Genomic DNA, 56,995 nt, shown 5'->3' on the forward strand with positions numbered 1-56,995 from the left:
GTCAGTTATGATGTCAACTAAAACTTTACTTATTTTTAAGTTTTTTATTTCAGCTATTTGTCTTTACTGACAACAGATAGTATCTTATCACCTTTACTTAGGCTGAGTCAACACTTTTTTTCATATTTTTTAGGATTGCCTAGAATTTAGGGTTCTGGGACAAAATAAGAAACCCGAACTGACTCTCAAATCAGATTCGGGTTTTCTAAAAAGTTTATATTTACTTGCTTATTTTAAGCGATCATTTAATTCTTTACTTAAATCTTCATAACCAGGTTTACCGAGTAAAGCAAACATATTAGATTTGTAAGCTTCAACACCAGGTTGGTTAAATGGATTAACCCCATTTAAATAACCAGAGATACCTACTGCAATTTCAAAGAAGTAGATTAAATGTCCTAATGACCGTTCATCCATGGCTGGAATAGTCACAACTAAGTTAGGGACTTGACCATCTGTATGAGCAAGTAAGGTGCCGTGGAAGGCTTTGTCATTAACATAGTCCATGGTTTTACCTTCTAAATAAGCAAGTCCATCTAGGTTTTCGTTTAAACTAGGAACTGTAATTTCATGACGAGGAGCGGTTACTTTTATAACCGTTTCGAATATGTTCCGTTTGCCATCTTGAATAGTTTGACCAATCGAATGCAAATCGGTTGAGAAGTTAGCACTTGAAGGATAGATTCCCTTTTGATCTTTCCCTTCAGACTCACCAAATAATTGTTTCCACCATTCACCAAAATATTGCATGCTTGGTTCATAGTTTACAAGAATTTCTATATCTTTTCCTTTGCGGTGGAGAATATTCCGAGCTACAGCGTATTGATAAGCTTCATTCTTTTCCAAATTAGAATCAGCATAAGCGGCTTGAGCTTCTTTAGCTCCTTGCATCAAGGCATCAATATCATTTCCTGCAACAGCAATCGGTAATAAACCAACTGCCGTTAGGACGGTAAACCGTCCACCAATTCCATCTGGAATTGTAAAGGTTTGATAACCTTCTTTATCTGCTTCTGACTTAAGTGCCCCTCTAGCTTTATCTGTAGTAGCATAAATCCGTTTTTTGGCTTCTTCTGGACCATATTTTTCTACCAATTTTTCTTTCAAAATACGGAATGCAATCGCTGGTTCAGTCGTAGTACCAGATTTAGAAATAATATTTACAGAAAAGTCACGATCCCCAATTAAATCTAATAGGTCATATAAATAAGAAGAAGAAATTGAATTACCTGCGAAAACAACTTGAGGATTCCCCTTGCTTCCCTTCTTAATATTGTAGAAAGAATCATTCAAAAATTCAATGGCAGCACGGGCACCTAAATAAGAACCACCGATTCCTACAACTACTAGTATGTCTGAATTTTGACGAATCGTTTCTGCCGCTGATTTAATACGACTGTATTCATCCTTATCATAGGTAGTTGGCCATTCAATCCAATCAATAAAATCAGAGCCTGCTCCTGTTCCTTGACGCAATTGTTGGTCAGCTAAATCCACATAGGCTTGTAATTGTTGGAACTCATGATCTGCAAAATAAGATTGTGCGCTTGATTTGTCAAATTTAATGTGGGTCATTGATTATTCTCCTTTTTACTTATATTAAATCGATTTGTTTCCGCATCGTGTAAACCTTCAGCAATCCATTGAGGCATTAACTTATCAATACTTTCAAAACCAATATCCGGACCCTTAGAACGTCGCTTCTTATGAAATCGGGCCGGAAACGGAGGTGTATTAAGGGAGTGAAGTACACGTATAGATAATGAAACCTGTTGGGTATACTCATCGATATCGATAATCATCACTTTTACTTCTTGTCCTAATTTGAATTCTTCTTCTAAATTTGATACGAAGCCATGGCGACATTCGGAAATGTGAACTAAGCCTTGTTTTGTTTCATCTAATTGAACAAAAACACCATAATCTTGAATACCGGAAATCGTTCCCGTTAAGACATCGCCAATCGCTAATTGTTCACCCATATAATCACCTATTTTCTATGCAAAAACCTCAATAGATTCTATCACAACATCTTCTAAAGGTTTGTCTTGATGATTTCGTTGAACATTTTGAATTTCTTCTACGACATCCATACCAGCAACCACTTGACCAAAAACAGTATGTTTATGATCAAGCCATGGAGTACCGCCATTATCTAAATAGGCTTGAATAATCTCCTCAGGGTAACCAGCGGCTGTCATTTGACCTGCGATTTGGCCTGGTACGTTCTTAGCAGATACAATAAAGAATTGACTTCCATTCGTATTTGGTCCAGCATTAGCCATTGATAAGGCACCATATAAATTGAATAAGTCCATGGAGAATTCATCCTCGAAAGAATGGCCATAGATGCTTTGGCCACCCATGCCAGTTCCGCTTGGGTCTCCCCCTTGAATCATAAATTCAGGAATCACACGGTGAAAAATTACTCCATCATAATATCCTTGTTTAGCGAGTTCTAAAAAGTTTTTTACAGTCTTTGGTGCTTGTTCTTCAAACAAAATCATAGCTATATCACCATGGTTAGTATGCATGATGACATCTTTTTTACCTTCGTTTAAATTTAATTGTGGATAATTTGTCATGTCAACCCTCTTTCTAAGTATTTACTAGTCATATCTTACCACTTTTAAGCCTTCAAACAAATAATAATGTAATTCGCAGTATTTTTTGTTACAATTAGATGTGTTAACACCTACGATAGAAGGAGATTATTACAATGAATATGGTCTTGCTTACCTCCTTAGCAGCAATTTTGCTGGCTCAGCTCATTAAATATCCAATCGCAGCGATTTTCAATAAAAGAGCTGCTAAAATAAATATCATTACTTCAACCGGTGGCATGCCATCTTCTCATTCGGCAGCTGTATCTAGCTTGATTTCTGCCCTAATTTTTGAATATGGGTTTGCTTCCCCTTATGTAGCAATTGCTACCGTTTTTGGGGTTATCATCATGTTTGACTCAATGGGAGTTCGGCGTCAGAGTGGTGAACAAGGAGTTGTGTTAGATATCTTAGCGCGACACCACCAACACATTTTAGAAAAAGAAGAAAAACCACGAAAAGAAACCTCAGTCAATCCGATTGATTTAACTAATTCATTAATTAATTATGACCAAATGGTGATCAAACGTTACATGGGACATACACCGAGTGAAGTTATTGCCGGTATTATCTTCGGTGCCTTAGTTGCGGTCCTATTCCGAAGTTTTCTATAGTCAATTACCACTCAAGGAGGACCGTTTTGCAGAAAGACACAAGCATAAAAGACATCTATGATATTACCATTATTGGTGGAGGCCCGGTGGGACTATTTACCGCTTATTATGCTGGCCTTAGAGGTGCCAAAACTAAACTCATTGAAAGTTTAGAAGAATTGGGCGGCCAAACACTTCATCTCTATTCAAGCAAGCAAATTAAAGATATTCCTGCAATTCCAGTCATCTCAGGAACCCATCTAAGCCAACAATTGATCCAACAAGCCATGACTTATCAACCGACCATTTGCTGTCATGAAACAATTGAATTGTTAATTGAAGCAAATGAGGAACACCCATATATTCAACTAGTGAGTCAAAAGCAAGCTCACTATACAAAAACAGTTATCTTAGCTACAGGCAATGGGGCTTTCAATCCCCGTCCCCTCCCTTTTGACTATGATCAAGGAATTGAGGGTCAAAGCCTCCACTACTTTGCTGATGATTTAGCTATTTTCAAGGATAAGCGTGTGGCCATTACCGGGGGTGGTGACTCTGCCTTGGATTGGGCCTTAACTCTAGAACCTATTGCAGAAGAGGTCAATTTAATCCACCGACGGAAACGGTTTAGGGGGCATGAGGCTTCTGTAGAGGCATTAAATAAATCTAACGTTCATCAATTTACCCCTTATATTCCAGTTGAAATCAAGAACCAAGGCAGCCAAATAAAAGAATTAGTCATTAATGAAGGTCGTACAGATAATTATATTCATTTAGCAATTGATCATTTGATTGTTGCCTTTGGTTTTACTTCCTCAATCGAGGCCCTAAAAGCTTGGGGCTTAGACTTTGAACGTAACGCCATTGCTGTTTCTTACCGCATGGAAACCTCATTAGCCGGAGTTTTTGCAGTCGGTGACTGCGTTTATTATCCAGGCAAAACAAAACTCATTGCAACTGGCTTTGGTGAAGCCCCTATGGCAGTTAACTCAGCCTTAATATATATTGATCCAGAAGCAAATACCGCCCCACTTCACTCCAACCATTGAGCAAGTAAAATAGAAAGTGTGATTCACATGGTAGATAAACATAAAATTATTAAAGACTCTGTCCTACAACAAAAAGCCTATGATCTCTTAGAATTAAGAGGAGTTAAAATTGAAGACATCGCCGATATCGTTTTTGACCTACAAAAAGATTATGTACCTGGTTTAGATAAATATGAATGTATTGAAAATATCCAAGCGGTAATACGTAAACGAGAGGTTCAAAACGCAATCATTACCGGCATCGAAATCGATATGGCAGCTGAACAAGGTGTTTTTTCACCTGAATTGACTGACCTCCTCATGCGGGACGAAGGTCTCTATGGTATTGATGAAATCAATGTACTTTCAATCGTCAATGTTTATGGGTCTATTGGTCTAACTAATTTTGGTTATGTTGATAAGTTAAAACCTGGAATCATCGGTGAACTAAATGACAAAAAAGGGACATCTTGTAATACCTTTATCGATGATATTGTCGGAGCTATCGCTGCCGCTGCAGCTAGCCGGATTGCTCATGCTCAACCCGCCAAAAATTTAGATCATTCCTACCTAGATTAGGCAAGAAGTGAAAATAGCTCGAGTTAGCGAAAAAAGCAAGTATAGAATCAAAAATAAGCTGAGCTTAAGAAGAAGTAAGACTTAACCTCTTCTGGGCTCTTTTTATGTAGCAAATTTGCGCCTCAGCTCAAGGAGGGATGAACAGATGGAAAGAAGATTTAGTCCTAATTATTTAAGCTTAAGTCCGGGTGAAGATGATAAAAAATGGGTGGCCGAAATTACTGGTCCTGACCCTAATTTCCGATTTAAAAGAGTTTTCTTACCTGAATTTGAACCGGGTCTCTATGAAATCCATGATGGTCTCTATCAAATCCATGGCCTCCATCCTGGCATCACCCCCTTTAAAAAAGAATATTGCATGGTCAACCGTGGTCATATGGAACGACGAGTTCCTTATGGTTCAGTAATCGAAGCCCTACCTTATATTCAAGCTTATGAACCTCAAAGGCAGGAAAGGATTCGTGAGCAAATTACTTATATCTTAAATCAAATCAAAAAAGAACTAGACCATGAACTAGTCAATGAGGATATCTCTTACATGCAAGAAAATTTACAAGACCTCAATGATTCACAAGTCCTAACTGAGACTTTAAGCCAACTTCTTAAACGCAAAGACTCAATGATTAAACAATATCAACAAAGACTCAAGAATTATCATCATTACTGGGACTAAGACGCAACTTTTTCCTAATTCCTTGCTCTTAGTATAATAAAACAGGCATTTCCTTTAAAAACTCGCTCTAACCCTAAGCAATCATTAGGAAGAACAGTTAAAAGGAAATGCCTATATTTTTATTTAGATACTTACTTTATAAGTCTAAGTTAGGTTCAACTTTTTCTTCTGCTTTTAAGCTTGGCTTGAATACGACTGGATATCAAGATTACTACCAATTCATACAATAAAATAATCCCCAAAAAGCAAAGTAAGAAAAAGGACTCTGGTAAGACATTAATAATTGGATCTTTGAGGGAGTCAAATTGCCAATAATCATTGGCAAAAAACAACTTATGAAATGCTATAAATAAAGGTTCAAAACCTATTAGTGCAATAAACAATAAAAATAAGGGAGTCACAATAGCTAATTTTATTTGCGATTTAAACCAGGTTTTCTGTCTTCGTTTACGAATGACTTGGACCAGTTTAGGTAAAATAAATAAACTGGCAATTGACATAGAAAAATTCCCCCACATCAGGCCCTTCACTTCTGCAAAATGTTGCATACCCTGACTTGAAGCTGAGAAATTTGGAAAAGTAAATTCGGTTTGGATAGGATTCAACAAATATTTCCACATACTTAGATAATTAGTTTGGAGATCTGCTTGGCTTAAGCCAACAATCTGATCCAGCTTAAAGATAGGAGTAATTAGCCAATAAATTACAGGTGAGAGTATGATCAAAAGCGTAAGAGCTAATGAAAAAGAGGTCAAAATTATCGAACCTAGAAATAAATAACGTTTAGCTGGTGACATTAGCCTAACTCCCATTCTGATAAATCCTTAACAACATATGTTGGGGCTGGGTCTAACTGTTTCACTTCCTGGGCCTGAGTCACACCGGTTAGTACTAATAGGGTATCTAAATTGGCTTGAATGCCAGCTTGAATATCCGTTTGATAATTATCACCAATTAGTAAAACATCGGCTTTATTTAAGCACAATCGTTTCACAGCACCTTCAATAATAGGAGCATGGGGTTTGCCAAACACAAGTGGTTGTAGACCACTGGCGAATGATAGAAAAGCAGTGATTGCACCCGATGAAGGATAGAGCCCATTTTCGGTTGGAATTAATTGATCCGTATTGGTAACATAAAACTTAGCCCCATTTAAAAGCGCTTGGACAGCTTGGCCTAAACTTTCATAAGTTGCCGATTTATGGAGTCCTTGAACCAAGAAGTCAGCCTGATTAGTCTGATCAAGTTGAAAACCCGCCCTTTCTAATTGGTCCTTTAATGCCTTTTCGCCAACCACATGGACTCGTTTCCCTTTTTCATTCACTTTTAAATAATCAATCAAGGCTTGGGATGATGTATAGATCATATCTGGATTGACCGGAATTTCATAGTACTGATTTAACATAGCTGCCACTTCTTCGGGCGTACGGGTAGCGTTATTTGTGACAAATTGGAGTGGAACCTCTGAAGCAATAAGTTTTCTAACAAATGTTTCAGCTGTGGGGATCCTTTTTTTGCCAAAATAGACAGTGCCATCCAAATCAATTAAGTAACCTTTATAATGTTTCACTTGAACCTCTTCCTACATATTAGTCTTACGTTTAATCGTAAAAGCATTTTTTTGCTTCACCTTGACTTTTTCCTCAGCTTGCTGAGCTTGTTTTGGTGAGGCTTTGCCCAGCTGATCCCCTTTCTTATCTTGATCATGTTTTACTTTAAAATTATCTTTTCTTATTTTCTTTACTTTGGGATCATTTGAATTATCTCGAGTATGGCGTGTATTTATTTGCCGCTGTTTAAGTCCCTCATTATTATTTTTTTTACCTGAAGAAGAATTCTTTTGTACGCGGGCAAGTTTTTGAGCACGTTGGCCCTTTGCTTGATCAAAGTCGTCCAAAGCTGATTCTTTAGCTAATACAAAGTAACGACAGCCAAAATTACAGAATTCTTTTAAATACTCATCCAAGAAAGAAATGCGCTGACTTGCTTTAGTTCGAGGCGTATTCAATTGATAAAAGCCTTTCAACCTTAACTGTTCATGCCCCCAGTCGCCGACAAGATAATCAAATTTTTCATAGTAATCTACATAACGTTGTTTAAAATCCTCTAGGTTAAAACCTTCTTTATAATCTTCAACCAAGCGGTAACTTTCATCCTCAATTAAAACCGTATCATGGCTTACTTGGCTAATATGGTTTCCATTTTCCAGTAAGGATGCTTGAACAGATTCTAACATCTCAGTAATCTTTTGCGAGACAGCTTGGTCTTTTTTGTTTTTATCTTCTTTTTGTTTACTCATTTCTTCACTTCGTTTCGTTCATATATTTTAAATATTTAGCCACTACATGGCGAATAAAATCTGGGAAAATTAATTGTGGTAAACCATTGGCTTCCATACTTGGAAAAAATGGCAAAAACCACAAATGATCTACCGTAATCAACTCATAGGTTTCTTTGCTCTGAATGGGTTGACCCTGGGCTAGCCAGAGATCTTGTGATTGGTCATAAGTCAATCCCCGATAAACCAACTCACCAAAAATTTTACCTCTAAATCCAAGACCATGGATCATTTTATAGGACAAATCTTCCCTCTGTCCTTCCATTTCATTTAGCATCGTGATTAATTGACTCCCCTTTAAAGTAACTCGGGCTAAATGCATGGGATGAGGCAGCGATTCATGAAGGTCGTTTTGATTAATCCGACCAGCCGGCAAATCACTTAAGAACAGGCCTGAATTTAAAATGGCGAGTGGACAATTAGCATACCAAGCTAGCGCATCTAGAGCCATTTGGATGTAGGAATTTTCACTCTGTAACTGTAAAGCAAAATAAGGTCTAGATGAATGCGTCACTGTTTCTTGAGCTAATAAATAACGTCCTTCTTCAATATAATTTTCACTTGGAACGGGACTTTCCAATCTTTCTTGAACTTGTTTCAAGGTCAGTACCCGTGCTTGGAAATACCATTGCTTAAGCTGAGGATCATAATCAAAATCAATTTCTCCTATGTATAAACCATATCGACCAGCTGCTGTTAACAGAGTCTGGTTGACCCATTCTCCTTCAAATAAAACATGATGAGTGTGGGCCCCGATAATTAGTTGAATTTCAGGTAAAATTTTGGCTATATAGCGGTCTTGTTCAATACCTAAGTGAGACATTAAAACGATTAAATCAATACTAGGGTCCTTTTGTAATTTTTTAACGATGGCTTTTAAGGTTCGAATTGGATTTAATATCTCATAGCCATTCAAAGGATACGTAGCATAAGGGGCAGTTAGACCAATGAAGGCTAATTTATAGGCACCCACCTGCTTGAAGACAACCTTTTGACCCCACTCGGGCACATCCTGAGTCTGACTAGACAAGAGGTTGGCAATCGTGATATCAAAATTAGCTTTATCATATAATTTGCTTAATTGGGTTGAAGTAAAGTTTAAACCTTCATTGTTACCGATAGTGACCACATCGTAGCCAATTTGGTTAAATAAATCAATCATAATTTGGCCCTTACTCGCTTCGACCATTGGATTAACACTATCTAGGGCATCACCAATATCAACAAGTAGGTAGGGATCACCTTCAGCCAAATAATGAGCAATTTTTTCTTCCATAAATGTCCGCAAAATTGGCCAATTTTCAATATGTCCGTGTAAATCATTAGTATGAATAATATGCAACATGGAATCACCCCTTTATTCACTAATCTAATAGTATCAAATTTACTAGCAAATTGCGATTAGCAGCCAGAATTTTACCAGCTTTTCCTTTATTCCCATTTTGACCTGAATCAATTAGAAATTTTCCAAAACTTTCTAATTGAAGCTAAATAAATTTCAAGTTATACTAAAGCTATACGGAGGTGTTATTCAATGCATCAATGGAAAATAATTACAGACTCAGGGGCTGACTATAAGAAATTAACATCAAAGCAAGCAAATGTTAATTTTGAAGCCATTCCTCTTATGATAAATATTGACAATAAAATTTTTATGGATGACCAAGCTTTTGATATTGAGGCGTTTCATGCTCAAATCAAAGCAAACCAAGGTCCCATGTCAACCGCTTGTCCTTCACCCGATCACTATGCGGAAGCCTTTCAAGATTGTGAGAATGTTATCTGTTTTACCCTATCTAAGAATATTTCTGGGTCTTACAATGCTGCTTGTTTAGCTAAAGACATGGTCTTAGAAAAAAATCCTAGTCAAAATATACATATTTTTGATACAAACACAGCAGGAACAGAGGCAGACCTTCTGGTCTTGAAAGCTATGGAATTAGCTGAAACTGGACTTGATTTCGATAACTTGGTATCTCAAATGATAGACTATCATAAACACACCTCAACCAATTATATCCTTAAAAATGTTGATAACTTAGTCCGCAATGGACGCCTTAATAAGCTCTTAGGTCAAATGATTGGTCTCTTAAATATTTTATTACTAGGTAGAAGAACACTTGATGGACGACTAGAATTGGTTGATAAAGTTCGGGGTGAAAAAAGAGCCATCCGTTCCCTTATTCATGCAATGAAAGAACAAGGCTATGTAGGAGGGAAAGTTCTAATTTCCCACATGTTAAATCTTGACTATGCCAAAAAAATTCAAGCAAGTCTCATTGAGGAATTCCAAACACAAGAAATTGAGATTCTTGAAATGTCAGGAATTTGTGCTTTTTATGCTGAATATCAAGGAATTATCCTCGGTTATGAAATTAAATAAGAAGGATTACTGACACTCCAGTCCCACCTTATCAAAAAACTCATGGCGCACTGTTTCAATCGCAAAACAGTGCGCCATGAGTTTTATTGAAAATAATAAGCTTACTCAACGATAACCCATTGTTGACAATAGGCCGGATTATTGGCTTGGTCAACCACATACCATTCGACCAAATATCGTCCTGGCTGAAAAATGTTTAGGCTGTTCAAAGAATCTTGAGTCAATCCCATCATTTCAGTAATATCACCATCTTCTTGGTCTATGGCAGAAACATTTCGATGATCTGATTGAAAACTTGCTAGACTCGTATAATCGCCTACTTTAATTGTGACCGGTTCCGTTTTTAAATCTGGACTTCCTAGATCTACCGCACTTAAATCTACTTTTTCACTTACATCTTTAACATAAATAGGACGAATTAAACGTCCTATATTCCCCGCTTCATCTTGGGTCATATACTCAATAAAGTAAATGCCAGTTTGGTAGTTTTCAAAGGAAACATGGGCAGGTTGATCATAATTCAGGACATGAACTTCTAGGATTTGATCTGAGTTATCTACCGCAATTATATCTTCAAGTAAATTATAGGATTGATTCTTATCAAAAATACGTGCGGGGGCATAAATAATGGGCGCGATTAAATCTTCGTCACTAAGTTGAGTTTGCCCGTGGACCAATGGTACTAGGCTTAAAAATATTAACAAGTTAAGAATTTGCGCTATCTGCAGCCCTTTTTTTACCATGAGCACCCTCCTATTGACCTAATCTATCCATCATTGTAACTGAAATGTTACAAAATGTAAAATTTGCGTAAATTTTGAACAAGCAGTCTATTCCATAATAATGTTATTTCGTGCTTTAATTATTTTTGGATCCACAATGTGATAGCCGTTTTCTCTTAAACCATCAATCATTTGTCCCAGAGCACCATAGGTCCACACCCGGTCATGCATCAAAATATTAGCGCCATTTCTCAGATAATCATTCTCCACTGAAATTTGAGCTAAAGCTGTAGCATCCTGATAATCTTCCATCCAATCATAGCCATAGGACCATGTCATTAATTGTAGCCCTAGTTCGTTACAGATGTTAAAAGTATCCATATTAAAATAACCAAAGGGTGGCCGGAACCATCGAGGAGCTTGACCAGTGATTTCTTCAACCAAATCATTGGTTTTTTTATTTCTTGGTACTGGTCTTCATAGCTTAATTCTCGCATATTGGGATGGGTGGTGGTATGGTTACCAATTTCAAAGCCCATATCGAAAATTTCCTTAACAATTTTGCGTCCATGCTCTCCTTCTAGATACATCCCGTTTACAAGAAAAATAGCATTAACATCTTTAGCCTTCATTAATTGTGCCATTTGCAAGGCATGGGATTGAGGTTCATAAGGTGCATCATCAAAGGTAAAGAGGACCACATTACGCGCCGAATCATTCAGAGGTAAAATTTCTGATGATACATCAGGATCATTAACCATGGTATAAGCAAAACCATCTTGGTCTAATTTGGCATAGTCACTATAATTAGTCCAAATTTCTGAGTGGGATTGATCTTTATTTTGTGTCTCAGATTTATTATCAGTTTTTTGTTCAGAATTCTGATTCGATCCTTCATCTTTTATATCCGACACATTTTGGCAGCCAAGCAAGAAAAATACACCACAAAAAAGGAGAATCCATTGTTTCATCATTCATTAACCCTTTCGAATGAACCTGAACTTAGAGCAATCATTCTTTGGACAAAGTCTTCAATATTTTCAGGACGAGTGGCTAAGTTAACCCGAATATAAGTATCTGTCCCCCCTCTAAAAGTAACTCCATAGTTCACCGCTATTTTGGCTTTTTCTTGACAGAAAGCTTGAACACTATCTGATCCTAAGAGTGGTTCGATATTTATATACAATAAATAAGTTCCTTCTAAGGGATCAATTGCGATCATGGGCAAATTTTCCTTAAACTTATCTTTGATATAGAGGTAATTATGATAGATAACCGCTTTTACCTGATCTAACCAAGTTTTTCCTTGCTCATAGGCTACCTGGGTCCCGATAGCAGCTAAAGAATTTATATTGGGGTGCCCTGCGCGTTCTATCCAATACTGATCATATTGAGCTCTCAACTTAGGATCAGGAATCACAAGATGAGCGTGGGATAGACCTGCCATATTAAAGGTTTTGGAGGTTGAATTTAAAGTGAAAATTTGATTTTGATACTTTCCTTGCTCTACTTTTAAAGCCGGAATTTGAATATGGTCATCAAAGGTAAAATCTTGGTGAATTTCATCTGAGATAATCAAAACACCATGCCGATGACATATTTCAAAGAGACGGGCTTGCTCTGCTTCAGTCCAAACGCGGCCTATCGGATTATGAGGTGAACAATGGAGGTAAACTTTCACACCCGCTTCGATAATTTTTGCTTCAAAATTTTCAAAATCGCATTGATAGCCTTGTCCTGGTCGGTACAATAAAGGTACTTCCACCAAAGGACGGCCTGACTCTTCTATTAGATCAAAAAAATGAGCATAGATAGGCGTTTGTAATAAAATCGGATCATCTTTTTTGGTAAAAGCTGCCAAGATATAATGAATTCCCGCAACCACGCCTGGACTAAAGCGAATCCAATCTTCCTCTACGTGTAAAGTAAAATGATCTTCCATCCATGTTTGATAGGCTTGATAATACCTACTTGGCAAAACGCGATAACCTAGAGCCCCCATTTTTAAATAATCTTGCATGGCATCTAGGGCTGCTTGGGGTGCCTTAAAATCCATATCTGCAACCCAAAGGGATAAAAGATTTTCATCCCCATAAAGGTCTAAGAGAGCATCCCATTTAACTGAATCAGTATGACGACGGTCAACATAATTAGCTTTCACAAATTCATTAATTGACATAATTTACCTCCTTATTGTTTTTATTATATAATAGTCCCCCCTTTTTTTAAACCTCATCCGAAAACCTTTTCAAATTTTGTATTTAATCTTTCTTCTCCAAATGCTGAACCTGCCGCACCCAACCACCGTCTTCATCAATATATTGTATGGCGCCTAAATATCCTGTATTCAAATAAGAAATTTGCTGTGCCTGCAACCGTTCTAAAACCTCTATATGAGGGTGCCCGTAATGATTATTAGCTCCTGCCGAAATAAAAGCTAATTCAGGACGAAAATGATTTAAGAGCAATTCTGAACTTGATGTCTTTGACCCATGGTGGCCTAATTTGATTATATTAGCGGACCACTGAGGCAATTGCTTAATTAATGCGGATTCTCTTGCTAAGGAAAGGTCACCCAAATTCAAAAAGCTAGCATATTTCATTTGGATTAAACAAAGCAATGAAGAGTCATTGGACAAATCTGGGTCTTTGAGTGATAGATCTAAGCTGAGACTAGCAATTTGAATTTTATCATTCACTTGGAGTAAGCTACCAGGTACAAGGATATTTATCTTATTTATCTTGAGTGTATTTTGAACCTGTCTTACTTGGTCAAAAAATGATGATTGAAAAGTGTATTCACTAATATAGACTTGGTCAATGGGGATAGTCTGGCCTAAAGCGATAAAATTCCCCACATGGTCAATATCAGGATGGGTTAAAATCAAACCATTGATCTGCTTGACCCCTAAGGCTCTTAAGGCAGGGATTAGGACTCGGTTGGCATGCTGATTATCTATTTTCCCCTTTTTTTCTGGGTCAAAGAGGTAGCGTCCCCCTGTATCAATAAGCCAAGTCTCCTGGTTCCAAGCACTTTGATAACACAAAGCATCGCCCTGGCCTACATCTATAATAGTTAGCCGGTCATAGGCTCTGCAAATAGGCACTAGCCAAAATATAATAAAATAAATCAATACCATCATAGTCGCAAGGGCTTTCTTTGATCTAGTAAGGAAAAACATAGCTAGAAAGGCAAAGAGATACAAGAGCAAGAAACTAGTTAACTCCATTGTCCCCGTCCAAATTTGACTCCAATTCAATAAATCATCCCAGGAACCTAGCATAATTTGACTAGCAAGCAGATGATCAAGTGAAGTCAAAAGGGGGCTTAAGCTCGGCAGAAACAATAATATCAAAGAAGTTCCCATCATTAAGGGCATAATTACTCGATCAAATAGAAAGCTTACGCTTAAGACAGTGATTAGCTGCATGGGATTAAAAGAAAAATTCATTTGGACCATTAAAGGCCAGGAGAACAAGAGACAGAGCAAGCTCAATTCGAATTGAACTTGGAATGGCCTCTTTTTTTGCTTAGCGACAGGTTGATAAAGCATTAAGATAATAGTCATAAAATATGAGAGGACAAAAGATAGGTTAAATAAGATATTGGGATTGAATATTAATTGGACTATCGTGATCACTGATAAACCATCTAGATTTGTAAAAGGCAAATTAAAACTGTTCTTAAGTAACTTAAAAAGCATTAAAGCTAAAATTCTTTGAACTCCAAAAGGCCAACCAATTAAAAAAGCATAAAATAAGATAAAGAAGAAAATACAGGTGTCAATCAAAATTTTGGGAGCCCCCATCCGGTAAAAAAGACTTTTTAAGCGGGATTGAATAAAATAAATATGATAACCAGAGATCGCAAAAAAGTGCAGGATACCTAACTGTGCCAGACCTGGCCTCCAGGCTTGGTAAATTTCTGAATCTTGATTCCACATCAACTTCTGGTGTAAGGAAAGCCAATGACCTGGATAGTCCAATTTTATACGGTTTAAAATATGCAAACGTATCTGACTTGGTAGGGGCAAGAGTTGAGTGCCTTGGTCGATTAACTCAAGTTCATCCACTTGGAACTGCCAAAATAATCCTTGTTTGGCCAAATAGTCTTGATAATCAAACAATCCAAAATTCCGAGCCGGAGCTGGACGGTTAAAATGTCCCTTCAAATGCAAGTGACTCCCTGTTTGCTTTAATCGCGCCAGTTTTTCTTCTGAATCTTGGGTAAAAATATTGCCATTGAATCGTCAGCTCCTGCCCTTCAAATTGAATGTCTGTCTGACCATTCACCTGGTTTTGGCTCCATTTTAAGTCGCTAGGATCAAGAATTAGGTCAAGTTGAGCTGGTTTACCTTCAAGGTCAAGAGCCCTCAAGTCTTGGCGGTGCTCTTCCTGGTGTAGTATGGATAGGGAGAAACAGGTCAACAGTATTATCATTATGGGAAAATGATAAACTGATAGGAAGAAAACTCTTATTATGAGATAAATAAGTAGACAGCCAATTAATAAATGCTGGGTCTGCCAGAATATCAGCCATAAAACCATTAATAAAAGATAAATAAAATAGGTTCTTTCTAGAGCTAACATAATTGAATCAAACTTGCTTAAATACATATCAAATCAATTAACCCTTCTAGGGTCTTCTTTCCGATACCTGGCACTTGGATTAATTCCTCTACAGATTGGAAAGAGCCTATTTCTTGGCGATAATTGATGATTGCCTCTGCCTTCTTAGGGCCAATATTGGGCAAGGTCTGAAGCAGATTCACGTCAGCGGTATTAATATTGATTAAACTTGATGCTGTATCAGGTGGGTTCATGCCTGCATGAACCTGATTTCCTGCAAGCCCAGTATCTGATAAATTAGCTAGTGTCTGGTCACTACCCTCTTCAAGTCTTGCCACTTCTTCGTGACTAGGAATATAGACCAACATCTGGTCGCTTAAGACTTGAGCTTGGTTAATCTGTTCTTGGGCCGCTTGGGGAGTTAGCCCGCCCGCTTGGTCAATCAAATCAAACAAACGACTCCCTGATTCAAGTTGATAAACCCCTGGCAATTTTATTTGGCCTTTGATGTCCACATAAATCTGTTGGTTTTCCTGACCACTCGCATGCTCTGCTTGATAATTACCTGCGCTTTCAAAGTTACTCATACTTGCTTCCTCTAGACTCCCTCCTGACTCTTGTCCTGATAAATCAGTAATTTGTAAGCCTGGGGATGACTTTAAGGTTACAAAACCATTAAATCCTAAAAAGACGATGACAAACCCAAGTAGGCCCATTTTGAATGGCTTAGATAAACTTTGGAATCTAGTGATCAAATGTGACATATGGCTCCCCCTTTTTTATCTATTTATAGATAACCCAAAAGAGAAGTTTTCCTTTAAAAATTTAAATGAATAACAAAAAACCATCCTTATGACATAGGTCCATAAGGATGGTTTAATATTGACTATGCATCATAATCAATTATTGATTAATTTCTACTTTTTTCATTTTATTTTCGCTGATTCTTTTTTTGATAGCTACTTCAACATTCTCAGGAACCATATCATCAATACTGCCATCAAAGAAGGCAATTTCTTTAATAATACTTGAAGATAAATGGCTGTAAAGTGGATCGGCTGTCATAATAATTGTTTCAAACTGATCATTTTGTATCCGGTTAGCTCGAGAGATAGCTAATTCATATTCAAAGTCGGTATAATTTCGGACCCCACGCACCACCGCCGTTATGTGATGGTCCAAAACATAGTCAGCAACCAAGCCCGTTTGTAATAAATCCACCTTGACATTTGGCAGATGAGCACAAGCTGCTTTAATCAAATCAACTCTTTCTGCTGCTGTAAATAAGTACTTCTTCGTTGTGTTCGTTGCAACTAAGACTTCTAAATGATCAAACAAGAGGCTGGCCCGTTCAATAATATTTAAATGGCCGAGTGTAAGCGGGTCAAAACTGCCAGTATATAAACCACGTTTTTCTTTTGTCATTTTATTTCCTTTCAAAAATCCAAACCAGGGTCTGTCCGTATTTTTTTAATTTTTCCTGCTTAAAATTACCTATCTCTTGAGGGAGACTTACTTCTATGCCTGTTTCACAAAGAATCTGACAAGTCTCATTTAAATAGTTTGCCTGGTCTAACCATATAATATCATCGACAATCATCTCTTTAGCATAGGGTGGATCCAAAAAGACTAAATCAAAACTTTGGTCTTTACCTACCATATATTGACTTAATTGTTTACGGTTATGTCCTCTCAATAAGTTGAAACGTTCAGGCTCCTTGGTCATCTCAATATTACGTCGAATAATCTCTTGGGCAGGATAGGCTTTCTCAACGATGACGGCCTGGTCCATCCCCCTTGAAACGGCTTCAATGGCTAGGGCGCCTGATCCCCCATAAAAATCAAGACAAATCCCGCCTTGGAAATAATGCCCTAACATATTAAACATAGCTTCTTTAACCTTATCCGTAGTTGGCCGCGTTTGATTTCCCGCAATCGTTTTAAGCGGACGACTACCATATTTTCCTGCGATAACCCGCATCTTATCACTTATTCTTTAGGGCTAATTGTGAAGTCTTGTTTAAAACTTGCTGAGATTTCTTCTAAACTTGGCCCTGTCTGATTTAAAGCTTTCATATAGTCTCCATTATCATCCAAGTCAGCGAGTGCCAAGGAAAAATCCATATTTATCTCATTCATGTGCGATTCTTCAACTGATCTGACAAAGGGTAATTTTTCTAAGTTAGCAATCGTGGTCGCCGTATTAGTAACATCGGTATAAAGCACAGCATATTTCATCCGTCGACTAACATAATGGATATTGCCAAATTTACGTAATTGCTTTAACTGTTTGCTTGAGTAGAGCCAAACGATTAGACTCTGGCGTTGAATTTTTTCATAAGCCATTTATGACTTTCCTCCTTGGTACCGGGAATAGACTACATTTATTTCTGGTTTCCGGCTTCTTTTTTCTGTATAAATCATCTTTTGCGCAAGCGCTAGGGTTAACATAAAGTTTAATACGGACGAACCTCCATAGGAAATGAAAGGGAGGGTGACCCCTGTCAGTGGGATGAGACCTAAGACGCCCCCCACATTGACCGTAATTTGAATAAAGAATAAAACGCCTAAGCCGAACAGCACTAGACTACTAAATTGACTTTGAGCCTGACCAGCCCAATAAAATAACCGGTAAAGGAGAAAAGCAAATAGGCCTAGTAGGAAGGCCAGACCAAAAATCCCCAATTCTTCTCCAATATGCGCAAAAATAAAGTCAGTTTGAATCTCGGGTAGCAGCCCATTTTTCATTTGTCCTTGGCCTAAGCCTACACCGAACCACCCTCCCCGACTCATGGCATAATAGCCATTGACTAACTGATAGCCAATCCCTTGTCGAAAATTAAAGGGATTAACCATGGCCAAAAAGCGATTAATCTGATAAGAATCAGACTGGCCTTGATAGTTACTAAAATAGATTAATAAACCAGCATAAGCCAAGCCCCCTATCCCTAGCAAAGCTAAATTGATTTTAAGGGAGACTTTGCTGACTAAAATCATAATGATGATAATGGCTAAAATAATTGCCACCATCCCAAAGTCGGGTTGTAAAGCGATTAAGAATAAACATAGGATGCTTAAACCGACAATTGACCAGCGGAATAAAACAAGGTGTTGGGTTTTAAACAAGCGGACTTCTTCAGACAATTTAGCTAAGACCCAGGCATAGACTAAAACCGCAATCGGTTTTAAATATTCTGAAATCTGGAGGCTGAATGAACCGACCTGTATCCATGATTTGGCCCCATTCCGCACTTCACCTGCAAAAGCGGTATAAATTAATAAGAGAAATACAATCCCCAAGGCCAAAAGATGTAGCAAAGGATTGGCCAGCCACTGCTGGGGTACTGCCATCATAATTAAGAATATAACAAGCCCAAGCCCAACCGAAAATAACTGAGGCTTTAAGAAAGCCCAGGGTTGGTTGATTTCACCTGTAATCGAGGTACCGGATGTAGCTGAAGTTATCATTATGAGACCGAAGATAATAAGCACGAAGGTCACTAATAATAAAGGGATATCAAAGTATTTAACTTTGTCTTTTAATTTATACCCATATGTGCGGATTAAAGCTCCCACTGGCATTTTGTTATGTGGTGTTTCTTGATTCACTGGCTACCTCCTCTAGTTTGTACTAGCTTATTATACCATAAGACAAATTTCAATAGTCAAACTTATGATGGATCATCTCATACTAAACAAAATATAAGATAAAACAAAAAAACACCTAGGACTTTTGCAAAGCAAAAACCTAGGCGCATTTTACAGATTATATTATAAAATTAATTATTTAGCTAAACGTTCAGCCACAACATCCCAGTTAACAACTTTCCAGAATGCATCGACATAGTCAGGACGAACATTACGATATTTTAAGTAATAGGCATGTTCCCAAACATCAAGACCAAGTAATGGTTTTTTACCATCAGTAATTGGGTTATCTTGATTTGGTGTTCCCACAACTTCAAACTTACCATTATTATCAACTAACCAAGCCCAACCAGAACCAAATTGTCCAGTTGCTGCCGCTTTAAATTCTTTTTTGAAGTCTTCGAAAGAACCAAAGTCAGCTTCAATCTTCTTCAATAAGTCAGCCGGAACCTCGTTGTTATCAGAAGGAGCTTGCGTTTCATCCCAGAACAAGGTGTGATTTAAGTGACCACCGCCATTATTACGAACAGCCGTCCGAATTTTTTCAGGAACATCATTTAAATTAGCAATAATTTCTTCGATTGATTTAGATTCTAGATTCGTTCCTTTAATCGCATCGTTTAATTTAGTTACATAAGTATTATGATGTTTATCATGGTGAAGTTTCATTGTTTCTTCATCAATCACTGGTTCTAATGCGTCGTATGCGTACGGTAATTCTGGTAATTCAAAAGCCATTTTACATTCCTCCTAGTTTTTTCTTGATACTTTAATAGTATCATTCCTAGGTGAAAGCTCAATTAATATGCTCAATTTAAGACTTATTTTTCTTTCTTGTTAGCTTTTAATCTGGCAGATTTATCTAAGATTTGTTTCCGTAAACGAATACTCTCAGGGGTAACTTCACAATATTCATCTTCATCCATAAATTCAATGGATTCTTCTAGGGTTAGAATCCTTGGTTGCTTAATTACGGCTGTTTGATCTTTAGTGGCTGACCGAACATTAGTTAAATTCTTAGCCTTAGTAATATTAACAGTTAAGTCATTTTCACGGCTGTGTTCACCAACAATCATTCCACCATAAATATCAGTACCAGGCATCACAAAAATAGTTCCCCGATCTTCTATATTCATAATAGAATAAGTTGTCGCTTGGCCAGATTCTTGTGCCACTAAAGCCCCATTCCGACGCCGACCAATCGAACCATCAACCATAGGCCGGTATTCATCAAAAGTATGGTTTAAGATACCATAACCCCGAGTCATAGACATAAACTCAGTAGTAAAACCAATCAAACCACGGGCTGGAACCAAGAAAACAAGCCGGACTTGACCATTGCCAGTATGGACCATATCTGCCATTTCTGCTTTACGAGTACCCAACGCTTCAATGATTGACCCCATATATTCTTCTGGCGTATCAATTTGGACCCGTTCAAACGGTTCACATTGGACTCCATCAACTTCACGGACAATAACTTTTGGCCGTGAAACTTGAAATTCAAAGCCTTCCCGACGCATATTTTCAATTAAAATCGATAAATGTAATTCCCCGCGACCAGAAACAACAAAGGTATCAGGCGCCGTTTGTTCTACACGTAAGGATACATCGGTTTGTAATTCTTGCATTAAACGGTCTTCAAGATTACGGGCCGTTACAAACTTACCTTCGCGACCCGCAAAAGGAGAATCATTGGTTCTAAAGGTCATTTGTAGAGTCGGTTCATCAATATGTAGTAAAGGTAGTGGATCAATATGTTGGCTATCAACAACAGATTCACCAACAAAGATATCATCCATACCAGATAAGGCAATTAGGTCACCGGCTTTAGCTTCTTGGATTTCCACCCGTTTTAAGCCAAAGAAACCATGCATTTTTGTCACGCGGAAGTTTTTATGGGTACCGTCAATTTTCACTAAAGTTACCGAATCACCCACTTTAATTTTTCCACGGAAGACCCGACCAATCCCAATACGACCCACATAATCATTATAGTCTAAGAGGGAAACTTGGAATTGTAAAGGCTCATCAGAATTATCTTCTGGTGCTGGTATATGCTCAATTACCGCATCAAAAATTGCATCCATTGATGCTTCTTGATCGGCTGGATCATCTGATTTAGAAGATGTTCCGTTTAAGGCAGAGGCATAAACCACTGGGAATTCAATTTGTTCATTATCCGCGCCCAATTCAATGAATAAGTCCAAGACTTCATCCACAACTTCAGCAGGACGGGTTGAAGGTTTATCAATTTTATTCACGACAACAACAGGTATTACCCCTTGTTCTAAAGCTTTCTTCAAAACAAACCGAGTTTGCGGCATAGTTCCTTCATAAGCATCAACAACTAAAACTACTCCATCTACCATGGATAGAATCCGTTCAACTTCACCACCAAAGTCCGCATGCCCGGGTGTATCCAAAATATTAATCCGGGTTCCTTTATAGTCAACTGCGGTATTCTTAGCTAGAATCGTAATTCCACGTTCCCGTTCAATATCATTAGAGTCCATGGCTCGTTCATCTAATTTAGCCCGTTCGTCTAAGGTTGACGATTGTTTTAATAATTCATCAACCAAGGTTGTTTTACCGTGGTCAACGTGGGCGATAATTGCGATATTACGAATGTCATTTCTTTTTGTCATTTAATTTCCTCTTTTACTTTGATTGCTTATGCGTTTAATAATTGGATTGCTTCTTGATGAACTTGGGGACTGGCGAATACGACTGTGGAAGCTTCTAATAAATCTAAAGCTTGGCCTTGACGGTCAGTGACTTTTAAGCCTAATTCTTTGAAAATAGCTAGACCTGCTGCAAAATCCCAAGGTTGTAACCGGGATGCATAATAAATTGACGCCTCACCTCGTAAGATAGATATAATCTCTAGCGCTGCAGAACCATAACCACGAACACCAAGCGCACCATTAACCAGAGCTTGAATCTGGGGATCACTTCCTACTAAGTGATATTGGTTTATATTTAAGAGACTATCCGCTAAAAACGTGTCTAGGGTTGGCACAAGTGGCTGATCATTTAGAAAAACCCCTTCGCCATTGATGCCGTAATAAAGGTCATCTTTCATTACGTCATAGATATAACCGGCTTGGGCTTGGCCATCCTCAAAAATCCCGATCATCGTTCCAAAATTATTAGCTTGCTTAACAAAATTTAAGGTGCCATCAATGGGATCAATAATCCATAAAACACCCTGAGTTGAAGTCAAATTATGGCCATGCCCTTCTTCTCCCAAAATTTGATCATTAGGAAAATAGTGGTGAATTTGGTCAATTAGGTAGGCTTCGACGGCTTTATCCATTTGGGTGACTAAGTCAGCTCGACCGCTTTTTTCTTCAATCTCTAATTCGCCTTGCAAGGCTGTCCGTAGCATATTGCCCACCTGGGCTATCCAAGTTTGAACGAGATGGTGCCGTTGATAATTCATTATTACACTTCCAATCTTATTTTATCCTTGGCGGAGACTTGCTTGTTCAAAGCATCTTTCATCGCTTTAACCACTTGATAGGTTGAATAACCACTCGTGGTTTTAAAGTCTCGATCAATTTGCTTCTCTTCACTTTTGGAAGGGACGACCGCTTTGAACTTTGCATAGCTGGCTTGAATTGCAGCTAAACTATTGCCACCTTGGTAGACTTTCTCAACCGCCACTAAAAAATTAACCACATCAATAATTTCTTCTGTAGTCCACTGATTTGAAATGGGGTAGGTATATGATTGAGGCATAGCTTCCTCCTTCCACGAATTGTTAATACTACTATACCGCATTTAAAGCTAAAAATAAAAACGAAAACGTTATCAAATATGATTATCTGCTTTTTATAAAACTTTTACCCATATTTACACATAAGTCTTCTCAGCTTACAAATGTAACTTGGTTCTTTATACTAAGCGTAGATATTTTTTAGTTTTTCAAATAGAGTTACCAAAAAGTGCGACAATTTCTATCTTAACCAAAAATCAAACCGCTCTTGGCTATGTTGCGCTTGGTGACAAAAACAAAGATTCGTCTGCTGAACTAATCAAAGGTCTAAAAATCATGGTATTCAACCGATTATGGCTACGGGTGATAATGAACGGGCTGCTAAAGAAGTCGCCCAAGAACTAGGGATTAACTACTACGCTAATCAATCTCCACAAGACAAATATGACCTAGTTGAATCCTTTAAACAAGATGGTAAACAAGTCATTATGGTTGGTGATGGGATTAACGATGCACCTTCTTTAGCTGTTGTGGATATTGGCCTAGCCATCAGTGCTGGTAGCCAGGTTGCCCTAGACTCAGCCGATGTTATATTAAGTAAGTCTGATCCTAGTGACATTCAAACATTCTTAGAACTAACCCAAGCGACTAACCGTAAAATGAAACAAAACCTCTTGTGGGGCGCGGGCTACAACTTTATCGCAATTCCCTTAGCTGCCGGTCTGCTTGCTCCCCTTGGGATTATCATTAGTCCTGCTTGGAGTGGAATTCCGATGTCTCCTTCACGGATCATTGTCGCTTTAAATGCTAACAATTTAAAAATTAAGTAAATTCATCTCATAAAAAAGGGAAGCAGTCTCAACCGAGACTACTTCCCTTACATTTAGTTTATTTCTAAGCTAAAACGTTTTATAACTACTTTACATTAGATTTTTTATGTTTAGCAACATTAATCTGATTAATCGCCCGTTCCAAAGAAATTCGTGCCCGTAAGTAAGAAGACTGATCTTGTCGACTCAAGGCTTCTTGCATATCCGCTTCAGCTTGATTTTTCATGACTTCGACATGAGATTGATCCACATCTCGGGCCCGAACAGCAAATGAAGCAGCTATATCCACATTATTATCGTGGAAAGTCAAGGCACCCCCATTAATTGCAATATAATCCGGTTCCTCACTATTTAAACGTGTAACAATTACAGCGCCAATATCAAGGACTGTTACCAAAGGTAAGTGATTGGGTAATATTGTCAACCAACCATCAATCGCATGGACACGACAGGACCGAGCATGGTGAGCATAAACCTCTCCATCAGGGGATAAAATATTGACCGTCAACATTTTACCTTCGTTTGTATCCGCCATGTAATTACCTACTTTCTTTGTCTTTAGGCATCAGCATTAGTATTAGGATCTTCGCTCGCAGTCTCACTGTTTTGACTACCATAATCTACACCCATATCGCGGGCTTTAGCAATCACTTGATCGATGTTACCAACATTCCGGAAAGCTTCTTCAGGTAGACTGTCGTACTTACCTTCCAAGATACCTTCGAAACCATCTAAACATTCTTCAATTGACACAAAAGAGCCTGGTAGGCCCGTAAAAGCTTCTGCCACGTGGAAGTTTTGGGATAGGAATAATTGAATCCGCCGTGCCCGTGATACGGTTACTTTTTCTTCATCTGAAAGTTCTTCAACCCCCAAAATTGCAATAATATCTTGAAGTTCGTGATATCGTTGTAGGGTGGTTTGTACTTGACGAGCAATCCGATAATGGCGTGGGCCGACAATTTCTTCACTTAGGGCAACAGATGTTGATTCTAGCGGATTCACCGCCGGATAAATCCCTTGTTCGGTTAATTTACGGTCCAGGTTAGTCGTCGCATCCAAATGGGTAAAGGTAGTTGCTGGCGCTGGGTCAGTATAATCATCGGCTGGCACATACACCGCTTGAATAGAAGTGATGGATCCATCCTCGGTAGAGGCAATCCGCTCTTGCATTGCCCCCATTTCTGAAGCCAAAGTTGGTTGATACCCCACCGCAGATGGCATCCGACCGAGTAAGGCTGAAACTTCTGAACCTGCTTGCGTAAACCGGAAAATGTTATCCACAAAAAGCAAAACATCTTGTTTCATTTTGTCCCGGAAATATTCAGCCATCGTTAAGCCTGTTAAGACGGTCCGCATCCGTGCTCCCGGTGGTTCATTCATTTGACCGAACACCATGGCAGTCTTTTTATCAACACCAGAGTCACGCATTTCGAAGACGAGGTCATTCCCTTCCCGAGTCCGTTCACCAACCCCAGTAAAGACTGAAATACCATCTAACTCTTGGGCAATATTATGAATTAACTCTTGGATTAAGACGGTTTTACCAACACCGGCACCACCGAAAAGACCAATCTTACCTCCTTTTAAATAAGGAGCTAAAAGGTCAATGACCTTAATCCCTGTTTCTAAAATTTCATATTCTGAAGATAGATTTTCATATTTTGGAGCATCACGATAAATTGATTTTAATTCGTAATCAGCCTCAAGATCACCCTTGTCATCAATTGTGTGCCCTAAGACATTGAAAACCCGTCCTAAGGTCGCTGGCCCTGCAGGAACTTTGATAGTTGTTTCCCGGTCAGCTACTAACATTTCCCGTGACAAACCATCGGTGGCTGACATAGCAATGGCACGAACAATTCCATCCCCTAAGTCTAATTCAACTTCTAATACTACGTTCTTTGGATTATTTAAATCAGCTTCTGTAATTGTGGCTGGATCTTGATTAGGTACAATTACCAGAGCATTATGAATCTCAGGAATCCCCTCGGAAATTGGAAACTTTACATCCACAACCGGGCCAATAACCTGAGCTATTTTTCCAATTCTCATCTGTTTATCCCTTCTTTTCCTTCACTTGTGCATTCGCACCATTGGTAATCTCAATAATTTCGTTCGTAATTCTCTTTTGCCGTTCATGATGGTATTCTTGTTGCAAATCTGCGATTAACTTCTCAGCGTTATCAGTTGCTTGACCCATAGCCTGCATCCGCGCAGATTGTTCTGCGGTTTTGGCATCAATCACTGCTCCGTAAATTTGAGTTTGGGCATATAATGGCAACAAGAAATCTAGGACTTGGTTGACATCAGGTTCTATTAGTACTTGCGGATCAACCTTATCTTTATTTTCCTCATGAAGGTGCCGAATATTTTCGGGACTAATCGGTAGAATCCGTTCAAAACGACATTCATTCACTAAAACATTAATTGAGTGATTATAGCATAAGTATAATTCATCATAAGTCTTATCCTTAAATAAATTAACAGCTTCACGAATAATATTTCTCACTTCAGTAAAGCTAGGATAATCTGACAAATGATAACGTTCATAAGCCAAATGATAGCCATTTTCCCGGCAGAATTTAGCAATCGGTGCCCCAATGGCTAGTACTTCAATTTGATCTTTGCGGTATTTACGCGCCTGATCACGAAATTCTTTTAAAATTGAAGTATTATAATTACCGGCTAACCCTTTATCTGAGGTGATTACTAGGAAACCAACTTTATTGACAGGTCGAACTTCCATCATACTATGAAAGTTAATAAGACTATCATTATTTCCATCCTCATCCACTACAGGACTGGCATCTAAATCATATTGAATATCTGGTCGAATAACCGAAGAGACCATCTCTTTAATCTTTTGACTATAAGCATCATACTTGGCAGATTCTATCACAATACTGTTATATTTAGTTGTTGATACCAATCGCATGGCATTTGTGATTTGAGAGGTTTTTTGAATTGAATTCATTTTCTTTTTTATCTCATTTAAAGCCATTCTTGTATCACCTACTTTTATTGGATTTCAGCATGATAGGTTGCCATAAATACTTCCTTAAATTGATTAATTAAATCGGTCAATTTATTTTCATCAACTATGACTTCATTATCTTCAATTGATTGAAGCACTTCGGGATGTATTTCCTCTAAATGACTAAATAAAGCTGCCTCAAAATCACGTAAGTCTTCCACTTCGATACCTTCAAGTAAATGATGGGCTAAGGCATAAAGAATTACAACTTGCTTAGGCATTGATAAAGGTTTATGCGCTGATTGCTTTAACAATTCAACCGTGCGTTTACCACGGTCTAGGTTTTTCCGAGTCATATCATCCAAGTCAGAGCCAAATTGACTGAAGGCTTCTAATTCACGGTAAGCCGCCAAGTCTATCCGGAGAGTACCTGAAACTTGTTTCATAGCCTTCACTTGAGCTGCTCCCCCCACCCGAGAGACTGAAAGCCCAGCATTAATGGCTGGCCGCACGCCAGAATTAAAGAGGTCATTTTCTAGGAAAATTTGACCATCGGTGATTGAAATCACGTTAGTTGGAATATAGGCAGAGATATCACCGGCTTGAGTTTCGATAATTGGTAGCGAAGTAATTGAACCCCCACCTAATTCATCATTTAACTTGGCTGAACGTTCTAATAAACGAGAGTGCAAGTAAAAGACATCCCCAGGATAGGCTTCCCGTCCAGGTGGCCGTTTTAAAAGTAGGGACATTTCACGGTAAGCTGCCGCCTGCTTGGTCAAATCATCATAAATGATCAAAACATGTTTCCCTGCATACATAAATTCTTCTGCCATAGCAGTCGCTGCATAGGGTGCCAAGTACAATAAGGAAGACGGTTGTGAGGCAGAGGCAGACATGATAATCGTATAATCAAGCGCATCATACTTCCGTAAAGTATTCACAATATTTTTAACCGTAGATTCCTTTTGACCAATGGCTACATAAATACAAAGTACATCTTGTTCTTTTTGGTTAATAATTGCATCAATGGCAATGGTGGTTTTACCAGTTTTCCGGTCCCCAACAATCAATTCCCGTTGGCCACGACCAATTGGGACTAAGGCATCAATCGCCTTGGTTCCTGTTTGTAAAGGTCGTTTTACAGACTGGCGGTCCATAATAGACGGAGCTTCTGCTTCAACCGGACGTGTCTTCTCAGTCTCAATTGGACCTTCACCATCAATTGGTTGACCCAAAGGATTAACTACTCGACCAAGTAAATTATCACCTACTGGTACTTCCATGACCTTGTTTAAACGGCGAACTAAGTCACCTTCATTGATATCATGGTAGTCCCCAAATACAATAACCCCAACTTCATCAATTTCTAGGTTCTGTACCATTCCAATTGACCCGTTAGGAAATTCAACCATTTCACCTTGCATAGCTTTATCCAAACCATGGACACGAGCAATCCCATCCCCAATATAGACAACCGTTCCAATTTCTTCCATGTGGTGTGTGGCATCAAATTGATTGATTTGTTTAAGTAGGCGTTTTTCTAAATCTTTTTTATCCAAGAATAAACAACCTCCTTTTAGCTTTTAGCATGAAACATATCATGCATATGTGATAATTGCTGACGTCCACTGACCTCAAAGTAATAAGATTCACTTTGAATAGAAACTCCCGTAACTAAATCAGGATCAATAATTTCATTGACTTCTCCCAATGGACGATCAATTTTCTTAAGAAATAGGGCAATAATTTGACGTTTTTCCGCCTCTGTCAAAGGCACGACTGAGCGAATAGTCAAATTTTCAACTTCTTGACTTTCATCTTTTTTTATACGACCGGTTTTTTCGTCATATTGACGATATTGGTCCATAATTTGATCGACAAATTGACTATAGGTCGTTTCTTTAACATTATCCATGTTTAACTTCCTCTTCTAATCTATGAATAAAATCATTAATTAAACGACGGTGGTCCTCTTCATTAATTTCATGTTTAATAATTTTTTCTGCAATTTCAACTGAAACTGAAGCAATGGTATCTTCCATCTCAGCCAAAACTTCTTGACGTTCTCGTTCTATTCTTCTTTGGGCTTGTGCTTTCATGGCATCAATGTCCTGATTAGCTTCTTGTTTCAACCGCATTTTCAATTCTTCGCCTTGTTTTTTTGCATCATTGACAATTTTATTGGCTTCAACTCGTGACTGAGTTAATTTTGCCTGGGCCTCTTTATTAGCTTTTTCAGAAGCAGCCTTTAAATCATGTCCTTCATTTAACTCTTTGGTGATTAAACGTTTCCGTTGATCTAATACATTCATTAAAGGTGTCCAAGCAAAACGATGCACACAAAAAATAAGGATTAGAAAAGAAATAAGTGTCATTAGTGCATGACCTAGGGCAGTTGGTCCTAATAAGCTTCCCATTTACAATTCCTCCTTGCTATTATTGGAAAACTAAAATAAAGGCAATAACAGCTGCCATAATCGGAATCGCTTCAATTAAACCAACCCCAAGTAACATAGTTGACCGAATTTTAGATTCCATTTCTGGTTGACGAGCCATAGATTCCAAAGCCTTAGAAATTACCAAACCATTCCCAATTGCCGCACCGAAAGCGGCAAGTCCAATTGCAATTGCAGCAGCTAAACCATTCATATTTTATCAATTCTCCTTTATGCTTCTTCTTTTTCTTCAACGTGATGAATCACTTTATGAGACAGGTATACAATGGATAAGTTTACAAAAATATATGCTTGCAAACAGCCGATAAAGACTGAAAATGCTTGCCATACCATTTGTAAAGGAATCCCAATTGGCCAAGTAGCAATTCCAAAAACATTTCCTAATTCAGCGATCAATTTCAATAGAATTTCACCCGCAAATATATTACCAAACAAACGTAATGAAAGAGTCATCATATTAATGACTTCTTCAAGAATATTATAAGGCAAGAGTGCCACCGGCTTAGCATAGGTTAAACGGAAATGTTGGAGCAAACCATATTTCTTTATTCCAAAATACTGTGATATCAGATTCATCGAAACCGCCATGGCTAAACAAACAGCTAATTCTGCTGTAGGTGATTTCCAATAAGAAATACCATCTGCTTCGACTAAAATTGGTAACCCCAACAAATTAGAGACCAAAATAAAGAGAAAGACGGTGATTGCCACTACCATGTGGGCAGGCTCCATACTATCTCCCAAAGCATCTTTAACCACACCTTCAACTAAGTTCACAATCCATTCAAAAGCTAGTTGAATTTTACCTGGATTTTCAACGGATAAGTTGCGTGTAAATAGGAAGCAGAGTGCAATTACTATGACCACAGCAGCAATCATCGATAAGACTACATTCAAACCGACCGGAATGCCGAGTAAATTAATAACTACTGTTCCATCCACTTTTCTACCTTCTTTCTAGCAATAGTCTAGTGATTGCTTGTGAGCTTACAATAACAAGACACAACCACAAGTGTTTTTATTGTAACACTTAATTTAGAATTTTACATTAATCATCCTTAAATTAATAGTATTTTATTGCCCACCTATATAAAAAATTTTTAATGGTGTCTATTTTTATCTATGTCAAAATTATCTAAGACTATCTTGACATCTCTTAAAAAAGGAAAGAGCCTGAGCCCCATAAATACAAGGATAATCCTAGTTTTATGAGATTCAAGCTCAAAAATTATTAATTTTTTTATACGTGGATTGGCATACCTAAAGCTAATTCAGCCGTATCCATAGTAACTTCGCCTAAAGATGGGTGACCATGAATAGTTAAAGCTAAGTCTTCTGCGTTCATACCAGATTCAATAGCTAATAGTAACTCAGTTAAAACTTCTGAAGCATTAGGACCCACAATTTGAGCACCAACAATAATATTATCTTCTTTAGTTGTCACTAAACGTAAGAAACCTTCTGTTTGATTTAATGATAAGGCACGACCATTACCACCAAATGGGAATTTAGAAGCTTTAACATCTAAACCAGCTTCTTTAGCTGCTTTTTCAGTATAACCTGCAGCGGCTACTTCTGGATCTGTGAAGGCAACACTTGGCATAGCAACATAATCCACTTCATCTTTATGGCCAGCAATCGCTGCAGCCGCAACTTTACCTTCATAAGAAGCTTTATGTGCTAAGGCAGCACCGGCTACGATATCACCAATGGCATAAATATTCGGCTTATTAGTCCGACCTTGTTTGTCGACTTCAATTAGACCACGATCAGTCATCTTGATACCGGCAATTTCTAAGCCCATTTCATCTGTATTTGGACGACGACCTACGGAAATCAGGACATAATCTGCATTGATTTCTTCAGCTTTGCCATCAATTTCATATTTAACCGTTACAGAGTCACCATTATCAACGGCTTCTTTAGCCATTGCATTAGTATGAATGGTCATATTACGGTTCTTCATTTCTTTTTCAACAACCCGAACTAGGTCTTTTTCAAAGGTTGGCAAGATCTGAGGCGAACCTTCTAAGATAGTTACTTCAGTGCCCATGTTAGCATAAGCCATACCTAATTCAGAACCGATAACACCACCACCAATGACAACTAATTTACCAGGAATTTCTTTTAGGTTCAAAGCACCTGTTGAATCGATGACCCGGCCAGCAAACTTAAAGCCTGGAATTTCGATTGGACGAGAACCGGTTGCAATAATGGCATTATTATACGAATAAGATTGAGCACCCTCTTCATGCATAACCCGTAAATGATGTTCGTCTTGGAAGAAGGCATCCCCACGAATGATTTCAACTTTGTTCTTTTTCAATAACATTTCTACGCCACCAGTAAGTTTGGCAACGACGCTGTTATCTTTCCATTCTTGAGTCTTAGTGAAGTCAATTGCAACATCTTTAGCTGTTACACCGAAAATTTCAGAATGGTGAGCATTATGATAGGCGTGTCCTGCTGATATCAAAGCTTTAGATGGAATACATCCAACGTTTAAACATACACCACCAATATATTGGCGTTCAATAATCGCCACTTTTTGGCCTAATTGAGCAGCACGAATCGCAGCTACATAGCCACCAGGGCCTGCTCCGATAACGACTGTATCTAATTCAATTGCGAAATCTCCTACTACCATTTATGTAACACCTTATCCTTCCATTAATAACAATTCAGGGTCTGCTAGGTAACGTTTAATTTCATTCATTGCTTTTTGAGCAGTAGCACCATCAATAACACGGTGGTCATAAGATAATGATAATTTAATCATCCGACCCACAGCTAATTCACCATTTTCATCGACAATTGGTTGTTGCACGATTGATCCGAAGCCTAAGATAGCCACTTCTGGGTGGTTAATAATTGGAGTGAACCATTTACCACCGGCAGAACCAATGTTAGAAATAGTAATGGTACCATCACGCATTTCTCCAGCTGATAATTTAGAATCATGAGCCTTATTGGCTAATTCAGTAATTTCATCAGCAATATCAAACATTGATTTAGCGTTTGCATCTTTAATGTTTGGTACATAAAGACCATGATCAGTATCAGTAGCAATACCAATGTTATAGTAATTATGGTAAACAATTTCGTTCGTAGCATCATCAAGTGAAGCATTTAAAATTGGGTATTTCTTAAGGGCAGCAACTAAGGCTTTAACGGCATATGGTAAGAAGGTTAGTTTGGTATCACGTTCTGCAGCAATACCTTTGAATTTCTTACGGTGATCCCATAGTTTAGATACTTCGATTTCATCAAAGTGAGTAACATGTGGAGAAGTATGTTTAGAGTTAGTCATTGCCTTAGCGATTGCTTTACGGGTACCTGACATTTTTTCACGGGTTGTCCGTTCTGCATTAGACACAAGTGGTGTAGCTTTCTTAGCTGGGGCTGTCTTTTCAGTTGCGGCACCTGCAGTAGCTGGAGCTGTTTTTTCAGCTGGAGCACTAGCAGTTTGGTTAGGGTTGAAGTTGTTAACATCAGCTTCAGTAACCCGGCCACCTTTACCTGTTGGCACTACTAAGTTGATATCAATGCCTTTATCACGGGCTAATTTACGTACAGAAGGCATGGCTAAGACATGACCTGCAGGAGAAGTGCCTGCTCGACCTGATACTTGACCTGGTTGACTTGCTGCTGCGGCTGGTGCTGCAGAGGCTGAGTCACTTACAGCAGGAGCTGCGCTTGAACCATCACCTTCAAAGTCAGGGGCATCAATTTCTACTAAAATGTCACCCACTTGCACAACCTGACCTGGTTGAGCATGAATTTTAACGATTTTACCTGCATAAGGAGTTGGTAATTCTTCAACTGCTTTATCATTTTGGACTTCAAGAATTATATCATCTTCAGCAACTGTATCGTCTTCTGATACTAACCAAGATACGATTTCACCTTCATGAATTCCTTCACCTAATTCAGGTAAGGTAAAGTTAAAATAGCCACTCGCTTGGCCAGGTTGGTCAGCTGCTTTAGTAGCTAGCAAATCTTCTTCGGCCGCCGCAGTCACAGCTGGTTCTTCAGGTAAATCTTCACCTTCATAACCTTCAGCATCAATTTCAATTAAGACATCACCCACGGTCACAACGTCACCTTCAGAAACTTTAATTGACTTAACTGTCCCAGTTACTGGAGTTGGTAATTCTTCGACTGCCTTATCGTTTTGTACTTCTAAAATAATGTCATCTTCAGAGATTGCTTGACCTTCAGAAACGAGAATCGAAACGATTTCGCCTTCATGAATTCCTTCACCTAATTCAGGTAATGTGAATTTAAATGCCATTTGTTTATTCTTCCTTCCTTTTACTTGAGAGCTCGATTGGTGTCCTATTAGAAATCTGTTGTCTCTTTTACTTTTGCAACAATATCGTTAGCATTTGGCAACCAATCTTTTTCGGCCATACCAAATGGGAAGACTGTATTTGGTGCAGATACAAAACCAATCGGTGCTTTCAGTGATAAAACAGCTCTTTGAGAAATTTCAGAGATAACTTTTTCTCCGACACCGGCTTGACGTTGAGCTTCTTGTACTACAACTACCCGACCAGTTTTTTCGGTTGTTGCAACTAAGGCTTCAATATCTAATGGGTAAACGGTTCTTAGGTCGATGATTTCAGCAGAAATACCATCTTTTTCTAATTCTTCTGCTGCTGTGATTGCTTCACGCACCATGGCACCATAAGCAATAATTGAAACATCAGTACCTTCTTTAACAACTTTTGCTTTTCCTAAAGGAATCGTATAGTCATCTTCTGGCACTTCTTCACGGAATGACCGATATAATTTCATATGTTCTAAATAAACCACAGGGTCATTATCACGAATTGCAGAAAGTAATAAACCTTTTGCATCATATGGGTTTGATGGGATTACGACTTTTATACCAGGAGATTGAGCAATCAGACCTTCTAGGGAGTCCGCATGCATTTCTGGTGTAGCTACCCCACCACCAAATGGTGAACGAATGGTAATTGGTAAGTTACGGGTATTACCCATCCGGTAACGGGTCCGAGCTGCTTGTCCCACTACAGAGTCAAGGACTTCAAAAACGAAGCCGAAGAATTGAATTTCCATCACAGGACGGAAATTTTCAAGAGCGAGACCAATTGATAAACCACCAATACCTGATTCAGCTAACGGAGTATTAAAAACACGGTCTTCGCCGAATTTATCTTGCAAGCCTTCAGTGGCACGGAAAACCCCACCATTTTTACCCACATCTTCACCAAAGATTAAAGTGCGTTCGTCACTTGCTAAAGCGATATCTAAAGCATTAGTAATCGCTTGAATCATTGTCATTTGTGCCATTATTTATTCTCCTTTGCTTCGTATTGTTCAATTTGTTCAGCAATGATTGAATCTGGCGTTTCAAACATATTCTTCAAGAAATCAGATACTTTTTGAGGAGCTACAGATTCAGCTTCTTTAATTGCTGCTTTAGCAGTTTCTTTGGCATTAGCCACTACTTCAGCTTCTTTTTCTTCAGACCAAAGGCCTTTTTCAGTTAAGAAGATCCGGTAACGGTTTAACGGATCAAGACCACGCCAATGTTCTTGAGCACCTTCTGGTTGGTAACGTTTAGGATCATCACCAGACAAGGAGTGGGCACCATAACGGTAACATAAGGTTTCAATTAAAACTGGACCATTACCTTCAACCGCATATTCACGGGCTGCTTTAGCAACTGCATATACAGCTAAGATATCCATACCATCCACTTGGATACCAGGAATACCAGCAGCCACACCTTTTTGAGCTAAGGTTGGAGCAGCAGTTTGATATGCACGAGGCGTTGAGATAGCCCAACCATTATTTTGGATAACGAAGACAGCAGGCGCTTTAAAGGCACCAGCGTAGTTCATACCTTCATATACATCACCTTGAGAAGAACCTCCGTCACCTGTCCAAGTCATAGCGATTGCTTTACGACCATTTTTCTTAATACCGAGGGCAGCACCCGCTGCTTGAACATATTGGGCACCGATAATAATTTGTGGTGGATAAGCATGGAAGTCTTCAGGATATTGAGAACCTTCAACGTGACCTTTAGACCATAGGAAAGCTTTATATCTTGGCAAACCATGTTGCATTAATTGTGGTAAGTCACGGTAACCTGGGAAAATAACATCATCAGAAGTTGTTGCTGCAATAGTTCCAAGTTGAGATGCTTCTTGACCTGAGGTTGGAGCAACGAAACCTAGACGACCTTGGCGACTAAAAGCCTTCATCCGATCATTCCATTCACGGTAGAAAACCATATCCTCCATAAATTTAACTAACTCTTCATCGGTTAGTTCTGGCATTAAATCAGGGTTAACGACTTCTCCTTTTTCATTCAAAATTTGAACTGTCTCAAAATCAAAATTTTGAGGGTCTAACAATGCTTCAAAAGTAACTTTATTCGCTTGCTTAGCCATGAATTGTTTCTTCCTCTCTGAAAATAATAATACACAGTAAAAAAACTGTATTAATCTATGCTACAAATTTATCACTTATCTAGCTTGTTTGCAAGAATTCCCTCTTAGAACCAGTGTGGTTTTTGAGTGTTTTTCTTTAATAAAACCACCGATTTATCAGCTTTTTGTATCTACTTATCGAAAGCCACTGATTGATTGTTATCAATAATTTTAAATATTGTGAAATAGTACAGTATTTTAAAACTGTACTATTATTTTATAAATCAAAATAAAAAGTCCATTCCAGTCACATTTAGCTTGATTTTCAGTTTATTAATCTGTGCTTATTAAACTAATGATTAAAGACTTTGTGATTTAATGTTTAAAGTGTTTATTCCCATTAAAATTTCTTTTTAAAATTTTGTTCTTAATCAAATTATAATTTTGACGTCAAAAAACCACTTAAGAACCGAAAGGTCATAAGTGGTAAAAATTTGTATAAAGTTAACATTAACGCTCAACCCAATGGCCTGGTTGCACTTGCTTTAATTCAGCTTGAGCTGATAAGCTATTAGGATCAAAGCGAATCCGTTGGTGGTTCCGCTCATAGTCAGGATCAGGTAGAGGAATCGCTGATAAGAGAGACTTGGTATAGGCATGTTGGGGATGATCATATAATTGGTCTGCCTCAGAAACTTCTAGTAAACGGCCATGATACATCATTCCAATCCGATCAGAAAAATATTTAACCATGGATAAATCATGAGCAATAAATAAGAAGGTTAAATTCTTTTCTTTTTTTAATTTCTCCAAGAGATTGATAACCTGGGCTTGGATTGAGACATCCAAGGCTGAAATAGGTTCGTCAGCCACGATAAAATCAGGTCTAACCGCTAAAGCTCGGGCAATACCGATCCGTTGCCGTTGGCCGCCCGAGAATTCATGAGGGTATCGACTGGCATGATTTCTATTTAAACCGACTTCTTCTAAAAGTTCAAAGACTTGGTCCGTCCGGTCCTTATCATTGGCTGCTAGGTGATGAATATCAATCCCTTCTGCAATGATATCTTTAACCTTTTTACGGGGATTTAAGGAAGCATAGGGATCTTGAAAAATCATTTGGACTCGCTTATTAAAGGCAAGAGCTGCCTTACGTCCTTTTAAATTGGCAAGGTCTTGGCCATCAAAAATTATTTTACCAGCAGTCGGTTGATATAAATTAACTAAGGCCCGTCCTACCGTGGATTTGCCTGAGCCAGATTCACCCACTAATCCGAAAGTTTCCCCCTGATAGATTTCAAAAGAGACATCATCGACAGCTTTGACTTGGGTGGGACGGCCTTGATTAAAATATTGTTTTAAATGGCTCACTTCAACTAAAACTTTATTTGTTGGCATCGAATCCCCCTACTTTCTTCTCTTTAAAATAAGACCATCTTTCTTTAATATTGACTGGTGGTTCCACATCAGGTGCATCCGGGTGAAGTAACCAGGTAGCAGCAAAATGGTCTTGTGACACTTGGAATAATGGGGGCTGCTTTTGAAAGTCAATGGCTAAAGCATATTCATTTCTAGGCGCAAAAGCATCACCTTGTGGTGGATTCAATAAGCTAGGCGGGGTGCCTGGAATGGCATAAAGCTGACCCTGAGAATTAGCTGTGGGCATCGCGGTTAACAACCCCCAAGTATAGGGGTGTTGAGGATTATAAAAAATATCATCTACTGATCCCATTTCGACAAATTTACCAGCATACATAACGGCAACCCGGTCAGCTACCTTGGCAACTACACCCAAGTCATGGGTAATAAAAATAATAGCCATGCCAAATTTAGCCTGCAAGTCTTTTAATAAATCAATAATTTGAGCTTGGATAGTCACATCGAGTGCCGTCGTTGGTTCATCGGCAATCAAGAGGTCTGGTTGCCCTGCTAAGGCAATCGCAATGACAATCCGTTGTCGTTGGCCACCTGAAAACTGATGAGCATATTGCTTCAGTCGTTTTTCTGGCTCAACAATGCCACAGGCCGCCAATAAATGAATGGCTTCTGCTTGAGCTTCTTTAGCAGACATGCCCCGCTTTTTGATTAAAACTTCCGTAATCTGCTGGCCAATATTCAAGGTTGGATTTAAAGCCGTCATGGGATCTTGGAAAATCATAGCAATCTCATTTCCCCGAATGGTTTGCATGGTTTTATCAGATTTACCAACTAAGTCTTCTCCCTTATAAATAATTTTTCCTGATTCGATTTGGGCATTATCAGCCAATAGTCCCATTAGAGCACGGGTTGTGACTGTTTTCCCCGAACCAGATTCACCCACAATAGCCAGGGTTTCACCGGGAGCTACTTCAAAAGACACGCCACGTATGGCTTGAACTAGGCCATCATAAGTTTTGAAGGAAAGGGCTAAATTTTCTACTTGTAATAATTTATCATTTGTCATAGCTGCCTATTCCTCCTCTCTTGGATCAAAGGCATCCCGTAAACCATCCGCTAAAATATTAAAGGACAACATCAGGACAGAAATCATTAAGGCTGGATACCACATTAAATGAGGTAAGAAACGGAAGGTTTGATAGCCATCATTAATTAAGGTTCCTAGTGAAGCCTGAGGAGCGGGAATCCCAATACCAATAAAACTTAAGAAGGCTTCAAAAAAGATGGCCGATGGAATGGCAAACATAACTTGGACAATAATGATTCCCAGCATATTCGGTAAGATATGTTGAAACATAATCTTCAAAGGACTTTGTCCTAATACTCGGGCAGCAATCACGTATTCTTGATTTTTAAGTCGGAGGGTCTGAGCCCGTACAACACGAGACATGGTAATCCAAGATGTCAAAGCAATCGTGATAATAATAGATAAAAGACCCGGTCTTAGTAAAAGTAGCATTAAAACTACAATGACTAAATTAGGAATCCCGGTTAAAATTTCCAGAATCCGTTGCATCACCGTATCAACTTTACCGCCTAGCCAGCCAGAAATTAAGCCATAAATAATCCCGAGGACTAAATTAATTAAGGCAGCCACAAAAGCAACGATTAAGGAAATCCGAGTACCATGAAGAATCCGAGATAAGAGGTCACGACCTAAAGCATCTGTACCCAAAGTAAAATAAACATCTGCGGGGACACCTTTTTGCGCATACACATCATAGGCAATACCTGCCCGGTTCACCCCCATCCCGTCAAAAATACCAAATTGAGCTAACCAAGGGATTTTGGGAGCGAGTTTGGCCCATTCCGGATGTTGGGCATTGGGATCAAAAGGTGAAATCCATGGAGCTAGGAAAGCAACCCCTACAATAAAAATAGCAAAAAACAAGGCAATCATGGCACCCTTGTTCTTCTTTAAACGTCGCCAAGAGTCTTGAAAATAGTTCAAGGAAGATGCTTGAATCTGCTCATTAAGCTCAGAGTCAATTTTGATATGGCGTTCGAATAAATCAGGACTTAAATCGGACTGAGCTTGCAAGAGTTTTTGATTATAGTCAGAAGGATATAATTTTGTTAGGGCCATCTTAATCATCTCCTTCTACAAGTCGCAAACGTGGGTCGAGTATACCATAAATAATATCCACCAAAAGGATAATCATAATTAAAATACTTGAATATAAAATAGTAATTCCCATAATCGTCGGATAATCATTCACCAAAATGGACTTGGTAAATTGTTCGCCTATACCTGGGATAGAATAGATATTTTCCACCACTAGAGATCCCGTCATCATTGAAGCTGTCATGGGACCAAGAATGGTTAAAAGCGGAATGACTGCATTTCTTAAGGCATGCTTTGTCACAATATAGAACTTAGAAAAGCCCTTGGCTTCGGCCAATTCTATATAGTCAGAGTTTAGAACTTCAATCATTTCCGTCCGCACAAAACGAGCCGACTCAGCCATCGGTTGGATGGCTAAAGCAAGGGTCGGTAAAACGGTTGATATAAACCCATCACGCCAAAAGGCAATCGGAAACCAAGATAAGGTTACTGCAAAGACAAATTGTAGCACAACCGCAAAGACAAAGTTAGGGACAGACCGACCAGAAATCGCAAAAATTGAGGTAAAGGTATCGATCCAAGTGTTATGGTATACCGCCGCAATTACACCTAGGATAAGACCAACAACAGATCCAAGAACCAAGGCCTGTAAGGCTAAGATAAAGGAAGGACCAGCTCGGTCTAATAGTATTTTAGTCACTGGGGTATTATTAAATTGGAAGGAAACCCCAAAATTACCCGTCAACACATTTTTTAAATAATTAAGGTATTGGATATGCATGGGTTGATCAAGGCCATACAAGCGGTAGAGGGTCTCAACTTGACTTTGAGTCATATTTTCTACATTGGCAAAGGGAGTTCCTGGTAAAAATTGCATTAAGAAAAATGTCACGGTAATAATAATCCATAAAGTTAACAACATGAAAAGCAGTCGTTTACCAATAAATTTAATATAGGATTTCATCATAGCCTCCTTTGGCTGAAAATCTAAATGGTCAAAATGACCCAATTACCAACCAGAAAGTGCTTATTAGCTGGGTCACAGTATAACTGAATATAAACTTAGGCCTATAAAAAGTCAAACTTTCCGCTTCAAAATAAGCTTTTTCTAAAGTGGAAAAAGGGAAGCGAAACAGAAGGGAGCGGGCAAGAAGTAGAAAATCTACGATTTTCACTTCGTTTGCCCGCCTCCGCAAGGTTGATTAGGATGGAACAAGTCGCTTTGCGACATAGAAGTTAAGCTCATCTCTTCGCTCAACTACTGGGGCGCTAAGTTGTTTCACTCAAAGCGTCCCCGTAAGTGCTCCAATAGTTGAATGAAAATATGAGTTCAACTTCATTCAATAAAGAACCACAGCAAACCACTGCGCTAAAACATCTAGTATTTAAGTAAATAAACGGGGCTGGGCTTTTTTGCCCAGCCCCCATTTCAACTTAAAAATACCTTTATTCAGAAATAGATACTAGTCTTAAATTGATCGTCCGACCAAATGAATAAACTTCAAAGTTTTGAACTTTTGGATTTAAGAGATAAACGGTTGAAGCTTGATAGATTGGGGCTACAGCTGTTTCTTCTTCAACAGCAATTTGTTCGGCATCCATTAAAGCTTGACGGCGTTCCTCTGGTTTTGTCGCTAAGTCAGTCCGAGCTTGCTCAATTAACTTATCATAGTCAGGGTTTGAGTACTTACCAAAGTTAATTCCTCCACCAGTGGCATATTGTTCCAAGAAGTTAATGGCCTCTTGATAATCCGGAGCCCAAGTACCATAGAACATATCAAACTCACCTTTTGAGTTCATTTCAAGTCGGTTTTTCAATGGAACAGAACGAATACTTAAAGTTAAACCAGGCAGATTTTCTTGTAATTGAGCTTGTAAGAATTCAGCCGTTCGTTTAGATAAGTCAACATCTGAGGTTAATAATTCTAGTTCGAGTTTATCTTTACCTAACTCTTCAAGCCCTTTCTTCCAATCTTCTTGGGCAGCCTTGACATCATAGGTTAATAGATCACCCTTAGCATCCCGGTAATCTTCACCGGCTTCATTGACATCAAAATCGCGTGGCACTTGCCCATAAAGTGGAACAGACCCGTCTTGTGTGACAGATTGGGTATATAATTCGCGGTCAATTGATTTAGCAATGGCACGACGGATATGGGCATTACCTGTATTTTCGCGTTGAGCGTTAAAGTGGATATATCCGATTGTAGCTTTAGGCACGGTATGGACAAAATCAGCGCCTTCATACTGTTGAACAAAATCACTCGTCAAGACAAAATAATCTAATTCGCCCGCATCAAAAAGATCGGCTCCAGTTGAGGTTTCTTTAACGACCGATACATTGGCAGAGTTTAATTGAACATTATCTGCATCCCAGTATTGATCATTTTTAGTTAAGGTCCATTCTAAGTTAGTTCCATTCCAACCCTCCATTTTGAAAGGTCCGTTAGAAACAATATTTTCAGCTGTAGTCCCATTATCAGTTCCTACTTCTTCAAGGTGTTTTTGCGAAACTGGTAAGAAACGAGAACCAGATAATAATTTTGGTAAATATGGAGCTGGGTATTCTAGGGTAATTTCTAAGGTTTTATCATCTAAGGCTTTAACCCCTAATTCATCAATTTGCTTATCACCTTCGCGAATTGCTTTGGCATTTTTAAAGACTTCAACTGAAGATGCAGCTACAGAACCTGCTTCAGGGTCTACTAATCGTTGGTATGAATAAACAAAGTCATTGGCAGTGACTGGTTGGCCATCAGTCCACACAATATCATCTCTCAAAGTAAAAGTATAAGTTAAGCCATCTTCAGAAACTTCTACATCCTTGGCTTGGCCTAGTTCTACTTCTGAGCCTTTACCGACCCGGTATAGGCCTTCAAAAATTTGCCCCAACATATCTGAGGTTGGCACATCATTGTAAAGTGAGCTATCCATGACAGATAATTCACCATTGGTTGCAATATTAATTGATTGATCCCCTTGGGCAAATGCAGTCGCTGGACTAGCTATAACTGCTGTTGTTAAAAAAGCAGTGATCCATTTTTTTAATTTCATTTGTTTTCTCCTCTTTATCTTTCTAGTGACTCTCATATATGAACAGTCACTCATATAAATTTATTCTGTCCATACTTTAATATAAAATATAGCAAAAGTCCATTAAATTGCTTTAAGCAAAATAAAAAACCTGTCAATTTAAAATTAGCTCTCAATGAACTAGAATGGAGAGCTAATTTTAATTAACAGGCATTTTACTTTATTAATTCAGTTTAGACTACTAAAGAAAAAGCTATATTAGACTAAACCTTGGATTTGCATCAATTCAACGACCTTTTCAAAAGCAGCGATGTCAGCACCTTTAGCATAATCATGATCAAAATCATAGGCTTGACTGGCCGCTAAACAAGCCTTAAAGATATCAGCCATAATATCTTGTAATTGTTGGTCTACTTCCTCCCGGGACCAAGATAATCGCATTGAGTTTTGGGACATTTCTAAAGCTGAAACAGCCACCCCACCAGCATTGGCCGCTTTCCCTGGTGCATAAACAATGCCATGATTTTTAGCTGCCTTGGCTGCGGCAGAGGTTAAAGGCATGTTGGCTCCTTCAGCGATAAACTCCACACCACCCTTAGCTAAACGTGCCACTGCGATTTCATCGACTTCATTTTGCGTAGCACATGGTAAGGCAATGTCTGCTACCATATCAAGATTCCAAACAGACCCTTCTTGATAATTAGCCTCTGGATAAGTTTCAAGATATTCCTTTATCCGACCATAACTATCTACTTTAATCGCTTTGATTACATCGAGGTCAATCCCCTTATCTTCGTAGATAGCCCCTTGGGAATCAGACATTGAAACGACAATGCCGCCTAATTCTTCAACTTTACGGGCAGCAAAATAAGCCACATTACCTGAACCAGAGATAATTACTTTCTTTCCTTTAAGGTCTTGCCCTGCTTCGGCTAACATATGGGTTAAGAAATATACTAAACCAAAACCGGTTGCTTCAGGGCGAATGAGAGATCCACCAGAGATTAGGGGTTTACCGGTTAAAATGCCACGGTCAGCTTGGCGTAAGCGTTTATATTGGCCATATAAGAAACCAATTTCACGGCCACCCACTCCAATATCGCCCGCTGGCACATCTAGGTCGGGAGCAATATGCTTACTTAATTCAGTCATGAAACTTTGACAGAACCGCATAATTTCATTATCAGACTTACCCTTAGGATCGAAGTCCGCTCCACCTTTACCGCCACCAATAGGTAAGCCCGTCAATATATTTTTAAAGATTTGTTCAAAACCTAAAAATTTCAAAATGGATAAGTTAACAGTAGGATGGAAACGAAGGCCTCCTTTATAAGGCCCATTTAAGGATGAAAATTGAACCCGATAACCCGTATTAACATGAATCTTCCCTTGGTCATCCATCCAGGGAACCCGGAAAATAATCACACGTTCAGGTGCAGTAATCCGTTCTAATACTGCTAAATCTTCATATTCAGGATGGGCAGCCATCACAGGCTCCACCGCATCTAGAAATTCACCGACTGCTTGAAGAAATTCACTTTCATGGCCTAGTTTTTCATTAAGTTGTTGATAAATATTTTCAATATATGCACTCATTGCTTAACCCCATTTCAAAAAATAGTATGGTTCATTATAAAATAAATGAAAACTCATTGCGAGAATTTCCCATGTAAAGTTTTTGAATTTTTAGATAAAAAAAACTTTTTATTGGATAACTAAATTAATTATCCCTAAAAAGTTCGAATGACCTTTACGAATATTTTCATAAAAATATTGCTATAACAATTAAAAATAATACGCCAGGAGGGATTCGAACCCCCGACCGTTCGCTTAGAAGGCGAATGCTCTATCCAGCTGAGCTACTGGCGCAACATATAGCAACTACGTTATTATAAAACTATTTTACGCGAATTGTCAAGGCCATTTCAGCTAGAGAATCGCAATTGACCCATCATTAGCCCATGGATCTTGATCAGAGATATGTTCATAAAACATAATTCCCTTTAAATGATCAAATTCATGTTGGAAAACCATAGCCTCATAATCGGTTAACTTAATTTCTAATTCGTCACCATCAAGATTGTAGTAGCGTAAGGTGACCCGTTTAGGACGTGGCACTAAGCCCGGCACTTCACGGTTAACTGATAGACAGCCCTCCCCATCCTTTAGGGCAGCTTTTTTGACAGAATGTTTGATAATACGCGGATTAATCACAATTTCATCCATCATAACTTCAGTGCTGTCATTTTCTTCATCATAGGCTTCGAGATAGACACAAAAAATCTTCTTATCATAGCCTAATTGTGGAGCAGCTAGACCGACCCCTGCTCTCAGGTCATATTTCTCGGCCACTTCATCATTTTGACTGTTAATGAGAAATTGTCGCATATCCAAAGCCAACTGGCGGTCTTCAGCACTCAGTGGAAAACTTACTTCAGCGGCCTCCCGGTGTAAGATTGGATCATCTTCTGGGACAAAATCTTTCATAGTAATCATCTTATTAACTCCTTTTAGGGCATCTGATACCCTTTTACTTTATATTGGTTACGATCAGAATCGAAGTCAACGGATTCAACAAATGCTTCTTGTTTAAGCGCATAGATTTGTTGAGCTTGATCGGCATCGATATAGGTTTCAAAGGCTTGGGCTAACTTCATCGATTGACGCCAAATTTCTTCCTTTAAAGCTTTAATATCACTTAAATCTAAAGCTGAAAGAATCACATTGGGAAATAGGGTTGCTTGGAAATCTGATGGCATCTGATCTTTCTTATTGTAGACTGTCAAGGTTGGAATATCAAGCATGTCTAATTCTCTCAATAAGTCCACCACAGTTTGCTCATGATAGACTCTCGCGGGATCTGACCCATCCACCACATGAAGTAATAAATCAACATCTCGAATTTCTTCTAAGGTTGACTTAAAGGACTGTACTAATTCCTGAGGTAGGTCCTCAATAAAACCAACCGTATCGGTAATAGTAAACCTATCATTGCCATGCAAACTTAACTTGCGAGTCAGCGGGTCAAGGGTCGCAAAAACCTGATCTTTTATGAAAGTTTCCGTTTCGGTCAATTGACTTAATAGGGTCGATTTTCCGGCATTGGTATATCCCACCAAACCCAGATTAAATTCTTTCCCTTGACGACGGCGTTGACGCGTCTGTTGACGTTTACTCTCAACCTTGGCTAGTTCCCGTTTAATGGTCAACATCCGTTGCCGAATATGCCGGCGGTCTGTTTCAAGTTTGGTTTCCCCTGGTCCTCGCGTTCCTATCCCGGCCCCTAACCGAGACATGGCTTGTCCTTGGCCAATAATCCGTGGCAAGAGATAATTATATTGAGCCAATTCAACTTGGAGTTTGCCCTCACGTGACCGAGCCCTCAATGCAAAAATATCTAGAATCAATTGGATTCGATCGATAACATTGACCCCTAAATTTTGGGATAAATTTTGATTAACCCGAGGGGATAACTGATTATAGGTCACAACTAAATCGATATCTTCTACTTCTATTTGAGCTTGGATTTCTTCCAACTTTCCACTACCTACCAAGGTCCTGCCATCTACATGAGGTAAATTTTGTTGGACACTAGCAAGAACCTCTCCCCCTGCTGCCTTAACTAAGTCTTTCATCTCATTCAAGAGGACCGACATATTTTTGTCAGCCATTTCAGGGGTTTGAACCGCAACAATTAAAACCCGGTCCATAGCTTTATGGGTTTGATTGGTCTGGTGCATACTAGGTCATCTCTTTTCTACTTGCCTAAAGCTTCTTTTATAATCGGCACTAATTCTGCTAAGATTTGATCCAAGTCACGGTCCATATCGACCCAAACTGGGTGGATTAAACGATTCCGAAACCATGTTAATTGCCGTTTGGCATAACGTCTGGAATTACGCTTGATAGTTTCAACTACACTTTGATAGTCGACTTGTCCTGCAAAATAAGGCAACCATTCTTTATAACCAATTCCAGCTAAGGACTGAAACGATTGGCCTTGAGCTTGGTCGACTAAGGTTTTCACCTCAGCTTCTAATCCTTGGCTTAGCATCTGGTCTACCCGTTGGTTAATCCGCTCATAGAGTTTTTGCCGGTCCCGATTCAGGACTAAGACTAAATAATTATAGGCGGATTCTCGCTGGTCAAAATGTGTCTGACTTGAAAAAAGCTGACCACTGGTCTCTATCACTTCAAGCGCACGAATCAGTCGGCGTGAGTTTTGATATGGAATCTTTGCAGCCGCTTGAGGATCCTTTTGCTGCAATTCTTGCCACAGGACTTGGGATCCTTCAGCTTCTAGTCGGTCTGCTAAATTTTCCCTCACAGTAGGGTCAACGGATTGGGGTCTACCGAATTCTAAATCATAGAGCAGGCCCTCAATATATAAGCCGGTTCCACCCACCAGTATGGGTAAGGACCCTTCCTGACTAATTTCTTGAATAGCGGTCTGGGCCAGCCTTTTAAAATCTGAAGCATTAAAGGCTTGATCTGGTTTCTTAATATCTAAAAGATGGTGGGGAACTTCTTCCATTTCTTGCGCTTGAATCTTGCCGGTCCCAATATCTAGACCTTGATAGACCTGCATACTATCCCCATTAATGACTTGACCTTCCAAGGCATGGGCGAGATGGATAGAAAGTTGAGTTTTGCCGACCGCAGTGGGACCTACAATAACCAAGAGCGATGGCTTATTTGACATGGTAAAACTCCTTTCTACGATCACTTAATTTTGATAATCCTTTAATAATTCCTGGGCAAGATCAAGTGAGGCAGCCGTTAGGCTTTCACCCGACATCATACTGGCAATCACTTTGACCCGGTCTGGGTCAGCCAAAGTCGTAATCTTGGTTTGAGTTGCGGTTTGATCAGCATCTAAGTCCTTTTGAATAAATAGTTGTTGGTCAGCCGCTGCAGCTACTTGGGCTAAATGCGTGATACACAGGACTTGATGGCTCTGACTGATTTCTTTAATTTTATCAGCAATGGCATGGGCAACCCGACCGGATACCCCAGAATCGATTTCATCAAAGACCATTACTTTACTCATGGCTTGACTGGCAAAAACGCGCTTTAAAGCCAACATAAACCGCGACAACTCACCACCCGAAGCAACCTTTACCAAGGGGCTCAAATCTTGCCCCTTATTAGTCGCCACATAAAACTCTAAATTGGCAAATCCGCCCTCATGTAAAGCTAAGAAATCAAACCCACTCAATTCCCGGTCCTGGCCCACTGAGCTAAAATGAACGGCAAAGCTAGCATCCGCCATATAAAGGTCGCCTAATTGGGCTTCAATCGCATGTTTTAGCTTCTTCGATACGTGACGTCGATTTTGGTCTAAGAGCTGGGCTTTTTCATAAAGGTCGGTATAAGCTGCCTGTAATTTGTCCTTTAACTGAGCTAAATACCGGTCCCGGTGCTGAATTTGAAAAATTTCTTCAGCTAAAGCAGCTTCATAGTCAATCAGTTCAGGCACTGTCATCCCATATTTACGTTTAAGCTGACTATAATCATTGAGCCGACTTTCAACCTCATCAAGATTCAAATCTGAATCAATCACCGATAAATCTTTAAAAGCCAACTGTTGGGCTATATCTTCAAGTTCAAAGCGACTCGTCTTCAATTGATCTATCATGACTTGATATGAATCATCTATTTTTACTAACTCTTCCAAAAAGGTCATGGCTTGGTCCAATTGATTCAAGACAGACTGGTCTGATTCACTCAAGACTTGGTTCAATCTTTCTATGTCAGCTTGTACCTGAACTTGGTGCCGCATTTTAAGGCTGACTTCTTTTAAATGGTCCTCCTCTGCCGCATCTAGACCAAACTTCTCTAACTCTTGAGCTTGAAATTGAATAAAATCCAAGCGTTGCAATTGATTGCTTTCAGTTTCTTGCCCTGATATCCAATCTTTGCGTAATTGTCTGTAGTTGGCATAAGCTTTTTGGTAAGTCTGTAATTGGTTTAATAAACTAGGGCCAGCAAATTGGTCGACTAAGTCAAGATGGGTATTGGGATTCAATAACACTTGATGTTCATTTTGACCATGGATATCAACTAAAATTGCTCCTAATTCCTTAAGCATGCTTACATTAGCCAAATGACCATTCACTCGAATCAGATTAGCCCCCTTGAGATTAATTTGCCGTTGCAAAAGCAAACTGGCATCCTCATCTGAATAACTTAGGCCATATTTATCTAAGACTTGACAGATTGCTTGTGGTAAGTGGTCAAAAACAAATAAAGCTTCGAGACTTAATTTATCCGCACCCTTACGGATAAAATCGACTGAGCCTCTCCCACCACAGACTAAACCCAAAGCATCAATAATAATCGATTTCCCCGCTCCAGTTTCACCTGAGAGAACCGTCATCCCCCGGGAAAAATCAATACTAGTTGCTTGAATAATAGCAAAATTCTCAATATTCAATGAAATTAACATCAGAAACTCCTCACCTACTATTTACCCCACATTAAGGCATGAGCCTGGTCTACTATTGCCTGACAATCGATTGCTAGGTTTGACTGATTTTCTTGCTTACGGTTTTCTAAATTGGCCAAGAATTCAATATTACCTTCGCCACCTTTAATTGGTGAAAAGGTCACTTCTTTAATTACATAGCCGTGACCCGCAATCATAGCCAAAACCTCAGAGAGGACCGCATAATGAACTTCCTTATCTTTAATTACCCCATGCTTACCAACTCTTTCCGGGCCGGCTTCAAATTGAGGCTTGATTAAGGCAATAACTGGTCCATCTGCAACCAGGATGTCCTTAAGCGGCGGTAAAATTAAATCTAAAGAAATAAAGGAAACATCGATTGATGCGATGGTTGGTTGACCTTCCTGAAAATCTTCTAAGAGGGCATATCGAAAATTCTTCCGTTCCATCACTACGACCCGGTCATCTTGGCGTAACTTATAGGCCAATTGATTGTAACCAACATCAAGGGCGTAGGATAACTTAGCCCCATTCTGGAGTGCTGCATCTGTAAAGCCTCCCGTTGAAGCGCCAATATCAAGTAAGATTTGGTCTTGCATGGTTATGTCAAATTCTTCTAAAGCTTTTTCTAATTTCAGACCACCTCGGGAGACGTAGGGAAATGGTTTCCCCTTGACATGGAGAATTTTACTAACATCTATTTTTTCACCAGCTTTATCATAGCGTTGGTTATTTTCGTCATAAATCTGACCTGCCATAATCAAACGTTGCGCTTGTTCCCGTGAATCAGTTAAGCCGGCTTGCACAACTAACTTATCAACCCGTTCTTTCTTCATGCTTTTTGCTCCTTAACTTGGATATTTAAATACTCTAGAAAAGCTATGAGACGATTGAAATCTTTCCGGGTTTCTTTAGTTAGACGAAATATCACCTGATGCATGGTTTCAATTTCAGCTTCTAAAGCAGCTTTGGCGCCATCCACTCCTAAGAGGCTGGGATAAGTCGCTTTATGGAGACTTTCATCCCCGTGTTCTTCTTTGCCAGTTGACTGGCTATCTAAAAGAACATCTTGGAGATCATTATGGATTTGATAAGCCAAGCCAAAGGCTTGGGCAAATTCATCAATTAATTTCAATTCTTTATCACTGGCATCTGAAATAATAGCCCCCGCTTGACAGGCGTAAGAAAAAAGTCGGCCAGTTTTAAGTCGATGAATATTTTTCAAGGCTTCAATAGTTAGCGTCTGGTTTTCAGCTCGGATATCAAATAATTGTCCCGCAACCATCCCGGTTGACCCTGCCGAACGACTTAAGAGTTCAATTAATTTTAAGCGTTGACGAGGTTTTAACTTGGCTTCTTGAGCAATTAAAGCAAAAGCATCGGTTAAAAGGGCATCCCCTGCCAAAATAGCAGTTGCTTCATCAAATTGGACATGATTGGTTGGTTGTCCCCGCCTTAAATCATCATTATCCATGGCAGGTAGATCATCATGAATTAGTGAATAGGTGTGGATATATTCCAAGGCAAAAGCTGTGGATAGACCATCTTTAAGATTGGCTTGTTCAAAAATATCAATCACCAAGAGCACCATCAAAGGGCGAAGACGTTTGCCCCCATTTTTAAGGGAATATAACATGGGTTTAACCATCTCCAAAGGGGCTTCAATTGATAAACAATGTTTATCAAATTTACGTTCATAGTATTGACGTAGTTCTGGAATTGTCTTAGTTGTCATAGGGCTACTCCTTATCCAAAGGAACTGAGCCTTGGTCTGTCATTAATTTAGCCACGGTTTCTTGTGCACTGGTTAGTTTATTCTTACAAAATTGACTTAATTGGGTGCCACGTTTATAGGCTTCAATCGCTTCTTCTAAAGGTAAATTTCCTTGCTCTAATTGACTCACGATTTGTTCTAATTCGGCTAAGGCCGCCTCAAAATCTTTGGGTTCATTTTTTATTTCAGTCATCTAGTTCTGCTCCTCTCCCATCGAATCAAGTAAGTTTTGGCTTTGGGCTTCTTGATCAATAACTTGACCATAAATCGAGCCATCCGTAAATTGAATTTCAATCGTTTCACCTATCTTAACATCTTTATAAGATTTCACAAGCTTATCTGCTTGTGTGACCAAGGCATAGCCTTGCTGCATAATTTGCAAGGGGCTGCGGGCTTCTAACAGATCCGTATGATTTTTTAGGGCTTGGTTTTGACTTTGGAGATAAACAAGGGTCGCTCTTTGTAGGGCCTGGCTCCGGTCTTTTAAAGTAGTTGCTTGATATACCAACGATTGTTGCAAATTCTTAATTTGGATGGCTTGGCTCGTCTTTTGAAAAGCTTGGTCTGCTTTATTCAGCACTGTTTGCATGGTCACTTGTAGCGATTGGTCTAATAGGTCCAAATTTTGGCTATAGGCTTGATATAAACGGTCAGGTTGCTTAAAAATATAAGAATCGGTAATCCGTTTCAAATAGTCTTGCCGCCCTTGAATTGCCATTGTCATGGCTTGGCCCAGACGTAATTGTTGTTCATCCAACCGCATCAGCACTTCATTCAAGACTGGGACGGCTAATTCTGCCGCTGCCGTAGGCGTTGGTGCCCGCAAGTCGGCCACTAAATCGGCAATGGTCGTATCAGTTTCATGGCCAACAGAAGAAATCACCGGCAAAGGCGAGGCTAAAATTGCATGGGCTACTACCTTTTCATTAAAGGGCCAGAGGTCTTCAATCGAGCCACCACCCCGAGCTAAGATAATGGTATCAAAATCTTGAGCTTGCTGGCGAATGGCCTCAAAGGCGGCCACAATCTCCCCAGCCGCTTCCTTACCTTGGACTCTACTAGGAAAAACAACTACATCAACAATAGGATACCGGCGTTTTATTGTCGTGATGATATCGCGGATGACAGCACCAGACGGACTGGTAATCACTGCAATTCGTTCTGGAAACCGTTTAATCGGTCCCTGTCTTTGTTCAAACAGACCGGATTTACGAAATTCTTCTTTTAGTTGTTCTAAGGCTTGATAGAGGGCCCCCACGCCATCGGGCTGAATGTCCTCCAAATACATTTGATAAGAACCTGAACTCTCATATAAGGAGACATACCCTTTTACAAAAACTTTCATCCCTTCTTCTAACTTAAAGGGAACTTTAGCAAATTGGGACTTATACATGACCACCGAAATTGTAGCCCGATCATCTTTAAGTCGGAAATACTGATGGCCATTGGGTCTTAAGCGGAAATTGGACACTTCGCCCACTAGGTAAACTTCTTGTAAATATGGATCACGTACAAATTTTTGCTTTAAATAGGCGGTGAGAGCAGATACAGTGAGGAATTTTTGGCTATCTAACTTTTGCTTATCTACCATTATCTGCCTCCTTTCGAATCCTATCTAAATTTAAATTATTTTGCAGTCCATAAGCTTGTAAGACCGACTCCATCAAAGTCATAACGGTCACTGGACCTAAGCCACCTGGCACAGGGGTAATTGCTTTAACCTGGTCTTTTAAGTCAGCATAAGGAAAATCTCCCACCAACTTTCCGTCAGAGTCCAAATTTGTGGCCACATCAATCAAGACCGCTGCTTTGGAGATATCCTCCGCTGAGAGCACCCCCACTTGGCCCATGGCTGAAATAATTAAGTCTGCCTGGTTTAAATAAGGGGTTAAATTAGATGTTTCCCGATGGCACAAGGACACTGTCGCATCAAGATGGCTCAATTTTATGGCCAAGGGAAGACCCACTATGAAACTCATACCTAAAATTGTGACTTGTTTACCCCTAACTGGGACTTGATAAAAAGTCAATAAATCTAAGACCGCTTGAGCAGTCACCGGCAAAAATGTTGGCTGGTTTAAATTAAGCCGGCCTTGATTGATGGCATGTTGGCCTTCAATATCCTTTTGGGGAGCAACAGTTTGTTGAAGTGCATATTGCTCGGAAGTTGGCAAAAGATGGCTTTGAACCTGGATAGCATGAATATTATCATCATAATTCCAAGTTTCAATCAGAGCTTCCATGTCTGCAAGTGTGGCATAGTCTGCAACATCCGCTACAGTCAACGCTAAGCCGAGTGCTTGGGTCTGTTTTTTTATTTGCTTGAGGTAAACTTGATTCCCTTTTTCCTTTCGATTGGTGAGGATGGCTAAGCCTGGTTTCTTGAATTCAGGGTCTAAATCTTTTATAAAATTTTTGCATGTCAAAAACTTAGCCTGCGCTAAGCGTTCGCCTGTCAAAATTTGTGTCATCCTCATTCCTCCATTCGCCTAAATTTTACCATATTTATTGTTTGGATTCATATTTTAAAAATTTGTTGCAATAATTAAAGAGGTCAGGTATCCTCCTGACCTCTTATACAAAATAATAGGCTAATTATTTAAGCTTAGCCTCATCCTGATCCTGATTTTGCCCCAAATCATTAATAGCTGTGGCTAAAACGCCGTTAATGAATTGCCGCGATTTATCATCTGAGAAAAATTTGCTCAACTCAATCGCTTCATCCACTGTAACTCTAGCCGGCACATCTTCTTTATCCATATAGAGTAATTCGAAGAAAGCAACCCGTAAAATATTCAAATCAATGCGGGCAATCCGCGCTAAAGTCCAATTTTTTAAATATTTTTCGATATGGGCATCAATCTCACTGAGATGATCTACCACACCATTTAAAAGCAAATACAAATAATCATTAGCAACTTCATCATAGCCTTGGTCAGGAAAATGACCTGATTCTAGGGCAAAGTCTAAAGCTTGATCTAAGTCATTATTACTTTCAAAGTGGGTATAATCATATAAGGCTTGAACCGCTACTTGTCTGGCTTGCGAACGATTTTCAACAGATAACCCCATCTTACTCACCGACTTTATCTAAAAGATTATTCGCGTTGCTATCAGTTTCTACTGACATAATATGGACATTCACTTCTTGGATTACAATATCGGTCATGAACAAAATTTGTTCTTTGACGGTTTCTTGAATGGCTAAGGCTACTTGTGGCGCAGAATAACCATATAGAATATGAACCGCCACATCGAGTGCAATCGGTTGGCCTTCAAGTTGACTGGCCGTTGCTTTAATCTTATCACCGGTTAATCCTAGAAAAGCACCTAATTCCTTTTGGAGTTGACTTTCGGTTTTAACCACTCCTGGAACTTCACTGATTGCCTTAGCAGCAATTGCTTCTAGAACACTGGTAGTAATTGAAATAGTTCCTAATTCATCTTGGCTTACGGCACCAAATTGTAAGTCTTTTTGTTTAGCCATGCATCTTCATCCCCTTTGTGTCTTGCTTTAAATTTCTTAGCTATATTCTAGGCTATTTACCTAGACCTGTCTATTAAAACTAAATCGTAATCAATTCTCGTGGTGCAGTTTGAATTGGAATCATGCCGTCTTCCGTCACAATTAAATCGTCCTCAATCCGCACACCACCAAGTCCTGAGATATAAATACCAGGTTCATTGGTAATCATTTGGCCCGCAACCACAGGTTTATGATTTAAGCGAGAAATAGCCGGGCCTTCGTGGATATCTAAACCAATACCGTGGCCGGTGGAATGACCAAAGTATTCGCCATAACCTTTTTCGCTAATATAATCACGAGCAATTGCATCAATTTCAGCTCCGGTCATACCAGGTTTAGCTTCTTGAGTTACTTTCATATGCGCATCATAGACTACTTGATAAATTTCTTTCAATTTATCATCCACTTGCCCTACCGCAATAGTCCGGGTCATATCCGAGGTATAGCCCTTATAATAGCAACCGAAGTCTAAGGTAACCAATTCTCCTTCTTCAATTACTTTTTCAGAAGCGACCCCATGAGGCATGGCAGACCGTAAGCCTGAGGCTACAATTGTGTCAAAAGACATGCCAGTTGAGCCTTTAGATTTGCAGAAACGTTCTAATTCGTTAGCAACTTCGATTTCAGTAGTTTGACCTGCTTTGATAAAACCTAGGATATGGTCAAAGGCTGCATCCGTAATAGCACAAGCATCTTTGATTAATTGAACTTCAGTTTCATCTTTGATTTCACGAATCTTTTCAATCAAACCTTTGGTTTCAATAATTTCAACTTCAAATAAATCGGAAAGTTCCATGTAGGTTGAAACAGTCATATTATCTGCTTCAATACCCAAACGTTCGATTTTATCTTCAATTAAAATATCATTGATTTCTTGGTAGACCCCATCGGTTTGGATTCTAATTTTGAATCCCTTGGCTTGGGCTTTGGCTTGGTCGGCATAACGAAAGTCAGTAATAAAATAAGCATCTTCTAGGGTGACTAAGACTTGCGCTGTGGTTCCCGTAAAATTGGATAAATAACGAATATTATAAGGAGTAGACACTAAGAGTGCATCAAGACCTAATTCTTTTAACTCCTTACGTACATTTTCTAATCGATATAACATATTAAGTCCTTCTTTCATCAGATTACCTTTATTATACCAATCTTGACCTGTAAATGACAATGATGAAACCAAGCAAAAAATTTTCGTAGCTTCTTCTTGTCAAATTTCTCCTTTTTATTAAGTAATGATTGAGTGAAAACTCTGGGCTTAGAAGATAGACTGCTTCCTAAATACCCAGCAGTCCAAGCTAAAAACAAGGATTTTCCTACTTCAATCCCGCTAGCAAAAAAGCAGCGGACTAATCCTGCTGCCACTCATAATAATAGAATTTAAATTGGTATTTTATCGGACTTAAGGGAGTAAAACTTGTTCTGGTAAAATCACTTTGATCAATAAAGCTCGTCATCCTTAACCCATCTATCGCCCCCATCACTTGGACTCCACCTGCTTCATAGGCATAGTTTGCTTGAATTTGTGAGAAATAATCATAATGGTTGGTATAATCGGACTCTCGCCGTTTTACTAGCCGATAATCTGATTTTAATATTTCAGCTTCGATGGCTAACCAGGGATCATCTGCTTGATATTTAGGGTCCACCTGGGTCAAACCCGAAGGTTTGAAGCTGCCCATTAATCTGATTGAATTAGGATTGATCAGGGAATGATAAGCTTGGTCTACAAATACATCAATCCGTAATAATGCCAGCCTATGATTGCTTTGATCTTCCATAATCCAAATGTGAGGATGAATTAATTGCCACGCATCTGTTTGATTGCCAACCCACCTGACTTGTCGCATCTGGTCTTCTGCCTGATTAAGTAAAACTAGCTCAAATAACTTTAGTTTTTCCTGAATTTGTGGATTGATTTTTTCCAGAGCCATATTTTCTTGAACGCGAGCCTGGTAAAAGGTATTTAGCTCTTTAAGGTGTATCCCTTGGTAGGCATTCAATTGAATAATGCCTAGATAAATTAGATGACTAATCACCATAAAAACCAAGACCAAGGGCAAGGCAATGGCACGCTGACCCTTTTTTCCGGGACTAGCTTTAGGAAATCTCATCAGCTGACCCTACTTTCTGGACCGACAGCTTTAAGGGGATGAACCCCGTAAATTTTTGACCATTATCAAATTCCACCCACACATAAAGGCCACTTGAAAATTCAAAGAAAGTAAAATCCGCGACTTCAAGGAGTAAGGGGTGATAACCAGGCCGCTTAATTAACTGATTTTGATAAGCTTGTAGATAAAATGTTTCAGCTTCATTACCTTTTACAATGATTTGTTTGCTTTCGACTTGTACTTGGTCATATCGTTTTAATTCGTTTTCCAATAAGACCAAGAACTGGTGAAAGTCTAAATAATGATCAGCTTGGACCCGATTGACTTCCTGTCGGTAAACTAATAAGACTGATTGAAGGGAATAAAGGATGAGACTAGCAATAAATAAGACAAATAAGGATTCAATCAAGGTAAATGCTTTAGTCTGTGCTTTCATAGGCAAGAACTCCTAAACTATGACCTGATTCAAAACTAAGATAACACACTTCACGGTTACATTGATAATCCGTTAGTAAATCATTATATGCCGTCTGATAACTTTCGAGCAAAACCTGAATTTCCTCCTCTTGACCCGCTAAATCATCATCGTCGGTCACGGGCGTCGATTCAACTCGTTGCGGGAGGGTAACTTGCGCGAGCTCATAAAGAAGACGCCATTGTGAATGCTGACTTTTCTGCCTTTGGATTTGGTCTATTTCCAGTGAGAGACCGGGCACATATAAGACTAGGATGAAAGAAAATAAGAAAAATGCTAAAAGTGCCTCAACTAAGGTAAACCCCGCTTTATTGGGATAATACAAACCGACCACTCCCTAACTGAAATTTTAAATAATAAGCTTCCTGCTTTGTTAAATCATTAAAGATAACTGTTTTAAAAGCATTCGTCCGGCCAGTTGGTGTAAAGATAAATTCAAAGTTACTTGCTAATTCTAAGTCTGCCGGTAGATCTAAGATTTGATAAGGATATAAGTGACTTTGAGCAGCGAAATAAATTTGATTCAAATCTTTATGAAAAGAAACTCTGATAGGTTCTAACCGAGTCATGGCTTTTTCCTGGCCAAAAATTAACTG

The 56,995-nt window shown here is 39.1% G+C and carries 61 protein-coding genes, 1 tRNA gene and 1 pseudogene (1 of these 63 cut by a window edge); 6 read left to right on the forward strand and 57 right to left on the reverse strand.

Going from position 1 to position 56,995, the window contains the following annotated elements; genetic code table 11:
- Positions 1-228: 228 nt before the first annotated feature.
- Genes HMPREF9257_RS03080 through HMPREF9257_RS03090 form a run of 3 tightly spaced genes read right to left on the reverse strand, consistent with a single transcriptional unit; the run spans position 229 to position 2,585 of the window.
- Positions 229-1,575: a glucose-6-phosphate isomerase gene (locus HMPREF9257_RS03080; RefSeq protein WP_006418016.1), complete on the reverse strand. Its 1,347-nt coding sequence runs from the start codon at positions 1,573-1,575 to the stop codon at positions 229-231.
- The gene (locus HMPREF9257_RS03085) at positions 1,572-1,982 is read right to left on the reverse strand and encodes a CvfD/Ygs/GSP13 family RNA-binding post-transcriptional regulator (protein WP_006418059.1); all 411 of its coding nucleotides are present in this window, start codon (positions 1,980-1,982) and stop codon (positions 1,572-1,574) included. Before HMPREF9257_RS03085 ends, HMPREF9257_RS03080 begins: the two co-directional genes overlap by 4 nt.
- Positions 1,983-1,997: 15 nt before the next feature.
- Positions 1,998-2,585, reverse strand: coding sequence for a peptidylprolyl isomerase (locus tag HMPREF9257_RS03090; RefSeq protein WP_006418029.1), 588 nt, complete (start codon positions 2,583-2,585; stop codon positions 1,998-2,000).
- A 134-nt stretch (positions 2,586-2,719) separates the two neighbouring features.
- Here HMPREF9257_RS03090 and HMPREF9257_RS03095 point away from each other — a divergent pair, with 134 nt between their 5' ends.
- The 4 genes from HMPREF9257_RS03095 (at position 2,720) to HMPREF9257_RS03110 (ending at position 5,476) form a co-directional block, all read left to right on the forward strand.
- A complete protein-coding gene (locus HMPREF9257_RS03095) occupies positions 2,720-3,217 on the forward strand; it encodes a divergent PAP2 family protein (protein ID WP_006418049.1) in 498 nt (165 codons plus the stop codon).
- A gap of 26 nt (positions 3,218-3,243) precedes the next feature.
- Positions 3,244-4,245: an NAD(P)/FAD-dependent oxidoreductase gene (locus tag HMPREF9257_RS03100; RefSeq protein ID WP_006418041.1), complete on the forward strand. Its 1,002-nt coding sequence runs from the start codon at positions 3,244-3,246 to the stop codon at positions 4,243-4,245.
- 27 nt (positions 4,246-4,272) lie between these two features.
- Entirely contained in the window at positions 4,273-4,803 is a 531-nt protein-coding gene (locus tag HMPREF9257_RS03105) for a phosphatidylglycerophosphatase A family protein (RefSeq protein ID WP_006418042.1), read from the forward strand.
- 145 nt (positions 4,804-4,948) lie between these two features.
- Positions 4,949-5,476, forward strand: coding sequence for a hypothetical protein (locus HMPREF9257_RS03110; protein ID WP_006418013.1), 528 nt, complete (start codon positions 4,949-4,951; stop codon positions 5,474-5,476).
- Between the two features lie 155 nt (positions 5,477-5,631).
- On the opposite strand, the gene HMPREF9257_RS03115 is transcribed toward HMPREF9257_RS03110, so the two are convergent.
- The 4 genes from HMPREF9257_RS03115 to HMPREF9257_RS03130 are packed head-to-tail and all read right to left on the reverse strand — an operon-like array spanning position 5,632 to position 9,159.
- Positions 5,632-6,273 carry a TIGR01906 family membrane protein gene (locus tag HMPREF9257_RS03115; RefSeq protein WP_006418054.1) on the reverse strand — a complete coding sequence of 214 codons (642 nt, stop codon included), beginning with the start codon at positions 6,271-6,273 and terminating at the stop codon, positions 5,632-5,634.
- Positions 6,273-7,046 (reverse strand): TIGR01457 family HAD-type hydrolase, encoded by a 774-nt coding sequence (locus tag HMPREF9257_RS03120; RefSeq protein WP_006418050.1) that lies wholly within the window; start codon positions 7,044-7,046, stop codon positions 6,273-6,275. Before HMPREF9257_RS03120 ends, HMPREF9257_RS03115 begins: the two co-directional genes overlap by 1 nt.
- 12 nt (positions 7,047-7,058) lie before the next feature.
- Positions 7,059-7,775 carry a YutD family protein gene (locus tag HMPREF9257_RS08710; protein WP_006418010.1) on the reverse strand — a complete coding sequence of 239 codons (717 nt, stop codon included), beginning with the start codon at positions 7,773-7,775 and terminating at the stop codon, positions 7,059-7,061.
- 4 nt (positions 7,776-7,779) lie between these two features.
- Positions 7,780-9,159: a bifunctional metallophosphatase/5'-nucleotidase gene (locus HMPREF9257_RS03130; RefSeq protein ID WP_006418036.1), complete on the reverse strand. Its 1,380-nt coding sequence runs from the start codon at positions 9,157-9,159 to the stop codon at positions 7,780-7,782.
- A gap of 189 nt (positions 9,160-9,348) precedes the next feature.
- Between HMPREF9257_RS03130 and HMPREF9257_RS03135 the strand changes: the two genes are divergently transcribed.
- Complete coding sequence (locus HMPREF9257_RS03135) at positions 9,349-10,197, forward strand: DegV family protein (protein WP_006418028.1); 849 nt, start codon at positions 9,349-9,351, stop codon at positions 10,195-10,197.
- 101 nt (positions 10,198-10,298) lie between these two features.
- Here the strand turns inward: HMPREF9257_RS03135 and HMPREF9257_RS03140 are convergent, their stop codons facing one another.
- From HMPREF9257_RS03140 to HMPREF9257_RS03205, 15 genes and pseudogenes are all read right to left on the reverse strand, one after another.
- A complete protein-coding gene (locus tag HMPREF9257_RS03140; RefSeq protein WP_006418022.1) occupies positions 10,299-10,940 on the reverse strand; it encodes a hypothetical protein in 642 nt (213 codons plus the stop codon).
- Between the two features lie 87 nt (positions 10,941-11,027).
- The gene (locus HMPREF9257_RS09410) at positions 11,028-11,258 is read right to left on the reverse strand and encodes a polysaccharide deacetylase family protein (RefSeq protein WP_006418033.1); all 231 of its coding nucleotides are present in this window, start codon (positions 11,256-11,258) and stop codon (positions 11,028-11,030) included.
- A gap of 60 nt (positions 11,259-11,318) precedes the next feature.
- A pseudogene (locus HMPREF9257_RS03145) lies at positions 11,319-11,893 on the reverse strand (polysaccharide deacetylase family protein); the annotation flags it as partial.
- Positions 11,890-13,098, reverse strand: coding sequence for a MalY/PatB family protein (locus tag HMPREF9257_RS03150; protein ID WP_006418014.1), 1,209 nt, complete (start codon positions 13,096-13,098; stop codon positions 11,890-11,892). The pseudogene HMPREF9257_RS03145 and the gene HMPREF9257_RS03150, both read right to left, overlap by 4 nt.
- Positions 13,099-13,180: 82 nt before the next feature.
- Positions 13,181-15,091 carry a DNA internalization-related competence protein ComEC/Rec2 gene (locus tag HMPREF9257_RS03155; protein ID WP_006418012.1) on the reverse strand — a complete coding sequence of 637 codons (1,911 nt, stop codon included), beginning with the start codon at positions 15,089-15,091 and terminating at the stop codon, positions 13,181-13,183.
- Complete coding sequence (locus HMPREF9257_RS03160) at positions 15,075-15,509, reverse strand: hypothetical protein (protein WP_176686273.1); 435 nt, start codon at positions 15,507-15,509, stop codon at positions 15,075-15,077. Before HMPREF9257_RS03160 ends, HMPREF9257_RS03155 begins: the two co-directional genes overlap by 17 nt.
- Before the next feature lie 17 nt (positions 15,510-15,526).
- The gene (locus HMPREF9257_RS03165; RefSeq protein WP_006418053.1) at positions 15,527-16,252 is read right to left on the reverse strand and encodes a ComEA family DNA-binding protein; all 726 of its coding nucleotides are present in this window, start codon (positions 16,250-16,252) and stop codon (positions 15,527-15,529) included.
- 139 nt (positions 16,253-16,391) lie between these two features.
- Positions 16,392-16,913, reverse strand: coding sequence for a pantetheine-phosphate adenylyltransferase (gene coaD, locus HMPREF9257_RS03170; RefSeq protein WP_006418068.1), 522 nt, complete (start codon positions 16,911-16,913; stop codon positions 16,392-16,394).
- Between the two features lies 1 nt (position 16,914).
- On the reverse strand, positions 16,915-17,469 hold the full coding sequence (rsmD, locus tag HMPREF9257_RS03175) for a 16S rRNA (guanine(966)-N(2))-methyltransferase RsmD (protein ID WP_006418055.1): 555 nt from the start codon (positions 17,467-17,469) through the stop codon (positions 16,915-16,917).
- An 8-nt stretch (positions 17,470-17,477) separates the two neighbouring features.
- Positions 17,478-17,834, reverse strand: a complete 357-nt coding sequence (locus HMPREF9257_RS08935) for a YlbG family protein (protein WP_006418003.1) — start codon at positions 17,832-17,834, stop codon at positions 17,478-17,480.
- Positions 17,835-19,097, reverse strand: a complete 1,263-nt coding sequence (locus tag HMPREF9257_RS03185; protein WP_006418032.1) for an FtsW/RodA/SpoVE family cell cycle protein — start codon at positions 19,095-19,097, stop codon at positions 17,835-17,837.
- A 174-nt stretch (positions 19,098-19,271) separates the two neighbouring features.
- Positions 19,272-19,874 (reverse strand): superoxide dismutase, encoded by a 603-nt coding sequence (locus HMPREF9257_RS03190; protein WP_006418025.1) that lies wholly within the window; start codon positions 19,872-19,874, stop codon positions 19,272-19,274.
- A gap of 83 nt (positions 19,875-19,957) precedes the next feature.
- On the reverse strand, positions 19,958-21,784 hold the full coding sequence (typA, locus tag HMPREF9257_RS03195; protein ID WP_006418008.1) for a translational GTPase TypA: 1,827 nt from the start codon (positions 21,782-21,784) through the stop codon (positions 19,958-19,960).
- A 26-nt stretch (positions 21,785-21,810) separates the two neighbouring features.
- Positions 21,811-22,581 carry an inositol monophosphatase family protein gene (locus HMPREF9257_RS03200; RefSeq protein ID WP_006418034.1) on the reverse strand — a complete coding sequence of 257 codons (771 nt, stop codon included), beginning with the start codon at positions 22,579-22,581 and terminating at the stop codon, positions 21,811-21,813.
- Between the two features lie 2 nt (positions 22,582-22,583).
- Positions 22,584-22,880: a UPF0223 family protein gene (locus HMPREF9257_RS03205; protein WP_006418052.1), complete on the reverse strand. Its 297-nt coding sequence runs from the start codon at positions 22,878-22,880 to the stop codon at positions 22,584-22,586.
- 330 nt (positions 22,881-23,210) lie between these two features.
- Between HMPREF9257_RS03205 and HMPREF9257_RS03210 the strand changes: the two genes are divergently transcribed.
- Complete coding sequence (locus HMPREF9257_RS03210) at positions 23,211-23,687, forward strand: HAD-IC family P-type ATPase (RefSeq protein ID WP_006418030.1); 477 nt, start codon at positions 23,211-23,213, stop codon at positions 23,685-23,687.
- A gap of 85 nt (positions 23,688-23,772) precedes the next feature.
- Here the strand turns inward: HMPREF9257_RS03210 and atpC are convergent, their stop codons facing one another.
- The 35 genes from atpC to comGD all read right to left on the reverse strand — a co-directional run.
- Positions 23,773-24,222 carry an ATP synthase F1 subunit epsilon gene (gene atpC / locus HMPREF9257_RS03215; protein WP_006418057.1) on the reverse strand — a complete coding sequence of 150 codons (450 nt, stop codon included), beginning with the start codon at positions 24,220-24,222 and terminating at the stop codon, positions 23,773-23,775.
- A gap of 23 nt (positions 24,223-24,245) precedes the next feature.
- Positions 24,246-25,742 carry a F0F1 ATP synthase subunit beta gene (gene atpD / locus HMPREF9257_RS03220; protein WP_006418061.1) on the reverse strand — a complete coding sequence of 499 codons (1,497 nt, stop codon included), beginning with the start codon at positions 25,740-25,742 and terminating at the stop codon, positions 24,246-24,248.
- A 4-nt stretch (positions 25,743-25,746) separates the two neighbouring features.
- The gene (gene atpG / locus HMPREF9257_RS03225) at positions 25,747-26,691 is read right to left on the reverse strand and encodes an ATP synthase F1 subunit gamma (RefSeq protein ID WP_006418043.1); all 945 of its coding nucleotides are present in this window, start codon (positions 26,689-26,691) and stop codon (positions 25,747-25,749) included.
- A 17-nt stretch (positions 26,692-26,708) separates the two neighbouring features.
- Positions 26,709-28,187, reverse strand: coding sequence for a F0F1 ATP synthase subunit alpha (atpA, locus tag HMPREF9257_RS03230; RefSeq protein ID WP_245526823.1), 1,479 nt, complete (start codon positions 28,185-28,187; stop codon positions 26,709-26,711).
- A 56-nt stretch (positions 28,188-28,243) separates the two neighbouring features.
- Positions 28,244-28,582, reverse strand: coding sequence for a F0F1 ATP synthase subunit delta (locus HMPREF9257_RS03235; RefSeq protein ID WP_006418020.1), 339 nt, complete (start codon positions 28,580-28,582; stop codon positions 28,244-28,246).
- Positions 28,575-29,084: a F0F1 ATP synthase subunit B gene (gene atpF, locus HMPREF9257_RS03240; protein ID WP_006418009.1), complete on the reverse strand. Its 510-nt coding sequence runs from the start codon at positions 29,082-29,084 to the stop codon at positions 28,575-28,577. The genes HMPREF9257_RS03235 and atpF overlap by 8 nt, the downstream gene beginning before the upstream one ends.
- 19 nt (positions 29,085-29,103) lie before the next feature.
- Positions 29,104-29,316: a F0F1 ATP synthase subunit C gene (gene atpE, locus HMPREF9257_RS03245; RefSeq protein ID WP_006418038.1), complete on the reverse strand. Its 213-nt coding sequence runs from the start codon at positions 29,314-29,316 to the stop codon at positions 29,104-29,106.
- A 17-nt stretch (positions 29,317-29,333) separates the two neighbouring features.
- The gene (gene atpB, locus HMPREF9257_RS03250; protein ID WP_006418031.1) at positions 29,334-30,065 is read right to left on the reverse strand and encodes a F0F1 ATP synthase subunit A; all 732 of its coding nucleotides are present in this window, start codon (positions 30,063-30,065) and stop codon (positions 29,334-29,336) included.
- Positions 30,066-30,363: 298 nt separating this feature from the next.
- A complete protein-coding gene (gene lpdA / locus HMPREF9257_RS03255; protein ID WP_006418004.1) occupies positions 30,364-31,770 on the reverse strand; it encodes a dihydrolipoyl dehydrogenase in 1,407 nt (468 codons plus the stop codon).
- A gap of 12 nt (positions 31,771-31,782) precedes the next feature.
- Positions 31,783-33,417, reverse strand: a complete 1,635-nt coding sequence (locus HMPREF9257_RS03260; protein ID WP_006418045.1) for a dihydrolipoyllysine-residue acetyltransferase — start codon at positions 33,415-33,417, stop codon at positions 31,783-31,785.
- Between the two features lie 47 nt (positions 33,418-33,464).
- On the reverse strand, positions 33,465-34,442 hold the full coding sequence (locus HMPREF9257_RS03265) for an alpha-ketoacid dehydrogenase subunit beta (protein ID WP_006418051.1): 978 nt from the start codon (positions 34,440-34,442) through the stop codon (positions 33,465-33,467).
- Positions 34,442-35,551, reverse strand: coding sequence for a pyruvate dehydrogenase (acetyl-transferring) E1 component subunit alpha (gene pdhA, locus HMPREF9257_RS03270; RefSeq protein ID WP_006418039.1), 1,110 nt, complete (start codon positions 35,549-35,551; stop codon positions 34,442-34,444). The genes HMPREF9257_RS03265 and pdhA overlap by 1 nt, the downstream gene beginning before the upstream one ends.
- A gap of 489 nt (positions 35,552-36,040) precedes the next feature.
- On the reverse strand, positions 36,041-36,928 hold the full coding sequence (locus HMPREF9257_RS03275; protein ID WP_006418037.1) for an ABC transporter ATP-binding protein: 888 nt from the start codon (positions 36,926-36,928) through the stop codon (positions 36,041-36,043).
- Positions 36,915-37,973, reverse strand: a complete 1,059-nt coding sequence (locus tag HMPREF9257_RS03280; protein WP_006418023.1) for an ABC transporter ATP-binding protein — start codon at positions 37,971-37,973, stop codon at positions 36,915-36,917. Before HMPREF9257_RS03280 ends, HMPREF9257_RS03275 begins: the two co-directional genes overlap by 14 nt.
- Positions 37,974-37,979: 6 nt before the next feature.
- Positions 37,980-39,053 carry an ABC transporter permease gene (locus HMPREF9257_RS03285; protein WP_006418024.1) on the reverse strand — a complete coding sequence of 358 codons (1,074 nt, stop codon included), beginning with the start codon at positions 39,051-39,053 and terminating at the stop codon, positions 37,980-37,982.
- A gap of 1 nt (position 39,054) precedes the next feature.
- On the reverse strand, positions 39,055-39,996 hold the full coding sequence (locus HMPREF9257_RS03290) for an ABC transporter permease (RefSeq protein WP_006418067.1): 942 nt from the start codon (positions 39,994-39,996) through the stop codon (positions 39,055-39,057).
- Between the two features lie 482 nt (positions 39,997-40,478).
- Positions 40,479-42,086: a peptide ABC transporter substrate-binding protein gene (locus HMPREF9257_RS03295; protein WP_006418006.1), complete on the reverse strand. Its 1,608-nt coding sequence runs from the start codon at positions 42,084-42,086 to the stop codon at positions 40,479-40,481.
- A gap of 237 nt (positions 42,087-42,323) precedes the next feature.
- On the reverse strand, positions 42,324-43,661 hold the full coding sequence (gene gdhA / locus HMPREF9257_RS03300) for an NADP-specific glutamate dehydrogenase (RefSeq protein WP_006418002.1): 1,338 nt from the start codon (positions 43,659-43,661) through the stop codon (positions 42,324-42,326).
- A 199-nt stretch (positions 43,662-43,860) separates the two neighbouring features.
- Positions 43,861-43,934: transfer RNA gene (locus HMPREF9257_RS03305), tRNA-Arg, on the reverse strand.
- A gap of 60 nt (positions 43,935-43,994) precedes the next feature.
- Positions 43,995-44,561, reverse strand: coding sequence for a peptide deformylase (def, locus tag HMPREF9257_RS03310; RefSeq protein WP_006418065.1), 567 nt, complete (start codon positions 44,559-44,561; stop codon positions 43,995-43,997).
- Between the two features lie 14 nt (positions 44,562-44,575).
- Positions 44,576-45,805: a GTPase HflX gene (hflX, locus tag HMPREF9257_RS03315; protein WP_006418021.1), complete on the reverse strand. Its 1,230-nt coding sequence runs from the start codon at positions 45,803-45,805 to the stop codon at positions 44,576-44,578.
- A gap of 17 nt (positions 45,806-45,822) precedes the next feature.
- Positions 45,823-46,767 carry a tRNA (adenosine(37)-N6)-dimethylallyltransferase MiaA gene (gene miaA, locus HMPREF9257_RS03320; protein WP_006418018.1) on the reverse strand — a complete coding sequence of 315 codons (945 nt, stop codon included), beginning with the start codon at positions 46,765-46,767 and terminating at the stop codon, positions 45,823-45,825.
- Positions 46,768-46,791: 24 nt separating this feature from the next.
- Positions 46,792-48,513: a DNA repair protein RecN gene (gene recN / locus HMPREF9257_RS03325; RefSeq protein ID WP_006418011.1), complete on the reverse strand. Its 1,722-nt coding sequence runs from the start codon at positions 48,511-48,513 to the stop codon at positions 46,792-46,794.
- Between the two features lie 17 nt (positions 48,514-48,530).
- A complete protein-coding gene (locus HMPREF9257_RS03330) occupies positions 48,531-49,349 on the reverse strand; it encodes a TlyA family RNA methyltransferase (RefSeq protein ID WP_006418040.1) in 819 nt (272 codons plus the stop codon).
- On the reverse strand, positions 49,346-50,248 hold the full coding sequence (locus tag HMPREF9257_RS03335) for a polyprenyl synthetase family protein (RefSeq protein ID WP_006418007.1): 903 nt from the start codon (positions 50,246-50,248) through the stop codon (positions 49,346-49,348). The genes HMPREF9257_RS03330 and HMPREF9257_RS03335 overlap by 4 nt, the downstream gene beginning before the upstream one ends.
- A gap of 4 nt (positions 50,249-50,252) precedes the next feature.
- Positions 50,253-50,480 (reverse strand): exodeoxyribonuclease VII small subunit, encoded by a 228-nt coding sequence (xseB, locus tag HMPREF9257_RS03340; RefSeq protein ID WP_006418062.1) that lies wholly within the window; start codon positions 50,478-50,480, stop codon positions 50,253-50,255.
- On the reverse strand, positions 50,481-51,878 hold the full coding sequence (xseA, locus tag HMPREF9257_RS03345; protein ID WP_006418005.1) for an exodeoxyribonuclease VII large subunit: 1,398 nt from the start codon (positions 51,876-51,878) through the stop codon (positions 50,481-50,483).
- On the reverse strand, positions 51,868-52,758 hold the full coding sequence (locus HMPREF9257_RS08720; protein ID WP_006418058.1) for a bifunctional 5,10-methylenetetrahydrofolate dehydrogenase/5,10-methenyltetrahydrofolate cyclohydrolase: 891 nt from the start codon (positions 52,756-52,758) through the stop codon (positions 51,868-51,870). Before HMPREF9257_RS08720 ends, xseA begins: the two co-directional genes overlap by 11 nt.
- A 124-nt stretch (positions 52,759-52,882) precedes the next feature.
- Positions 52,883-53,359 (reverse strand): transcription antitermination factor NusB, encoded by a 477-nt coding sequence (gene nusB / locus HMPREF9257_RS03355; protein ID WP_006418063.1) that lies wholly within the window; start codon positions 53,357-53,359, stop codon positions 52,883-52,885.
- 1 nt (position 53,360) lies between these two features.
- Complete coding sequence (locus HMPREF9257_RS03360; protein ID WP_006418019.1) at positions 53,361-53,774, reverse strand: Asp23/Gls24 family envelope stress response protein; 414 nt, start codon at positions 53,772-53,774, stop codon at positions 53,361-53,363.
- A gap of 79 nt (positions 53,775-53,853) precedes the next feature.
- Entirely contained in the window at positions 53,854-54,921 is a 1,068-nt protein-coding gene (locus tag HMPREF9257_RS03365) for a M24 family metallopeptidase (protein ID WP_006418015.1), read from the reverse strand.
- Between the two features lie 238 nt (positions 54,922-55,159).
- Positions 55,160-55,924 carry a hypothetical protein gene (locus HMPREF9257_RS03375; protein WP_006418027.1) on the reverse strand — a complete coding sequence of 255 codons (765 nt, stop codon included), beginning with the start codon at positions 55,922-55,924 and terminating at the stop codon, positions 55,160-55,162.
- Complete coding sequence (comGF, locus tag HMPREF9257_RS08725) at positions 55,911-56,360, reverse strand: competence type IV pilus minor pilin ComGF (protein WP_006418044.1); 450 nt, start codon at positions 56,358-56,360, stop codon at positions 55,911-55,913. The genes HMPREF9257_RS03375 and comGF overlap by 14 nt, the downstream gene beginning before the upstream one ends.
- A complete protein-coding gene (locus HMPREF9257_RS03385) occupies positions 56,344-56,724 on the reverse strand; it encodes a prepilin-type N-terminal cleavage/methylation domain-containing protein (RefSeq protein ID WP_006418056.1) in 381 nt (126 codons plus the stop codon). Before HMPREF9257_RS03385 ends, comGF begins: the two co-directional genes overlap by 17 nt.
- Positions 56,708-56,995: the 3' portion of a competence type IV pilus minor pilin ComGD gene (gene comGD / locus HMPREF9257_RS03390; protein WP_006418064.1), read on the reverse strand. 120 nt of this gene lie beyond the right edge of the window; 288 of the gene's 408 nt are visible here — the last part of the coding sequence; the start codon falls outside the window, past its right edge — the gene reads right to left on this strand; the stop codon is at positions 56,708-56,710. Before comGD ends, HMPREF9257_RS03385 begins: the two co-directional genes overlap by 17 nt.

Origin of the sequence: Eremococcus coleocola ACS-139-V-Col8 (genome assembly GCF_000183205.1) — a bacterium.
GTDB classification, from domain to species: domain Bacteria; phylum Bacillota; class Bacilli; order Lactobacillales; family Aerococcaceae; genus Eremococcus; species Eremococcus coleocola.

What these genes read in the sequence shown, in the direction of transcription:
- HMPREF9257_RS03080 (WP_006418016.1), bottom strand. Translation starts at nt 1,575, where the DNA reads ATGACCCACATTAAATTTGACAAATCAAGCGCACAATCTTATTTTGCA.
- HMPREF9257_RS03085 (WP_006418059.1), bottom strand. Translation starts at nt 1,982, where the DNA reads ATGGGTGAACAATTAGCGATTGGCGATGTCTTAACGGGAACGATTTCC.
- HMPREF9257_RS03090 (WP_006418029.1), bottom strand. Translation starts at nt 2,585, where the DNA reads ATGACAAATTATCCACAATTAAATTTAAACGAAGGTAAAAAAGATGTC.
- HMPREF9257_RS03095 (WP_006418049.1), top strand. Translation starts at nt 2,720, where the DNA reads ATGAATATGGTCTTGCTTACCTCCTTAGCAGCAATTTTGCTGGCTCAG.
- HMPREF9257_RS03105 (WP_006418042.1), top strand. Translation starts at nt 4,273, where the DNA reads ATGGTAGATAAACATAAAATTATTAAAGACTCTGTCCTACAACAAAAA.
- HMPREF9257_RS03110 (WP_006418013.1), top strand. Translation starts at nt 4,949, where the DNA reads ATGGAAAGAAGATTTAGTCCTAATTATTTAAGCTTAAGTCCGGGTGAA.
- HMPREF9257_RS03115 (WP_006418054.1), bottom strand. Translation starts at nt 6,273, where the DNA reads ATGTCACCAGCTAAACGTTATTTATTTCTAGGTTCGATAATTTTGACC.
- HMPREF9257_RS08710 (WP_006418010.1), bottom strand. Translation starts at nt 7,775, where the DNA reads ATGAGTAAACAAAAAGAAGATAAAAACAAAAAAGACCAAGCTGTCTCG.
- HMPREF9257_RS03130 (WP_006418036.1), bottom strand. Translation starts at nt 9,159, where the DNA reads ATGTTGCATATTATTCATACTAATGATTTACACGGACATATTGAAAAT.
- HMPREF9257_RS03135 (WP_006418028.1), top strand. Translation starts at nt 9,349, where the DNA reads ATGCATCAATGGAAAATAATTACAGACTCAGGGGCTGACTATAAGAAA.
- HMPREF9257_RS03140 (WP_006418022.1), bottom strand. Translation starts at nt 10,940, where the DNA reads ATGGTAAAAAAAGGGCTGCAGATAGCGCAAATTCTTAACTTGTTAATA.
- HMPREF9257_RS09410 (WP_006418033.1), bottom strand. Translation starts at nt 11,258, where the DNA reads ATGACATGGTCCTATGGCTATGATTGGATGGAAGATTATCAGGATGCT.
- HMPREF9257_RS03150 (WP_006418014.1), bottom strand. Translation starts at nt 13,098, where the DNA reads ATGTCAATTAATGAATTTGTGAAAGCTAATTATGTTGACCGTCGTCAT.
- HMPREF9257_RS03160 (WP_176686273.1), bottom strand. Translation starts at nt 15,509, where the DNA reads ATGTTAGCTCTAGAAAGAACCTATTTTATTTATCTTTTATTAATGGTT.
- HMPREF9257_RS03165 (WP_006418053.1), bottom strand. Translation starts at nt 16,252, where the DNA reads ATGTCACATTTGATCACTAGATTCCAAAGTTTATCTAAGCCATTCAAA.
- coaD (WP_006418068.1), bottom strand. Translation starts at nt 16,913, where the DNA reads ATGACAAAAGAAAAACGTGGTTTATATACTGGCAGTTTTGACCCGCTT.
- rsmD (WP_006418055.1), bottom strand. Translation starts at nt 17,469, where the DNA reads ATGCGGGTTATCGCAGGAAAATATGGTAGTCGTCCGCTTAAAACGATT.
- HMPREF9257_RS08935 (WP_006418003.1), bottom strand. Translation starts at nt 17,834, where the DNA reads ATGGCTTATGAAAAAATTCAACGCCAGAGTCTAATCGTTTGGCTCTAC.
- HMPREF9257_RS03190 (WP_006418025.1), bottom strand. Translation starts at nt 19,874, where the DNA reads ATGGCTTTTGAATTACCAGAATTACCGTACGCATACGACGCATTAGAA.
- typA (WP_006418008.1), bottom strand. Translation starts at nt 21,784, where the DNA reads ATGACAAAAAGAAATGACATTCGTAATATCGCAATTATCGCCCACGTT.
- HMPREF9257_RS03200 (WP_006418034.1), bottom strand. Translation starts at nt 22,581, where the DNA reads ATGAATTATCAACGGCACCATCTCGTTCAAACTTGGATAGCCCAGGTG.
- HMPREF9257_RS03205 (WP_006418052.1), bottom strand. Translation starts at nt 22,880, where the DNA reads ATGCCTCAATCATATACCTACCCCATTTCAAATCAGTGGACTACAGAA.
- HMPREF9257_RS03210 (WP_006418030.1), top strand. Translation starts at nt 23,211, where the DNA reads ATGGCTACGGGTGATAATGAACGGGCTGCTAAAGAAGTCGCCCAAGAA.
- atpC (WP_006418057.1), bottom strand. Translation starts at nt 24,222, where the DNA reads ATGGCGGATACAAACGAAGGTAAAATGTTGACGGTCAATATTTTATCC.
- atpD (WP_006418061.1), bottom strand. Translation starts at nt 25,742, where the DNA reads ATGAGAATTGGAAAAATAGCTCAGGTTATTGGCCCGGTTGTGGATGTA.
- atpG (WP_006418043.1), bottom strand. Translation starts at nt 26,691, where the DNA reads ATGGCTTTAAATGAGATAAAAAAGAAAATGAATTCAATTCAAAAAACC.
- HMPREF9257_RS03235 (WP_006418020.1), bottom strand. Translation starts at nt 28,582, where the DNA reads ATGGATAATGTTAAAGAAACGACCTATAGTCAATTTGTCGATCAAATT.
- atpF (WP_006418009.1), bottom strand. Translation starts at nt 29,084, where the DNA reads ATGGGAAGCTTATTAGGACCAACTGCCCTAGGTCATGCACTAATGACA.
- atpE (WP_006418038.1), bottom strand. Translation starts at nt 29,316, where the DNA reads ATGAATGGTTTAGCTGCTGCAATTGCAATTGGACTTGCCGCTTTCGGT.
- lpdA (WP_006418004.1), bottom strand. Translation starts at nt 31,770, where the DNA reads ATGGTAGTAGGAGATTTCGCAATTGAATTAGATACAGTCGTTATCGGA.
- HMPREF9257_RS03260 (WP_006418045.1), bottom strand. Translation starts at nt 33,417, where the DNA reads ATGGCATTTAAATTCACATTACCTGAATTAGGTGAAGGAATTCATGAA.
- HMPREF9257_RS03265 (WP_006418051.1), bottom strand. Translation starts at nt 34,442, where the DNA reads ATGGCACAAATGACAATGATTCAAGCGATTACTAATGCTTTAGATATC.
- pdhA (WP_006418039.1), bottom strand. Translation starts at nt 35,551, where the DNA reads ATGGCTAAGCAAGCGAATAAAGTTACTTTTGAAGCATTGTTAGACCCT.
- HMPREF9257_RS03275 (WP_006418037.1), bottom strand. Translation starts at nt 36,928, where the DNA reads ATGCCAACAAATAAAGTTTTAGTTGAAGTGAGCCATTTAAAACAATAT.
- HMPREF9257_RS03280 (WP_006418023.1), bottom strand. Translation starts at nt 37,973, where the DNA reads ATGACAAATGATAAATTATTACAAGTAGAAAATTTAGCCCTTTCCTTC.
- HMPREF9257_RS03285 (WP_006418024.1), bottom strand. Translation starts at nt 39,053, where the DNA reads ATGGCCCTAACAAAATTATATCCTTCTGACTATAATCAAAAACTCTTG.
- HMPREF9257_RS03290 (WP_006418067.1), bottom strand. Translation starts at nt 39,996, where the DNA reads ATGAAATCCTATATTAAATTTATTGGTAAACGACTGCTTTTCATGTTG.
- HMPREF9257_RS03295 (WP_006418006.1), bottom strand. Translation starts at nt 42,086, where the DNA reads ATGAAATTAAAAAAATGGATCACTGCTTTTTTAACAACAGCAGTTATA.
- gdhA (WP_006418002.1), bottom strand. Translation starts at nt 43,661, where the DNA reads ATGAGTGCATATATTGAAAATATTTATCAACAACTTAATGAAAAACTA.
- def (WP_006418065.1), bottom strand. Translation starts at nt 44,561, where the DNA reads ATGATTACTATGAAAGATTTTGTCCCAGAAGATGATCCAATCTTACAC.
- hflX (WP_006418021.1), bottom strand. Translation starts at nt 45,805, where the DNA reads ATGCACCAGACCAATCAAACCCATAAAGCTATGGACCGGGTTTTAATT.
- miaA (WP_006418018.1), bottom strand. Translation starts at nt 46,767, where the DNA reads ATGTCAAATAAGCCATCGCTCTTGGTTATTGTAGGTCCCACTGCGGTC.
- recN (WP_006418011.1), bottom strand. Translation starts at nt 48,513, where the DNA reads ATGTTAATTTCATTGAATATTGAGAATTTTGCTATTATTCAAGCAACT.
- HMPREF9257_RS03330 (WP_006418040.1), bottom strand. Translation starts at nt 49,349, where the DNA reads ATGAAGAAAGAACGGGTTGATAAGTTAGTTGTGCAAGCCGGCTTAACT.
- HMPREF9257_RS03335 (WP_006418007.1), bottom strand. Translation starts at nt 50,248, where the DNA reads ATGACAACTAAGACAATTCCAGAACTACGTCAATACTATGAACGTAAA.
- xseB (WP_006418062.1), bottom strand. Translation starts at nt 50,480, where the DNA reads ATGACTGAAATAAAAAATGAACCCAAAGATTTTGAGGCGGCCTTAGCC.
- xseA (WP_006418005.1), bottom strand. Translation starts at nt 51,878, where the DNA reads ATGGTAGATAAGCAAAAGTTAGATAGCCAAAAATTCCTCACTGTATCT.
- HMPREF9257_RS08720 (WP_006418058.1), bottom strand. Translation starts at nt 52,758, where the DNA reads ATGACACAAATTTTGACAGGCGAACGCTTAGCGCAGGCTAAGTTTTTG.
- nusB (WP_006418063.1), bottom strand. Translation starts at nt 53,359, where the DNA reads ATGGGGTTATCTGTTGAAAATCGTTCGCAAGCCAGACAAGTAGCGGTT.
- HMPREF9257_RS03360 (WP_006418019.1), bottom strand. Translation starts at nt 53,774, where the DNA reads ATGGCTAAACAAAAAGACTTACAATTTGGTGCCGTAAGCCAAGATGAA.
- HMPREF9257_RS03365 (WP_006418015.1), bottom strand. Translation starts at nt 54,921, where the DNA reads ATGTTATATCGATTAGAAAATGTACGTAAGGAGTTAAAAGAATTAGGT.
- HMPREF9257_RS03375 (WP_006418027.1), bottom strand. Translation starts at nt 55,924, where the DNA reads ATGAGATTTCCTAAAGCTAGTCCCGGAAAAAAGGGTCAGCGTGCCATT.
- comGF (WP_006418044.1), bottom strand. Translation starts at nt 56,360, where the DNA reads ATGAAAGCACAGACTAAAGCATTTACCTTGATTGAATCCTTATTTGTC.